The sequence below is a fragment of the Streptomyces sp. NPDC001270 genome (assembly GCF_042896695.1).
In the GTDB taxonomy this organism is placed as follows: Bacteria; Actinomycetota; Actinomycetes; order Streptomycetales; family Streptomycetaceae; genus Streptomyces.
Genome location: NZ_JBIAXM010000040.1, coordinates 19,516 through 67,484, shown reverse-complemented (window position 1 = coordinate 67,484; position 47,969 = coordinate 19,516). Strand labels below are relative to the sequence as shown.

The 47,969-nt window shown below is 71.6% G+C and carries 40 protein-coding genes and 1 pseudogene; 18 read left to right on the top strand and 23 right to left on the bottom strand.

Features of this window, described 5'->3' with window-relative positions; translation table 11 throughout:
* Positions 1–311 precede the first annotated feature (311 nt).
* From ACFY2B_RS39635 to ACFY2B_RS39620, 4 genes are all read left to right on the top strand, one after another.
* Positions 312–3,491, top strand: coding sequence for a hypothetical protein (locus ACFY2B_RS39635; RefSeq protein WP_390767913.1), 3,180 nt, complete (start codon positions 312–314; stop codon positions 3,489–3,491).
* The gene (locus ACFY2B_RS39630; protein ID WP_390767912.1) at positions 3,464–4,303 is read left to right on the top strand and encodes a hypothetical protein; all 840 of its coding nucleotides are present in this window, start codon (positions 3,464–3,466) and stop codon (positions 4,301–4,303) included. Before ACFY2B_RS39635 ends, ACFY2B_RS39630 begins: the two co-directional genes overlap by 28 nt.
* A gap of 205 nt (positions 4,304–4,508) precedes the next feature.
* Entirely contained in the window at positions 4,509–5,627 is a 1,119-nt protein-coding gene (locus ACFY2B_RS39625) for a HupE/UreJ family protein (protein WP_390767911.1), read from the top strand.
* 170 nt (positions 5,628–5,797) lie between these two features.
* Positions 5,798–7,030, top strand: a complete 1,233-nt coding sequence (locus ACFY2B_RS39620; protein ID WP_390767910.1) for a glutamate--cysteine ligase — start codon at positions 5,798–5,800, stop codon at positions 7,028–7,030.
* A 115-nt stretch (positions 7,031–7,145) separates the two neighbouring features.
* Here the strand turns inward: ACFY2B_RS39620 and ACFY2B_RS39615 are convergent, their stop codons facing one another.
* The 4 genes from ACFY2B_RS39615 to ACFY2B_RS39600 form a co-directional block, all read right to left on the bottom strand.
* Positions 7,146–8,063 carry a hypothetical protein gene (locus ACFY2B_RS39615; protein WP_390767909.1) on the bottom strand — a complete coding sequence of 306 codons (918 nt, stop codon included), beginning with the start codon at positions 8,061–8,063 and terminating at the stop codon, positions 7,146–7,148.
* Positions 8,060–8,857, bottom strand: coding sequence for a MerR family transcriptional regulator (locus ACFY2B_RS39610; RefSeq protein WP_390767908.1), 798 nt, complete (start codon positions 8,855–8,857; stop codon positions 8,060–8,062). The genes ACFY2B_RS39615 and ACFY2B_RS39610 overlap by 4 nt, the downstream gene beginning before the upstream one ends.
* Positions 8,858–9,210: 353 nt before the next feature.
* Complete coding sequence (locus ACFY2B_RS39605) at positions 9,211–9,429, bottom strand: twin-arginine translocation signal domain-containing protein (protein ID WP_390767907.1); 219 nt, start codon at positions 9,427–9,429, stop codon at positions 9,211–9,213.
* A 185-nt stretch (positions 9,430–9,614) separates the two neighbouring features.
* Positions 9,615–10,199, bottom strand: coding sequence for a nucleosidase (locus ACFY2B_RS39600; RefSeq protein ID WP_390767906.1), 585 nt, complete (start codon positions 10,197–10,199; stop codon positions 9,615–9,617).
* A 46-nt stretch (positions 10,200–10,245) separates the two neighbouring features.
* Here ACFY2B_RS39600 and ACFY2B_RS39595 point away from each other — a divergent pair, with 46 nt between their 5' ends.
* Positions 10,246–10,635 (top strand): cupin domain-containing protein, encoded by a 390-nt coding sequence (locus ACFY2B_RS39595; RefSeq protein ID WP_390767905.1) that lies wholly within the window; start codon positions 10,246–10,248, stop codon positions 10,633–10,635.
* Between the two features lie 118 nt (positions 10,636–10,753).
* Here the strand turns inward: ACFY2B_RS39595 and ACFY2B_RS39590 are convergent, their stop codons facing one another.
* Together ACFY2B_RS39590 and ACFY2B_RS39585 are read right to left on the bottom strand one after the other, a co-directional pair.
* Positions 10,754–11,962 carry a cytochrome P450 gene (locus ACFY2B_RS39590; RefSeq protein ID WP_390767904.1) on the bottom strand — a complete coding sequence of 403 codons (1,209 nt, stop codon included), beginning with the start codon at positions 11,960–11,962 and terminating at the stop codon, positions 10,754–10,756.
* A gap of 658 nt (positions 11,963–12,620) precedes the next feature.
* On the bottom strand, positions 12,621–13,061 hold the full coding sequence (locus tag ACFY2B_RS39585) for a DUF3574 domain-containing protein (RefSeq protein WP_390767903.1): 441 nt from the start codon (positions 13,059–13,061) through the stop codon (positions 12,621–12,623).
* A 671-nt stretch (positions 13,062–13,732) separates the two neighbouring features.
* On the opposite strand from ACFY2B_RS39585, the gene ACFY2B_RS39580 reads away from it, so the two are divergent.
* Positions 13,733–14,170: a MarR family winged helix-turn-helix transcriptional regulator gene (locus tag ACFY2B_RS39580; protein ID WP_390767902.1), complete on the top strand. Its 438-nt coding sequence runs from the start codon at positions 13,733–13,735 to the stop codon at positions 14,168–14,170.
* Positions 14,171–14,488: 318 nt separating this feature from the next.
* On the opposite strand, the gene ACFY2B_RS39575 is transcribed toward ACFY2B_RS39580, so the two are convergent.
* The 3 genes from ACFY2B_RS39575 to ACFY2B_RS39565 form a co-directional block, all read right to left on the bottom strand.
* Entirely contained in the window at positions 14,489–15,667 is a 1,179-nt protein-coding gene (locus tag ACFY2B_RS39575) for a cysteine desulfurase family protein (RefSeq protein ID WP_390767901.1), read from the bottom strand.
* Between the two features lie 5 nt (positions 15,668–15,672).
* On the bottom strand, positions 15,673–16,350 hold the full coding sequence (locus ACFY2B_RS39570; protein WP_390767900.1) for an ArsR/SmtB family transcription factor: 678 nt from the start codon (positions 16,348–16,350) through the stop codon (positions 15,673–15,675).
* 259 nt (positions 16,351–16,609) lie between these two features.
* The gene (locus ACFY2B_RS39565; protein WP_390767899.1) at positions 16,610–17,092 is read right to left on the bottom strand and encodes a MarR family winged helix-turn-helix transcriptional regulator; all 483 of its coding nucleotides are present in this window, start codon (positions 17,090–17,092) and stop codon (positions 16,610–16,612) included.
* A 258-nt stretch (positions 17,093–17,350) separates the two neighbouring features.
* Here ACFY2B_RS39565 and ACFY2B_RS39560 point away from each other — a divergent pair, with 258 nt between their 5' ends.
* Positions 17,351–17,770 carry an ATP-binding protein gene (locus tag ACFY2B_RS39560; protein WP_390767898.1) on the top strand — a complete coding sequence of 140 codons (420 nt, stop codon included), beginning with the start codon at positions 17,351–17,353 and terminating at the stop codon, positions 17,768–17,770.
* 32 nt (positions 17,771–17,802) lie between these two features.
* On the opposite strand, the gene ACFY2B_RS39555 is transcribed toward ACFY2B_RS39560, so the two are convergent.
* The 4 genes from ACFY2B_RS39555 to ACFY2B_RS39540 all read right to left on the bottom strand — a co-directional run bounded on the left by ACFY2B_RS39555 (position 17,803) and on the right by ACFY2B_RS39540 (position 22,821).
* Positions 17,803–19,080 (bottom strand): ATP-binding protein, encoded by a 1,278-nt coding sequence (locus ACFY2B_RS39555; RefSeq protein ID WP_390767897.1) that lies wholly within the window; start codon positions 19,078–19,080, stop codon positions 17,803–17,805.
* 271 nt (positions 19,081–19,351) lie between these two features.
* Positions 19,352–20,752, bottom strand: a complete 1,401-nt coding sequence (locus tag ACFY2B_RS39550) for an NtaA/DmoA family FMN-dependent monooxygenase (protein WP_390767896.1) — start codon at positions 20,750–20,752, stop codon at positions 19,352–19,354.
* On the bottom strand, positions 20,749–21,849 hold the full coding sequence (locus ACFY2B_RS39545; protein WP_390767895.1) for an LLM class flavin-dependent oxidoreductase: 1,101 nt from the start codon (positions 21,847–21,849) through the stop codon (positions 20,749–20,751). Before ACFY2B_RS39545 ends, ACFY2B_RS39550 begins: the two co-directional genes overlap by 4 nt.
* A gap of 324 nt (positions 21,850–22,173) precedes the next feature.
* Positions 22,174–22,821 (bottom strand): HAD family hydrolase, encoded by a 648-nt coding sequence (locus tag ACFY2B_RS39540; RefSeq protein ID WP_390767894.1) that lies wholly within the window; start codon positions 22,819–22,821, stop codon positions 22,174–22,176.
* Positions 22,822–22,898: 77 nt separating this feature from the next.
* Here ACFY2B_RS39540 and ACFY2B_RS39535 point away from each other — a divergent pair, with 77 nt between their 5' ends.
* Positions 22,899–23,363 carry a hypothetical protein gene (locus tag ACFY2B_RS39535; RefSeq protein WP_390767893.1) on the top strand — a complete coding sequence of 155 codons (465 nt, stop codon included), beginning with the start codon at positions 22,899–22,901 and terminating at the stop codon, positions 23,361–23,363.
* 100 nt (positions 23,364–23,463) lie between these two features.
* On the opposite strand, the gene ACFY2B_RS39530 is transcribed toward ACFY2B_RS39535, so the two are convergent.
* Positions 23,464–24,510: an NAD(P)-dependent oxidoreductase gene (locus ACFY2B_RS39530; protein ID WP_390767915.1), complete on the bottom strand. Its 1,047-nt coding sequence runs from the start codon at positions 24,508–24,510 to the stop codon at positions 23,464–23,466.
* A 62-nt stretch (positions 24,511–24,572) separates the two neighbouring features.
* Here ACFY2B_RS39530 and ACFY2B_RS39525 point away from each other — a divergent pair.
* Both ACFY2B_RS39525 and ACFY2B_RS39520 read left to right on the top strand, forming a co-directional pair.
* Positions 24,573–24,929: pseudogene (locus ACFY2B_RS39525) on the top strand (MFS transporter); the annotation flags it as partial.
* 180 nt (positions 24,930–25,109) lie between these two features.
* Positions 25,110–25,883, top strand: coding sequence for a class I SAM-dependent methyltransferase (locus ACFY2B_RS39520; protein WP_390767892.1), 774 nt, complete (start codon positions 25,110–25,112; stop codon positions 25,881–25,883).
* 172 nt (positions 25,884–26,055) lie between these two features.
* Here the strand turns inward: ACFY2B_RS39520 and frc are convergent, their stop codons facing one another.
* A complete protein-coding gene (frc, locus tag ACFY2B_RS39515) occupies positions 26,056–27,312 on the bottom strand; it encodes a formyl-CoA transferase (protein WP_390767891.1) in 1,257 nt (418 codons plus the stop codon).
* A gap of 55 nt (positions 27,313–27,367) precedes the next feature.
* Positions 27,368–29,113 (bottom strand): oxalyl-CoA decarboxylase, encoded by a 1,746-nt coding sequence (gene oxc / locus ACFY2B_RS39510; RefSeq protein ID WP_390767890.1) that lies wholly within the window; start codon positions 29,111–29,113, stop codon positions 27,368–27,370.
* Positions 29,114–29,459: 346 nt separating this feature from the next.
* Between oxc and ACFY2B_RS39505 the strand changes: the two genes are divergently transcribed.
* Positions 29,460–31,046, top strand: a complete 1,587-nt coding sequence (locus ACFY2B_RS39505; RefSeq protein ID WP_390767889.1) for a FadD7 family fatty acid--CoA ligase — start codon at positions 29,460–29,462, stop codon at positions 31,044–31,046.
* Positions 31,047–31,114: 68 nt separating this feature from the next.
* Here ACFY2B_RS39505 and ACFY2B_RS39500 read toward each other — a convergent pair whose 3' ends face one another.
* Positions 31,115–32,047 (bottom strand): LysR family transcriptional regulator, encoded by a 933-nt coding sequence (locus tag ACFY2B_RS39500; protein ID WP_390767888.1) that lies wholly within the window; start codon positions 32,045–32,047, stop codon positions 31,115–31,117.
* Positions 32,048–32,393: 346 nt separating this feature from the next.
* Positions 32,394–32,858 (bottom strand): MarR family winged helix-turn-helix transcriptional regulator, encoded by a 465-nt coding sequence (locus tag ACFY2B_RS39495; RefSeq protein ID WP_390767887.1) that lies wholly within the window; start codon positions 32,856–32,858, stop codon positions 32,394–32,396.
* A gap of 347 nt (positions 32,859–33,205) precedes the next feature.
* Between ACFY2B_RS39495 and ACFY2B_RS39490 the strand changes: the two genes are divergently transcribed.
* From ACFY2B_RS39490 to ACFY2B_RS39465, 6 genes are all read left to right on the top strand, one after another.
* Positions 33,206–33,397: a ferredoxin gene (locus ACFY2B_RS39490; RefSeq protein WP_390767914.1), complete on the top strand. Its 192-nt coding sequence runs from the start codon at positions 33,206–33,208 to the stop codon at positions 33,395–33,397.
* Positions 33,398–33,483: 86 nt separating this feature from the next.
* A complete protein-coding gene (locus tag ACFY2B_RS39485) occupies positions 33,484–34,698 on the top strand; it encodes a cytochrome P450 (protein WP_390767886.1) in 1,215 nt (404 codons plus the stop codon).
* A gap of 334 nt (positions 34,699–35,032) precedes the next feature.
* Positions 35,033–36,244 (top strand): NAD(P)/FAD-dependent oxidoreductase, encoded by a 1,212-nt coding sequence (locus ACFY2B_RS39480; protein ID WP_390767885.1) that lies wholly within the window; start codon positions 35,033–35,035, stop codon positions 36,242–36,244.
* Positions 36,245–36,708: 464 nt separating this feature from the next.
* Complete coding sequence (locus tag ACFY2B_RS39475; RefSeq protein ID WP_390767884.1) at positions 36,709–37,554, top strand: hypothetical protein; 846 nt, start codon at positions 36,709–36,711, stop codon at positions 37,552–37,554.
* A 672-nt stretch (positions 37,555–38,226) separates the two neighbouring features.
* A complete protein-coding gene (locus ACFY2B_RS39470; RefSeq protein ID WP_390767883.1) occupies positions 38,227–39,591 on the top strand; it encodes an RICIN domain-containing protein in 1,365 nt (454 codons plus the stop codon).
* A 44-nt stretch (positions 39,592–39,635) separates the two neighbouring features.
* Positions 39,636–41,870, top strand: a complete 2,235-nt coding sequence (locus tag ACFY2B_RS39465; RefSeq protein WP_390767882.1) for an RICIN domain-containing protein — start codon at positions 39,636–39,638, stop codon at positions 41,868–41,870.
* Between the two features lie 242 nt (positions 41,871–42,112).
* On the opposite strand, the gene ACFY2B_RS39460 is transcribed toward ACFY2B_RS39465, so the two are convergent.
* From ACFY2B_RS39460 to ACFY2B_RS39440, 5 genes are read right to left on the bottom strand one after another with little or no spacing between them, the layout of a single operon-like run.
* The gene (locus tag ACFY2B_RS39460; protein WP_390767881.1) at positions 42,113–43,207 is read right to left on the bottom strand and encodes a glycoside hydrolase family 99 protein; all 1,095 of its coding nucleotides are present in this window, start codon (positions 43,205–43,207) and stop codon (positions 42,113–42,115) included.
* Positions 43,204–44,061 carry an NAD-dependent epimerase/dehydratase family protein gene (locus ACFY2B_RS39455; protein ID WP_390767880.1) on the bottom strand — a complete coding sequence of 286 codons (858 nt, stop codon included), beginning with the start codon at positions 44,059–44,061 and terminating at the stop codon, positions 43,204–43,206. Before ACFY2B_RS39455 ends, ACFY2B_RS39460 begins: the two co-directional genes overlap by 4 nt.
* Complete coding sequence (locus tag ACFY2B_RS39450; RefSeq protein WP_390767879.1) at positions 44,061–44,939, bottom strand: carbohydrate ABC transporter permease; 879 nt, start codon at positions 44,937–44,939, stop codon at positions 44,061–44,063. Before ACFY2B_RS39450 ends, ACFY2B_RS39455 begins: the two co-directional genes overlap by 1 nt.
* Positions 44,936–45,883: a carbohydrate ABC transporter permease gene (locus ACFY2B_RS39445; protein ID WP_390767878.1), complete on the bottom strand. Its 948-nt coding sequence runs from the start codon at positions 45,881–45,883 to the stop codon at positions 44,936–44,938. Before ACFY2B_RS39445 ends, ACFY2B_RS39450 begins: the two co-directional genes overlap by 4 nt.
* A 26-nt stretch (positions 45,884–45,909) precedes the next feature.
* Entirely contained in the window at positions 45,910–47,301 is a 1,392-nt protein-coding gene (locus ACFY2B_RS39440) for an ABC transporter substrate-binding protein (RefSeq protein WP_390767877.1), read from the bottom strand.
* A 149-nt stretch (positions 47,302–47,450) separates the two neighbouring features.
* Here ACFY2B_RS39440 and ACFY2B_RS39435 point away from each other — a divergent pair.
* Positions 47,451–47,969 (top strand): IclR family transcriptional regulator (locus tag ACFY2B_RS39435; protein ID WP_390767876.1); only part of this gene is annotated, 519 nt, incomplete at its 3' end.

The window sequence follows — 47,969 nt, the reverse complement described above, 5'->3', positions numbered from 1 at the left end:
ATCTGGCACAACGACAAAACCGGACAGCCAATCAAGCGGTCACTGACCGCCTACGATCACTGACGCAACAACACCCCTTGGACTCATTCATCTAGGGGGATCCGCGGCCGAGGGTCCCGCCGTGCCGGACCGTCAGGTCCTTATACCGTCCCGGCGCGGTGCGATGCCCCCTGCCGGAAGATCATTCGACTGATTGTTCACAGATGACTCATCGGAGTTCACCTGAGCTGCCCAGGATCCGCCATGGGCATGCCCGATTTGGTTCGCGGTTTGCCCTTCGATTAACGATCGATGAGGAAGGACGGCTGCCGATGCGGCCAACACAACGGCGAAGACGGCGGAACAGGAGGGCCGGCGGGCAGCGGCTCGCGGGCGCCGCCCTGACCGCGCTCGTCCTGCTGGGCGGAAACCTGACGGTGGCGTACGCCGACGCCGACAGGGACGAGCGCACCTCGGAGAGGAAGAACTCGTCGAGCCAGAGCACGACGGCCCTGCCCACCCTCACCCCCGGCGACGGGACGTATGTGGAGGGCACCCAGAAGGTCACGGCCACACCGGCCCTGGCCGGCGACTCCGTGACGACGCTCGCGGTCGACGGACGGGCGATCGACGCCGAGAAGACGCTCGGGGTGTCCCGGCTGAGCTTCGACGTCGGCTCGAACTCGACGGAGGCCCGCTACCACAACTACGTACTCGTCAACGGCGAGTACCGGGCGGACATCGGTGACCTCGTCAACGAACGCGGCACCATCGAGATCCCCGACGAGCACCTGGTCAAGGGCGAGAACAAGATCCAGTTCTTCGCCGGCACCGTCGAGTCCTCGTGCGGCACCAACCACGACGACTTCGTGCTGTCGGACATCCAGCTGACCCTGCTCGGCGAGGTCGCGGACGGCGAGGAGAACGAGTACACGTACTCCTTCGGCGACGGCAACTGCGGCTCCAACAGCACGCTGCTGAAGGAGGCGACCCTCAGCTTCTTCGTCCTCGGCGACCCGCAGGGCACCACCGGCCTGCGGAGCGACCTGGACACCACGAAGCTCGCGGGCGGCGAACACACCATCACCGCGACCACCACGTCACGCAAGACGGTGACCAACAAGATCACCGTCAACAACGCCCCGGCGGGCGCCCCCCGGCTCCTGCCCAAGGACGGCACGCTGGTCAAGGGCGGGCAGTCGGTGTTCGCCAACTTCCCGGCGGGCGCCGACGGCGCGGTCTCCACGCTGACCGTGGACGGCGGCAAGCCGGTCACCGCACCCCAACTGGGCAACGGCGCGGCCACGTTCTCCTTCGACGTCGGCGCCAACTCGCTCGACGACAAGTACGACAACCACCTGCTGGTCAACGGCAAGCGGATCGACCTGGGCGGCACCTGGGTCAGTCAGCGGGTGGACATCGCGATACCGGCGCGGTACCTGGTGCCCGGCGACAACACCATCAAGGTGGTCACCGGCCCGTACAAGGAGAGCTGCGGCAACAACCGCGACGACTTCGACATCTCCGGCCTGCGCCTGACCCTGGACGGCGCCACCGTCACCGGCAAGGACATCGCGCCCTCCTACGCGATGGGCGACGGCAGCTGCGGCAGCGCCACCGACCGCCTGCCCGAGGCCGACCTCCACTACACGATCGACGCCCCGGCCGTCGCCGTCACCGACACGCTCGGCACCGGCAACGCCACCCTCGGCTTCACCGTGGGCAGCAACTCCATCGAGGCCCGCTACCAGAACTACGTCCTGGTCAACGGTCAGAAGCTCGTGCTGGAAGCCGACTACGTCAGCCGGCACGTCGACCTGACCTTCCCCAACGAGTGGCTGGTGCCCGGCTGGAACACCATCGACGTCGTCACCGGCACCTACGCCACCTCCTGCGGCGCCAACCGGGACGACTTCGCGCTCTCCGGCATCACGCTGACGCCCCTCGGCGGCACCGCCGAGGGCCGGATGGTCAAGGGCTCCTACAGCTTCGGCGACGGCAACTGTGGTGACAACGTCAATCCGCTGACCGAGGTCGACCTGGAGTTCTACGTGGACGGCCCGGCCCAGGGCGCCCGCGCCGACCTCGACACCGCGAAGATCAAGGACGGGCAGCACACGCTGGCCGCCACCTCGGAGTCCGGCAAGACCGCCACCCGCGTCCTGGTCACCGACAACTCGGCGCCCGAGGTCGTGGGCAGCACCCCCGCGGCCGGCCGGCGGATCACCGCGTCGGTCGTGCTCGGCGTGCAGATGAAGGACGCCTCCGGCGTGGTGAACGGCCCGGACATCAAGCTCGACGGCAAGGCGGTCGAGGCCGGGGCCGAGATCGGGCGCGGCCTGTCCGCCGGAGCACACACCCTGGCGGTGACCGCCACCGACGCCCTGGGCAACACCGCTACCCGCGAGGTGAAGTTCACCTCCGCCGGCATCCCGGACACCCCCGCACAGCTGACCCCCGCGTCCGGCACGACCGACGCCGGCCGGGACGTCGAGCTGTCCGCGACGGTGGCCGAGCCGGACGGCGGCGAGGTGACCGCCACGTTCTCCGAGGCCGAGATCCTCACCCCGGGCCAGGTCTACCAGGGCACGGCCACCGCCGTCCCGACCACCCTGAAGGTCAAGGGCGAGAAGAAGATCAAGGCCGCCGGGCTCGCGCCCGCCGACGGCCGTACCCTCGCCGCGCCCTCCTCCGACGACGTCAGCTTCCAGCGGTTCGACGTCCAGGTGAAGGGCCACGTCGACCAGCCGGTGCTGCGCTGGGAAGGCGTCATCGACCCCGAGCGCCTCGCCTCGCTGCGGGTGTGGAACAACAACTCCGACCGGTGGGACGTCGTCAACAGCGCCCGGGGCGCCCCGGAAGGCAACACGGTGCTGACCGCCGTACTGGACCGCGCCTACGTCGACCGCCAGCAGGTCCACGTCATGGTGACGGGCGAGGACCCGTTCGCCGACGACATCGACGCCGGTGACCCGGACGCGTTCGCCGAACCCGGCTCGTACGACTTCTCGATCGTCCACTACACCGACACGCAGTACCTCTCCGAGGGCGCGGTCGAGCAGGAGACACCCGAGGAGCGCGCGGTCTGGGAGAAGGCGTACGGGGACGTCTCCCGCTGGATCGTCGACAACAAGGACGAGCGGAAGATCGCCTACGTCGCCCACACCGGCGACATCATCGAGAACAACATCCGCAAGCCCGCCGACGAGGCCACCCGGAAGCAGGTCGTCGGAGAGCTGGAGGTGTCCTCGAAGCAGCAGAAGATCCTGGACGACGCGGGCGTCCCGAACGGTGTGATCGCGGGCAACCACGACAACCAGTCGGGCACCGAGAACGGTCCGGACGCCATCTACACCGGTACTACGGCCCCGACCGTTACCAGGCGCTGTCCCAGGGCTGGGAGCACGCGAGTTACGGCGGCACCTGGCGGCCGGGCGACAACCAGAACCACTACGACCTGTTCTCGGCCGGCGGCCAGGACTTCGTGGTGGTCGGTCTGTCGTACGGCGTGACGCGCGAAGAGGCCGAATGGGCCGACTCGATCTTCAAGCGCTTCCCCGAACGCAACGGCATCCTGCTCTCGCACGACTACCTGGCGCCCAGCTCCAACCCCGACGGCCGCGGTGCCCCGTTCTCCGCACCCGACGGTTCGATGCTGTACAAGACGGTGGTCCAGGACAACCCGAACGTGTTCCTGATCCTCGCCGGCCACGAGCACGGCGTGGGCACCAACGTGAAGCCGAAGGTCGGCGAGATCAGCCACGACGTGGTGGAACTCCTCGCGGACTACCAGTTCTACACGGTCTCCGCGGACCGGCTCGGGCTCACCGAGATCGGCGGATACAAGCCCGACGACCAGTTGCAGTTCGGTGCGAGCTTCTTCCGGATGCTGCAGTTCGACGTGGCCCGGTCCGAGCTGACCGTCGACACCTACTCGCCGCTGCTCGACGAGTTCGGTGCCACCGAGTACGACACCAACCACCGGTACGACGGCACCGAGGACAACATGGTGCTGCCGATCGACCTCAACAGCCGCAGGACGACCTTCGCGACCGATTCGGTCGCGCTGTACAACCCGGTCGGCACCGTGGGCCGGACGAAGATCAGGTCCGGTGAGGTCGCCTCGGTGACGTGGCACGACCTCAAGCCCGGCTCCACCCACGCGTGGTTCGTCACGGCCCGCTCCGCCGGCGGCGGTGTCACCGCGTCCGAACCGAGCGTCTTCGTGACGAAGGACGCCCAGGGCCACCCGGGCAAGTGGAACGCGGACACGCCCTATTACGAGTGGTTCGGCCCGGCCGAGGAACCCGCACCGGCCGGCTGATCACCGCCGGCCTCCGGCGGTCGCCGCCCGCCGTCCCGGACCCGAGCGGTCCGGGGCGGCGGGCCCGCGCCGTCCGTCCCGCCCGGATCACGACCACGGTCACTGTCGCGATCACCCAGCCACGAGAACCGAGCCCGCCATGCTTCCGACACCTCCTGCCCCCACCCACGCTCCCGGGACCCACCCGGGCCGGCCCTGCCGTGCCGTGCTCACGGTTCTCGCCGCGCTGGCCGCACTGCTCGGCGCCGGCCTGGCGCAGGCGGCCCCTGCCGCTGCGCACGACGCCACCTCCACCGCCTACGCCGAGGTCACCGGCACCGCGGCCCGCCCCGTGGCCACCCTCGATCTTGAGTACGACCTGTTGATGAAGTCGGCCTGGCTGTACGCCGAGGCGTACGACGCCAAGGGCCGCACCGAGCAGCTGCGCCAGCTCGCACGGAACGCGGACGCGGTGTCCGAGTACGTCACCGGGCGCTTCGCCGTCACCCGCGACGACACGGCCTGCACCGCCCGAACCGAGGGCGACGCGGACATCCGCACCCGCGGCGAACGGCCGTACGCCGTGCTCATCCTCGCCTACGCCTGCCCGGCCGGCGCCACCGGCCCGGTCACCCTCTCCAGCGCGCTGTTCCCCGACGCCGAGAGCTTCGTGCACAGCACGCGGACCATCGTCCACTACGACCTCGACGGAGCACGCGGCTCGCAGGTCCTGACCGTCTCCGACCCCTCCGTCACCGCCGCCGTGTCAGGTGGTCAGGAGTCCCACCAGATCTGGGAGTTCTTCCTGCTCGGCACCGAACACCTGCTGTTCGGCCCGGATCACGTCCTCTTCCTGCTCTCGCTGCTCATCGGCGCCCGCGGCCTGCGCGACATCGCGCTGACCGCGACCGCTTTCACCGCCGCGCACAGCATCACGTTCCTGCTGGCCGCGTGCGGAGTCGTCGACGTGCCCGCGGCGGTGGTGGAACCGGTGATCGCCGCGTCCATCGCCGTCGTCGCCGTCGCGGGCTTCGTGCGGCGTGACCGTACGGACAACGCACGCTGGCGACTGCCCACCGTCTTCGTATGCGGACTCGTCCACGGTCTGGGCTTCGCGGGGTCGCTCGGCATCGACGAGAGCTGGTCCTGGGAACTGCTGCTGTCACTGCTCAGCTTCAACGTCGGTATCGAGGCGGTGCAGTTGGGCATCATCGCGGTGGTGTTCCCGCTGCTGGTGCTGCTGCGCCGGTCACCGGTCCACCGCTGGGTCCTGCCGGCGCTGACGGCACCCATCGTGATCGTCAGCCTCTACTGGCTCTGGGACCGGGTGGCGGTCAGTGCCTGAGGGCCCGGCACGCCCGGCCGTCCCCACCGGTCGGCGACCGGCCTTCGCCGGCCCCGCCGGAGCCACCTCGAACAAACAGTCGTGAGGCGTCCTCGTCGCGGGTAGCACTGAGTCACCAATGCATACCACCTGGTGCTGACCGCACCATGTGCCGACGATGGGGAGGCTGGGTGGACAGCTCGGGACCAGGGGATTTACGCGAGTCGGTCACACTCGGCGTCGAGGAGGAGTTCCTGCTCCTCGACCGGAAGGCGTACCGGCCCGTGGGCCGCGGCAGCCAGGTACTGGCGGCCGGGCGGAGGCAGCTGAGGGCCGAACAGCTGGTGCCGGAGATATCTCAGGCGATGGTGGAGACGGTCAGCGGTGTGTGCACCACCGCGTCCCAGCTCCGCACGGAACTGGCGCGGTTGCGTGAAAGCGCCGCACGGGCGGCGGGGGAGCGGGACTGTCTGCTGCTCGCCTCGGGCACGTCGCCGATCGGGCGCACGGGCCCGGCGGCCGAGGACGATCCGCCGGACGTTCCGCCCCTGCGCGAACAGCCACGCTACCGGCGCATCCGGCAGCGGTTCGGACCGCTGGTGCGGGACCAGGGCGTGTGCTCCTGTCATGTGCATGTAGGAATTCCGGATCTGGGCACGGCCGTCGCCGTCGTGAACCATCTGCGTCCCTGGCTGCCGCTGTTGCTCGCGATGACCGCCAACTCGCCCTTCTGGAACGGCTCCGACACCGGATACGCGAGCTGGCGCACCGTGCTGTGGCGCAGATGGCCCACCGCGGGACCGCCTCCCCTGCTGCGCTCCGCCGAACACTACGAGGAGGTGGTGCAGACCCTCGTGGCCAGCGGCGCGGCGCTGGACCCGGCGATGGTCTACTGGTACGCCCGCCCGTCGCGCCACGTGCCGACCGTCGAGATCCGGGTCGCGGACGTACTGCCGACCGTGACGGACACGGTGGCCTACGCGCTTCTGGTCCGGGCCGTGGTCCGCCGTGCCCGTGCCGCCGTCCAGGACGGAGTCCTCCCGCCGCGGGTGGAGCAGGAAGCACTGGTCGCCGCCTGCTGGCAGGCGGCGCGTACCGGGGTCACCGGAGACCTGCTCGATCTGATCGGCGGCACCGGGGCCGCGGTGGCTCCGGTCGTGCAGCAGATCGAGACGGCTCGTCGCCTGGTCCGGCCCTATCTCCCGGACACCGGCGACCGGGTACTCGTCGACGCCTGGCTCGACCGGCTCGCCACCGAGGGCGGCGCCGCCGACCGCCAGCGCGCCCTGCACCGCCGGTCCGGCCGCCTGGAACGGCTCGTCGAGCACATCGCCGTCGCGGATCCCCTCCCGCACCCCGACACGGCACGGACGGCGGCCACCCGGACCGCGCTCCTCGCATCCGACCAGGAGGAAACGACGTGACCCCCCTGCCACGCCCCGCCGGACCGGAGCGTGTCGCCGAGCGGCCCACCCGATACTGACCGCGCTTGCCGCAAGCCCGGGCCCCGACCGCGTCACCCGGCCGGGGCCCGCACCCTCACCGGCGGAGACCGCTGTCGCCCGTCCTCCGGGCGTTCGGTCCGCCGCCGTCCGCCACCGGGACCCGGACCGCGTCGGCCGACGGGCCGCCCGCTCTCAGGGCGGCCACGGCGGGCCCGGAGTCGTCGGCGTAGAAGCGGAAGGCGCGGGCCGCGGCGGGTTTGCCCAGGGCGCGCACGTACCGCACCGGCTCGGTGAGTTCGACGGTGATCGTCGTCTGCCCGCCCACGGCCAGCTCGGCGACACCGTTCCCGTCCACGGCGCCCGCCCTGCTCTGCGGGAACTTCCGGTCCAGCCGGACGGAGGCGATACGGTCGGCCGGGATCCGGACGTCCAGCAGGGCGCCGTAGCGCAGCCGCAGCGAACCGTCCGCCCCGATCACATGCGGACGCACCACGCAGGACGCGTGCAGGGCGACGACGAAGTAGCAGCCCCAGATGTCCAGCACGAGCGTGACGGCGTGCACCACCGGCCACGGGATCAGGAGGGCGAGGGCCACGGTCTCGACGACGCAGACGAAGAAGAAGCCGTACATCATCGCCGTCTGGCCCGCGGCGTACGGGACGGGCAGGTCGCCCTCGCGCACACCGTGCGGGCCGCGCCGGAACACCCAGCGCAGGAAACTGGTGGAGAGGAAGACCTCGTGCGCGGCCAGCTTGCCCACCGTCGCCGGGACGGTGCCGCCGACCGCGGCGCGGAAGGCGGAGCGCCGGTCGAGACCGTCCCGGCGGTGCCGGCGGTGGTCGAGCCGGATCAGCGCGACCGTCGCCGTCAGCACGGCGAGCGCCGCCGACTCCACCGCCAGGCGGACGGCCGGCGGTATCCGCACGCCGCCGGCCACGCACAGGACGAGCACCGCTTCCCCGGGCACGAGAGCGGCGACGGACCAGCGCACCACCCTTCTCGGCCCCCTCATCCGGCACGCTCCCGCAGCAGTTCGATCCCGTGGCGCAGGGCGGCGGCCTGGGCGGGAGCGAAGTCGGCGAAGAAGGCGTGGGCGAAACCGCCGGTCTCGGCCACGTCGCCGTTCTCGGGGAGGTTCATGGCCCGTACCGCCTCGTCGGGAATGGCGTCCGCGATGGCCCGGGCGGTCCGCGCCACCCGCGGGTCGTCCTCGGCGGCCCCGGCCAGCTCGTCCAGCAGGCCGTAGACGGCGTAGGCCCGCCGCATGGCGTCCGGGTCGGCGCTGAGGCTGTGCACCAGGGCGTCGAACCAGCCCCGGTCGATGCCCGGCGAGGCGGTCTCCAGCAGGGCGAGCAGTTCCCGCTCCCGGACGGCCGACAGCGGCTCCGGCCCGGGGACCTGCGCCGAAGCCCGGGCCATGACGTCGAAGAGGGCGGTGAGTTCGGGGGAGACGGGGGCGTCGGCGGGCAGCCGCCCGGTCCGCTCGGCCTGCGCCAGCAACTGGCCGAGGCGGGCCCGGCGCTGCCGGATGGCCTCCTCCTGACGGGCCAGGTCGGCGTCCAGCTCGGACACGATCTCGATGAGGTCCCGGCCCGCGTCGTCCGCCAGGACGTTCTTGACCTCGTCCAGGCTCAGGCCCAGCTCGGTCAGCCGGCGGACGCGAGCCAGTTCGACGGCGTCGCGCAGAGAGTACTCGCGGTACCCGTTGGGCTGCCGTGACGGCTCCGGCAGCAGTCCGATGCGGTGGTAGTGCCGCACCGCGCGGGTGGTGACGCCGACGAGGTCGGCGAGCTCTCCGATTCGCATGACACCAGTAGAAACCTTGTCGCTGCGACAAGGTCAAGCGGCGCATGGCCCGGCCGGCCAGGACGGACAGAACGGCGTTCCGGTCGACCGCGCGGGGCGGACCGGCACGCCGTTGCGACCGGTGGCCGTCCCGTTCCGGAGGGCCCCGGCCCGGGACCGCCCCCGTCCGGGAGCCGTCCTGGTCCGGTAGCCGTTCTGGTCCGGGGCGCACCCGGAGGCTGTCCGGGTGCGCGGAGCCGGAGCGGGTCAGGACGTCTGGAACAGGCCCAGCGCGTCGTAGGAGATCCAGGACCCCGCCGTCTTGGTCAGGGTCAGGGTGTTCTCACCGGCGGTGAACAGGGCGGCGTCGAGGCTCAGTTCGTAGAAGGACGGCTTGAGCGGGTTGCCCGGCCGGGTGGCGTGCCCAGCCGGAAGGGGAGCCCCGGCAACCGCGGGGCGGGTCCGGCGGCCTCCGCGGGACCTGCGAGACCGGCGCCCGCGAGCAGGGCGCCGGTGGTGACCGCGGACAACTGGAGGGCGGCGCGGCGGCTCGGACCGCCGGATCTGACACGGTCGGACGACGGTGCTGTCATACGTACTCCCTGATCGGTCCGACGAACAGGGGGACGGTCGTTTCGGAAGATCAAGAAGAAGTGGCCGACGGGCGGCCGGAGCCCCAACAGTGCATGTACGGCGCACCGGTTGGGTTGCGGCGGGACCGTGCGTCGCCCAGTGCCCCGGCGGGCCGGATGTACTGGGGCCAGGCGGTCGGGCGCGCTCAGCGGTGGGCGGGGATGTTGCGGGCCGCCCAGTCCGCGAGGGCGCGGGCGCACTCCGCCACGGTTTCCCGCCAGGTCCTGGCGGCCCCCTCACCGGCGTCGTCGCTGACGTGCTTGACGATGCGCAGCGGCACGCCGGCCCGGTGCGCGGCCGCCGCCAGCGCGTACCCTTCCATGTCGACCAGGGATGCCTGCGCCGCCAGTCGCGTCCGGGCGTGCTCGTCGTCGATGAACGAGTCCCCCGTGGCCAGGGTGGGGCCGTTCGGGTCGCCCACCGTCAGGGGTGTTCCATAGCTCTCGCCGGTGAGGGTGTGCAGGACGCGGCTGTCCAGGTCGTGTTGGATGACCGTCCCGATGACATGGGTTCCGGTCCAGCCGGAGCGCAGGGCGCCCGCGGTGCCGAGATTGACGACCTCGGACGGCAGCGGGCCGCGGGCGAGTGCCGTGGCGAGCGCCGTCGCGGCATTGACCTTGCCCATCCCGGTCAGCAGGACGGGCAGTGACGTGTCGAGGTGCTGGGCCTCTTCCTTGACCGCGAGGACGAGCAGGGGCCGGTCAGCGGTTATCTCGCCGGTGAGTTGCATGCGGTCACCGTACCGGCCGGCCGTCGTGGTCCTTATCGTTGGCGTCATGACCGAACGCTTCACGACACTACGGCTCGACCAGGCTCCCGAGGTCACCGCACCGGACGGTTCGAGGGTACGACCGCTGTGCGTGCTCCCCGGGACGGCGAGCTTCGCCCAGTTCGAACTCGCCCCCGGGCAGACCGCGAAGGCGGTGTCGCACGCCACCGTGCAGGAGATCTGGTACGTCACCTCGGGCGCCGGAGAGATGTGGCGCAGCCAGGACGGCCGAGAGGAGGTGACGGCGCTGGAACCGGGGGTGTGCCTGACCATCCCGCTCGGTACGACGTTCCAGTTCCGCGCGGGGGAGCAGGAACTGCGGGTGGTGGCGGTGACGGTGCCCGCGTGGCCCACGGACAGCCCGGACGAGGCCAGGTTCGAACCAGGTCGGTGGTGAGTCCGCGCCGGCCGCCGCGCTCCGCGGGCGGGACGGGACACGTCCCGCCCGCGGAGGGGCGGCCGTGAGGCACCCGTGCGCGTCCCGGCCCCGGTTCACCGCGGCCGGGACGGCTCTCCTACCAGGTCACCGGCAGCTCCAGCGGGAACCGCCTGATCGTGGCCTTGTCCCACTGCACCTCCTCCGGCGACACCGCGAGCCGCAGCCGGGGGAAACGTTCGACGAGCCGCCCGATGGCCACTTCCAGCTCCGCCATCGCCAGCGGCATCGCGATGCACCGGTGACCGCCCCAACCGAACGTCATGTGCGGCGCGTTCGGCCGCTCGACGTCGATCTCGTGCGGCTTCGGGTAGCGCTCCGGCTCACGGTTGGCCGTCAGGTACGACACGTGGACGTAGTCGCCCGCGCGGATCTGCGCGCCGTCCAGCTCCACGTCTTCGAGTGCCACCCGGGGGATTCCGACGCCCTTGCGGAACGGGATGTAACGGAGCAGTTCGTGCAGGGTGTCGGTCAGCTTCTCGGGCCGGCTCCTGACGTGTTCCATGAGTTCCGGGCGGGTCAGGAGCAGATAGGTGATGTCGCTGATCTGGCAGGTGGCCGTGTCCTGGCCGCTGAGCGCCAGCACCAGCGTCATGACCGCCAGTTCCCTGTCGTCGAGCTGCTCCTCGCCCTCCTCCCGTGCCGCGGCCATCAGACTGATGATGTCCGTGCCGGGTGTCGCCCGGCGCTGCCTGACGAGTTCGGCGAAGTAGGCCGTCAGCTCGGCTTTGGCGTTGGCGGCGGCCTCCTTGTTGCCCTCGCCCACGACGAGCAGTTGGTGCACGGACTTCTGGATCCGGGGCCATTCCGCCCGTTCGATGCCGAGGAGGTCCAGCACGGTGTGCTGGGGGAGCGGGTCGGAAAGGTGCTTGGCCAGGTCGGCCGGCGGCCCCTGGTTCTCCATGTCGTCCAGGAGGAGATCCGCGAGCCGGACGATCCGGGGCCGCATCTTCTCCACCTGCTGCGGAGTGAACGCCTGGGAGGCGAGGTGGCGGACCCGGCTGCTCTGCGGCGGGTCCATCACGTTGATCGACTCGGGCGAGATGATGGGCTCCGGCGTCATCCGGGGGTAGTCGCGGCCGACGATGCCCGCCCGGCTGAAACGCTGGTCGGTGGTGACCTGCTTGACACCGTCGAACCCAGTGATCAGCCAGGCGTCGCCATCGCCGTAGGGGAGCCGGATGCGCACGGGTGCGGCGCGATCCATCAGCTCCCCGAGCACGGGGTCGAAGTCCAGGGCTTCGCTGTAGTCGAACGGGCAGGTGGCTGTCTCATCGTTCCCGGTCATCGGGGAAGCTCCTCGTAAGTGGTACGACGTTGGTGATGTCCACGGGCTGGGGGAGGCACGCGGCGGGCCCGGCCGGCGCCGCCTGCGGCCCAGGGGCGGACGGGGAAGAGACGGGGCCGCCCGTCCCGCGCCGGTGCGCTTCGACGAGTTCGCCTCGCCGCGGTGCGGTCATGAGCCGGCCCGGTCGTCGACGGCGGCTACGGGCACATCAGAGGTGGTCGGTGGTGTGTTCCCCGACGGCCGAGGCAGTGCCGGGCGGGGTGGTGAGCGGGGACGAAGGGGCGCGGGAGCCGGCGGAACGCGTGGCGGCTGTCGGTATCGGCGCCGGCCGGCACCCGGGTCGGACCGGGCGCCGGGCCGACCGCACCCGGCGCCGGGTACCGGGACGCGGGAAGTCGGGAACGGGGCTCTTGTGGTCGCTCGTCAGCCATGTCGCATGCCTCCTGGTGCGATGGAAGCACGGGCGGACCGCGCGGACCGGTTTTCGCCGCCGGTGCGGTCCGCCCGATGGGCTAATCGGCAGATTCGGCCGAGGACGTGGGCGTCCGGTTCGTCCGACCGGTGCGGGCCCGCGCCACCGCTCCCGGACGGCTTCTCCCCGGGCTGCCCGGCCGCGCGTGGCGCCGAGCCGGAAGCGGGCGGTCAGCCCGGGACGCCGTCACTCGAAAGAGGCATGCACCTCCTCGTCCACACGGCCGACGGATTCCTGCTGGAAGGCGGTCGTGTACAGCCGTCGGATGTGGTCGAGCTTCGTGCCTGCGGACGCCGCGGTGTCGGCGGGGTAGAGGACGATCACCTGGTAGGAGCGCTCCTTCTCGATCACGCCGTGCCGGTCCCGGTACTGCCCGCGGGCCTGGTCCACGGTCAGTCCGTCCGGGAAGCGCGGCGTGACCTGGGTGTCGAGGAATCGCTGGAACTCCGCTTCGGTCACCGCCGCGCCGCCGTCGGGCCGTTCGGTCCCGAACAGCAACGTGGTCTCGACATAGGCGTCCCGGGGCGCCGCGGGGGCGTCGGCGGCCACGACCGCGGGGGCGACGGCGGCGCCGGCCGCGGCGAGGCCGCAGCCCAGGAGCAGTCCGGTTCGTGTGCGGATCTTCATGCACGGCACAACGGTGCTCGCCCGGGACGGTTGCGCCGGATCCGGGTCCTTCCCCGGATCCGGGGACCGGGCGACCGGGCCGGACGGACAGGCCCGACGGAGGCGGTGCCAGGGCCTGACGGCCGCGCCGCGGGTGGGCCACCGCAGGCCAGGGCTTCGACGTCTCGACGGCACACGGTGTTGCCTCGTGGGAGCGGTGGAGCGGTGGAGCGGGCCGGGCCTGACGTGCCGTCCGTCGGTGGTCGTCAGCAGGACGCTCTCTGCCGGCGGTCGGCGGTGGATCCGGCCGCGCTGCCGGTCTCGCGGTGCGCGTCGGGGGGCGTTGCCTGTGGCGACGTCATCGTTCTTCCTTTCCTCTCCGGATCACGGCGGTCCGCCGGCCGTTCGACGGTCGGGGCGGCGGCGCCGGTCGCGGGTGACCCCGCTGTGCCGGGTCGGCCGTCCCGTCAAGCCGTTGGCCGGCGGGGCAGGTGGTCTCGCGTCCGACGGGCCCCCGGCGGCAGCGGGGCCGCACCTGCCGACCGCTCGCCGGTGGACGCCGCTTCGCGGGTGTTTCCGGTCCACATCCGAGAAGTGATACACGGGAAACACAAGGAACTTGTGCAGGTAGTCTGTCTAATAGTGCAGGCTGCCTGGCAATCTCCCGAGGGGGGGACATAGAGTGCCCACTCATGACAGCCCCGCTCCCCCACGATGTGGCGCGCCTGCTTCCGCACGCGATGGTGCGGCTGCGGGCGCGGCTGCGGACCGAGTCCGCGCCCACCGACAGGCGCTGGACCTGGTCGCAGATCACCACCCTCGGCCGTGTCGCCGACGAAGGGCCCACGACGGCCAGCGCGCTCGCCGCGGCCGAGCACGTCCGGCCGCAGTCGATGGCCGAGACGGTCGCCGCACTGGTCCGCGAAGGTTTGGTCGTCCGCGGACCGGACCCCGACGACGGGCGCAAGACGCTCATCTCGATCACGGACGCGGGCCGCGAACTCCTCGCCGCCATCCCCGCCGTGCGCGAGGCATGGCTCGAAGGGGCGATCGAGCGGCACCTCTCGCCCGCGGAACGTCGGACACTCGCCGAGGCGGCCCGCATCATGGAGCACCTGGCTGACAGCTGAATTCGAGCCGGCGTGGATCCGGGAGCGCCCGGCCGACAGTGGGCCCGAGCCGGCGCGCATCATCGAGCCTCGTCGACAGCCGACCCGATGCGGCCCGCGGGGTGCTGACGTCCGGCCCGGCGGTGTGCCCGGTTGATCAGGGGGTCGGGGTGCCGGGAGCGTCGGCGAGGCGGCCGTAGCCCTCAGGGGGCGCGGGTGCGGCGGCCCGCGTCGGCGAGTCCCTGCTGCGCTCGCTCCGCGGGATACCGGGAGGCCAACAAATAGTCAGGCTCTCCGTACAGGCCGCTCTGTCTGATTTCCGTGGGGTGTGCGGCCCGGTCAGCGGAGAGCTGCGGCCGCATGGACCAGCGCGGCTGCCGCGGTCTCGGTGTCGCGCTCGTGGCTCCAGCGGCCCAGGGACAGCCGCAGTGCTCCCCGTGCCCGCTCCGCGGGCAGGCCCATGGCCGTCAGCACGGGCGACGGCTCGTGGCTGCCGCTGTGGCAGGCCGAACCGGTCGAGGCCGCGAGCTGCGGGCAGGCGGTGAGAAGCTCATGTCCCACAGCGCCGTCGATGCTGACGTTGAGCGTGTTCGGCAGGCGTGCCGCCGCCGGTCCGTTGAGCCGGACGCGGCCGGGCAGTCCCTCGGTCAGTCGTCGCTGGAGGCCGTCGCGCAGCGCGGCGACGCGCACGGCTCCGCCGTCGGCCAGCTCGTCGACGGCGAGTCGTGCCGCGGTGCCCAGGGCGACGGCCAGGGCGACGTTCTCGGTACCGGCGCGCAGGCCGCGTTCCTGGCCGCCGCCGTAGACCACCGGTTCGAGCCGCACCCCTTCGCGTACGTACAGGGCGGCCGTGGCCTTGGGCGCGTACATCTTGTGCCCGACCACGGTGAGCAGATCGACGCCCAGCCGCCGTACGTCGAGGGGCAGTTTCCCGGCGGCCTGGGCGGCGTCGCAGTGGAACAGCGCGCCGCGTTCACCGGCGAGGGCGGCCAGCTCGGTGATCGGCTGGAGGGCGCCGGTCTCGTTGTTGGCCGCCATCACCGACACCAGTACCGTCTCGCCGGTGAGCGCGGCGGCCAGCGCGGCCGGATCGACCAGGCCGGTGCCGTCGACCGGCAGCACCGTCACCCGCGCGCCGTGCAGCCGCTCCAGGGCCCGGGCCGTCTCCAGCACGGCCGGGTGCTCCGTCGTCTGCGTGATGACATGCGGCCGGGGGCGGCCGGCGGCCAGCACCGCGCCGCGCAGGGCGAGCAGGTTCGCCTCGGAGCCCGAGGACGTGAAGACGATCTCCGGGGGCCGGGCGCCGATCAGCGCGGCCACCCGCTCGCGTGCCTCGGCGAGCACCCGGCCGGGCTCGGCACCGTAGGGGTGGCTGCTGGAGGGGTTGCCGAAGAAGACGGTGAGATACGGCGCCATCGCCTCGGCCACCCGCGGATCGACGGGGGTGGTGGCGTTGTAGTCCAGGTAGACCGGCCCGTCGGTCAGTCCGGGATGGGGTGGCGGGAGTGTTCCGGTCACGGCGGTCACGACAGCTCGGCCGCATCGACGGGCAACTCGGTCAGGCGCCACTCCAGCATGCCGTCGTAGAGCCGGATCGCGTGCAGCCCGCGCCAGGTCAACAGCCGGACCGCGTCGTGGGCGAGGGCGCAGTACTCGCTGCGGCAGTACACGACGATCTCCGTGTCCTCGGGCAGTTCGTCGATGCGGTCGGCCAACTCGTCGACCGGAATGGAGACGGCGCCCGGGATGTGCCCGGCCAGGTACTCCTCGACCGGCCGCACGTCCAGCACCACCACATCCCCCGCCGCGGCGCGGGCGCGCAACTCCTCGCGGGTGACCTCCCGCGCCCCGTCCTCGCCGAGGTAGGCGTCGAGAGCCGCCGGCACGGCGGCCTGGCGGTGCTCGGCGACCTTGCGCAGCAGCGCGAAGAGCTGGGCCACGTCGTCGCCCGCGAGCCGGTAGTGGATCCGCGCACCCTCCCGGCGGGTCGCGACGAACCCGGCCTGCTTGAGCGTCTGCAGATGCGCCGACGTGGCCGTCAGGTTCAGTCCGACCGCCTTGGCGAGGGAGTCCACGGTCCGCTCGCCCTGCGCCAGCAGATCGAGCAGTTCCAGGCGTTTTCCGCTGGCCAGCGCCTTGCCGCAGGCGGCGAACACGTCGTACAGCCGCGTCTTCGAACCGGGTGTGATGGTCTGCGTCATCGCATCCTCCATAAAGCCATTTTTCCCTCGCCCTGTTCACCCCTCATCCTGCTGCTCCGTCACCCAGATCGCCTGGGCCGGGCGAGTACGGCGGCCTGCCCGGCGGTGGAGAGTGCCGTGGACCACCTGTGGTGCGACCCGGGTCGGCGGCTGGCCCAGGCACTGGTGGACGCCGAAGCCGAAGGCCATGTGGTGGGAGCTAGGGCGGCTCGGTCAGCAGGTCGGCCATCCGGCCGCACCGAAGAACACGGTGTGCGGGTCAGGAAGCCGCCCCGCCGGCGGTCAGGGAGGGATGGTGGGCCGCGCGGACCATGCGCCGGACGATGGGCAGTGCCGTCCGTACGGCCTCCCCCAGCGCGCGCAACTCGTGCTCGGGCAGCTCGGTCAGCAGACCGGCCATCCGGACGCTCTGCACGCGCCGGCGCTCGGCCAGCAGCGCCCGTCCGGCGTCCGTGATGGCGACGAGCCGGACCCGTCCGTCCTCGGGGTGGCCCAGCCGCAGCGCGAGGCCCTGCGATTCCAGCCGTTGCACCATGGCGGTCATCGACGGCTGTGCGATGCCTTCCGCCGCTGCCAGCGCGGTCAGCCGGCTCGGCCCCTCCCGCTCCAGCCGGCGCAGCGTCGAGGCGGAGGTGAGGCTCATGCCCTGCCGCTCCACCAGGATGGGGCCGACCACCCCGGAGACCAGCTCGTTCAGCGCCGTCGCAACATCCTGAAGGGATACTTCGGACGTTTTATCCATGTCTCCACGCATATCACCTATCTATATATATTGTCTACGTATATGAGCAGGATTGGTGGTGATAGTGGCCCCGACCGCGCCGGAGTCGCGGCGGGATCAATGGGAGCGGTGAGCTGTATAGCATGATCTATGTAGACTATCTATATAGGTCATGCTATAGATAGTTTTTGCACCAAATGCGAGCTTCTGGCCAGGGTCATGGCGCCATCCGGCGCCCGGAAGAAGGTGATGACTGTGACCTGTCGCTACGCCTCGGGCATGTCACAGCAGCAGATCGCCGCCCGGCATCCGTCGACGCTCGGCGCGGCCTGGCCCCTGCCGCACTGCCCGGAGGCCGCCTCTGACGCACGCAGGATCACCAAGCAGCTCCTCGCCGAGTGGGGGGTCGCCGACGGCGCCGCCGACTCCGTGCTGCTGACCGTCTCCGAACTCGTCACCAACGCCGTTGAGCACGGCCTGGCCCCGGTGACCTTCGGACTGAGCCGTGACAGCAGCACCCGGCAGGTGCACATCGAAGTTGCCGACGGAGGCCCGGCGGTCGCCGGCCGTGACTGGGGCGCCGACGGCGCGGACGGCGAACACGGCCGTGGACTGACGATCGTCGACCACCTCACCGCCGCGCACGGCGACCGCCGGGAGCCGGGACACGCCACCTACTGGGCCGACGTCGCCGCCTGAGCTGCGGGCGACGCCGCCGGCCCGGGCCGGTGTCACAGGCGGCTGTACTGCTCGATGTCCTCGGTGAACTCCTGCACCGCCCGCGCGGTGAGCGTCGGCCGGGTGTCGGCGATGGCGGTCAGGTAGTCCTCGGTGCAGGCGGGGCGGCCCTGAGGGTCGATGACCTCGCGCTCGAACGCGGCCTGCGCGCCCTTGCGGGCGGCGAATTCGATGTCCGCGGGCGTGAACAGCTCACTGGCCTCGACCAGCCGGGGCACATCCACCGCGCCACCGGAGGCGCCCAGGTAGCGGTTCCAGATGGCAGCCCGCGCGGTACGGTCCGGCGTGCCGATCGGGATGACGTAGTCGAACCGGCCCGGCCGTAGGAAAGCCGGGTCGAGCGAGCGTACGGAGTTGGTCGTGCAGATCAGCAGCCGTTCGTCGTGCTCGCGGAAGACGGGGATGAGTTTGAGCAGTTCGTTGGTCACGCCGTGCCCCGGATCCACCGCCTTCCCGGACCGCACGCCGGCGATCTCCTCGACCTCGTCGATGAAGAGAAGCACCGAGTCCAGTTCCGCCAGGTCCGCGAAGACCTCCCGCAGCGCCGCGGCGAGCCCCTCGCTCGTGTCGGCCGCGAGCCGGGACGGGAACAGTTCCACGAACGGCCAGCCGAGCCGCGAGGCCACCGCCTTGGCGAAACTGGTCTTACCGGTGCCCGGCGGTCCGAACAGGATGACCGCCTTGGGCGGGACGACACCGTAGCGGTCGGCCAGCGTCGGCTCGGTCAGCGGGAGCACGACGCGGCGTTCGACGACCTGCTTCTCGCGTTCCATCCCGGCCATGGCGTTCCACAGACCTGCGGGCAGCATACGGCCGCCCAGCGCCGCGATGACGTCGGAATTGGCGGTGCCGGGCGGTTCGAGCTTCTCGTAGAAGATCAGGTCGTCGCGGGACCGGTAGCCGGAGTTCTCCAGCGCCTTCGACCCGGCCGCGTGCGCGGGCAGCAGGGCGCCGACGTGACGGATGCCCAGCGCCCTCAGGCGCCGTTCCAGCTCGGTGAGGAGCGCACTGCCGATGCCCCGTTCGCGCCAGCGGGCGGCGAGCGCCACCAGGAGGATCCACGCCCGCTTGTCGTGCGCCTGTGCCACGGCCAGGCCCACCAGTTCGTCGCCGACCTCCGCGACCACCGCCGTCTGGCTGGTCTTGGCCGCGGCCATCACCTCGGAGACCGGGAACACCCGGTCCTCGCCGGCCCGGCGGCTCTGGTCCCAGATCTGGACGGCCTGGTCGAGATCGTCGTCGTGATAGTCACGCAGATGCCATGCGGGCATGCCCTCACCTCACCCGGTCCCGTGCCCCCCATTGTCACCCGCGAGCGCGCCCGTGCCGAACCCAGCGGTTCCCGGGCGCCGGGAAGCACCGGGGCAGGGACGCGCGGAAGCGGCGCGGTGGCGGTCGACAGACCGTCGCCCGCGGCCCCGGGCCCGCGAGGACGGGCGGCGGCCATGACCTGTCCGTGGCGTGCGGACGGGCCGGAGCCGGGTCCTCTCCCGGCGGTCCTCCGACCGACCGGGTGCCCCGGTCCGTCCCGGCTCCGGCCCGTCAGCCCGCCTGCCGCCGGCCGGCTGCGGACCGATGGGTGAGGGGTGCGCGCAGTCCGAGGTGGGAGCGCAGCGTCGTACCCGTGTACTCGGTGCGGTAGACGCCGCGTTCCTGGAGTTCCGGCACGAGCCGGTCGACGATGTCGTCGAGACCGTCCGGGATCAGGTACGGCGTGACGTTGAAGCCGTCGAGCGCACCGTGCCGCACGAAGTGGACGAACTTGTCGGCGAGGCCGGACGGGGTGCCGACGTGCCCGCGCTGCGGGCCGAGTTCGATGACCGTCTCCCGCAGCGACCAACCGTGTGCCTCGGCCTTCGCACGCCACTCGGCCACGACCGTCCGCGGGTCGGCGACGCGTCGCGCGCCGAAGGAACCGTCGTTCTCGGCGACGACCGGATCCTCCTTCGGCAGCGGTCCGTCGGCGTCGCGGTCGGACAGGTCGAGGCCCCACAGCAGTCCGGCGATCCCCAGCGCGGTGGCGGGTGTGACCTGCTGCAACCGGATCCAGCGCTTCTTCTCTTGGGCCTCTTCCTCGGTGGTGCCCAGCACGATCTCGGTGCCGGGCAGTATGCGCAGGTCGTCGTCGGGCCGCCCGGCGGCCCGCAGCCGGCGCCGGATGTCCTCGGCGAAGCCGAGCGCGTCGTCGAAGTCCGTGCCGTGGGCGGAGAAGATGACATCGGCGTTGCGGGCGGCGAAGTCACGTCCCTCGGCGGAATCACCGGCCTGGAAGACGACGGGATGCCCCTGGGCGCTGCGCGGCAGGGTCGGTACGAGGTCGACGTCGAACTGCGCTCCACGGTGCCGCACCCGGCGCACGGCGGCGGGCGACGACCACGCGGGGGCGCCCGTGGAACCGGCGACGGCCCCGTCGTCCCAGCCGTCCCAGAGGGCGCGGGCCACGGTGAGGAACTCCTCGGCACGCCGGTAACGGTCGGCGTGGTCGAGGTAGCCGCCACGGCGGAAGTTCGCACCGGTCCAGGCGTTGTCCGTGGTCACCACGTTCCAGCCGGCCCGGCCCTCGGACAGCAGGTCGAGGCCGGAGAGGCGACGGGCGAGATCGGCGGGTTCGTTGAAGGTCGAGTTGGAGGTGCTGACCAGGCCGATCCTGCGGGTGACCGCGGCCAGCGCGGCGAGCTGGGTGATGGCGTCCGGCCGTCCGGCCACGTCGAGGTCGTGGATACGGCCGTCCACCTCCCGCAGACGCAGTCCCTCACCGAGGAAGAACGCGTCGAACAGGCCCCGCTCGGCCGTCCGGGCGACCCGGAGGAAGGAAGCCGGGTCGATCTGGGAGCCGCTCTCGGGGGCGGACCAGATGGTCCAGTGGTTGACGCCCTGGAAGAACACACCGAGGTGGAGCTGGGCGTGCGGCCGGGGGACGTCGAAGGGGTCGGTGCGGGTCATCGGGTCTCCTCCCGGACGGCCGCGGCGGCGAAACGGTTGGCGGGGCGCCGCAGACCCAGCGCCGAGCGCAGGGTCGTTCCGGGCAGCGGGCGGGCGAGCAGCCGCCGTTCGACGAGTGCGGGCAGGACCTCGCGGGAGAGCACGGGAAGGTCCTCGTCCAGTACCAGCGGATGCAGCCGTACGCCGTCGACGAATTCGCGCAACTCCTCCAGCAGCGCCACCAGCCGAGCGGCGGAGCCCGTCAGCCGCAGCCGTCCGCGGTCGGGCCACGGCGCGTGCCGTTCCAGGTCCGCCAGGCGCTGCGCGCCGGTGGCGTCCGGGGTGTCCAGGGCGACCTCGACCTCGGCGAAGGCGAGCGGAGCGCCGGCGGCAGCGGCGGAGGTGGCGACCGTCGTGAGGTCACGGCCCGCGACCAGGGCGACGTCGAGCCGGTCGGCGGGAACCGTGTCCGGCCGGCCCAGGACGACGAGCTGTCCCTGGGGCGGGCGCGGCACGATCGCCGGGCCTTTGACCGCGTACGTCTCTCCGGTGAAGTCGATGTAGTGGAGGCGGTCGCGGTCGAGGTAGCGGCTGGTGGCCACGGACCGGATGACCGCGTCGTCCTCCCACGAGTCCCACAGGGCGCGGGCCACCTCCACACCGTCGCGGGACTCCCGCGCCCGCGCGACGGCGTCGGCGACCAAGGGACGCCCCCAGACGCGGGCCGCCTCCGGACGGTCCTCTTCCGCCACCACCCACCCGGCCCGGCCCGCCGAGATGTGGTCCAGGGACGCCAGCTGACCGGCGACGTGGAAGGGTTCGGCGTACGTGACCGGTACGACCGGGGCGATACCGATGGTGCTCGTGGACGCGGCGACGAACGCCGCGCGCTCCACCGCGCCGATGCGTCCCACCGGGTTCGGCGCGGCATCCGGCGGCAGCACGCCGTCGTCCAGGGTGACGAGGGTGAACCCGGCGTTCTCGGCCACGGCGGCGACGTGGGCCACCCGGCGCGGGGTGAGGAGCTGGTCGGGGGAGTGCGCGGCGCGGCGCCAGGCCGCGGGATGGGCGCCTTCGCCGTCGAGTTCGACGGCGAGGCGCAGGGCGGAACCGGACATGGGTGATCCTTCCGGGAACACGGGGTCGGACGGCCACGAGGCCACGACGGGACGGCCGGCGAGGCGGGCCGGCCGGGTCAGACGTGTACGGAAGGACAGACCGCGGAGGACGTACGGCAGTAGTCGACGTGCCGCCGGGTGATCAGACGCATGCCCGTGCGGACACCGTGCGGTGCCACGCCAGGTCGCCGCATCGAAGTCCTCCACCCGTCCGGAAGCCGCAAGCTCGGCGTACGCCGAGCAGCAGCCTCAACGTACGTCGTCGGCCGGTGCGCCTGTCAAGGGCGCCGGATGCGACCGCCCGGACGGTGGGGTGGCGCCCGGTCATGGGCTCCCGAGGGCGTGCCGGATCGCCGAGGCGACGTCGTGGGCGACGTGGGTGGGTGCGAAGGGCTGCCGGGGCCAGGGCCTGCCGGCGGACACCCAGACGCTGCGCAGGCCGAGCGCGTCGGCCCCCGCGATGTCGGCGTGCGCTGAATCACCGATGACCCACGCCCCGGACAGGGGGATGCCCGCCACTGCCGCCGCCGCGTGAAAGATCTCGGACGCCGGCTTCTTGTGGCCGACGCTCTCGGAGACGACCCATCCGTGGACCAACGCGTCGAGTCCGGTGTTGCGGATCTTCGTTTCCTGCTGTGCGGTGCGGCCGTTGGTGACGATGACGCAGGTCCAGCCGTCGGCCCCGGCCTCGTCCAGCGCTCGGCGGGTGGCATCGGCCAGGACGACGCGAGCGGCGGAGCCGGTGTCGAGGAGGGCACGGACGGCGGCGACGGGCACGATGTCGCCATACCGGCCGACGAGGGCTGCGGCGACCTCGGGACGTGGGGTATAACCGCTGGCGTCGACGCTCATCACCCAGGGGAGGTCCGAGACGGGCAGCCCGTGCTCGGTGAAGAAGTCGGCGACGGCGCCGCGGAAGGCGGCGTCGCGGTCCACCAGGGTGTTGTCCAGGTCCAGCAACAGCAAGGGCATGACCGGCAGTAGACCACGGACACGGCGCCATTTTCCCGCCTGACGGGACGGCGGACGTCCGGGAACAGGGAGCAGCGGTGGGTGGGGACGTCGACCGCGGTGGGTGCCTGGCGTGTGACCTCATGGCGGGCAGGGCGCCGCTGCCCGGTGGAAGCGTGCTGCGCACCCGGTTCTGGGCCGTCGAGCACTGTGTGGGGCCGCTGGGCCTGGGCACCGTCGTGGTCAAGCCGGTCCGTCATGTCGTGCACGTCGCCGAGTTGACCGCGCGGGAGTCCGCCGAACTGGGGCCGCTGCTGCAGCGGGTGAGCGCCGCCGTCACCGAGGTGACGGCGCCCGAGCAGGTGTACGTGTGCCTGTGGTCGCATGCCGGCGGGGTCCCCGGCCACATCCACTTCGTCGTGCAACCCGTCGGGCGCGAACACCTGGCCCGGTTCGAAGCCTTCGGTCCCGCGTTGCAGACGGCCATGGGCGCGGCGGGGTGCTTCCCCGAGGCCGCGGAGGTCGAGCGGATCTGCGACCGGCTGCGGCACGTCCTCGGCTGACGCCGCGCGCCGATCGCCGGGTGCCGGGTGCGCGCCCCTCCGGTCCGGCGGGTACGGGTCCGGTCCCTCCGGTGCGGGCCGGAAGGCGGCCGGCGCTTGGTCAGACGGTCACCACCGGCACCCCGTCCGGGCGGCCGTCGAGGAGGGCCGCGATGTGGTCGGCGCAGCGGATCGCGGCGGTCGCCATGGCGCCGCGCGTCATGCCGGCGACATGCGGGGTGAGCAGGGCGTTCGGCGAGCCGCACAGCGGTGAGGCGAAGGCGTCGTGCTCGTGGACGAAGGTGTCGACGGCCGCCGCGGCGAGCGGATGCGCCGGATCGCGCAGCGCGTCGGCCAGCGCCTGCTCGTCGACGATCCCGCCCCGGGCGGTGTTCAGCAGGATCGACCCCGGCCGCATCCTCGCCAGCTCCGTACGGCCGATCAGGCCGCGGGTGTGCGGCGTCAGCGGCACGTGCAGGGAGACCACGTCGCTCGTGGCCAGCAGGGTGTCGAGGGACGCGGCCCGGGGCACGGAGGTCTCGTGCGGTCGCCGCGACAGCGCCTGCACCGGCATGCCCAGTGCCCTCGCCCGGTCGGCCAGTGCCATGCCGGTCCGGCCCAGTCCGACGATGCCCAGGGTCAGTTCGGGCAGTTCCACCGCGGGGGCCGGTGTGCTCCAGCGGCCTCGGTGCGCGGCCTCGTGGTGGGCCGGAAGGCCGCGGACCAGGGCGAGCAGCTGCGCCAGGGCGAACTCCGCGACCGCCTGCGCGTTGGAGCCAGGGGTGTGGGTGACGGCCACTTCGTGCCGGGCGGCGGCCGCCAGCTCGACATGGTCGGTGCCCGCTCCGGCCCGGCCCACCACCCGCAGCCGGTTGACGAGCGCGGGGTCGGTCGCCGCGGCGAGGAAAGCGGTACGCAGCGGCACCCCCGCACGCGACTTGACCGCGTGGTGTCCGAGCCCGTCCCGGACGGTCTGCGTGATCAGGGCGGGCTCGTCGAACGCGTCGAAGTCGGTGAAGTCCACCCGGCCGTCCCAGGCCGCCCGCGCCGCAGCCCGGTCGGCCACCCTCCGCAGGTTCAGCGTGACGGCCAGCCCGTGGCCGAGCAGACGTTCCAGCTCCCGGTCGAGCAGCCGACCGGGCGCGGCGTCCAGCAACAGGACTCGCATGCGTGCCACTTGATCCCTCCCGGACGGACCCTACTGCCTCCCGCGAGCCGGACCGGGGCGACGTCGCGTCGGTCGCCGGAGTGGTGTTCGTGCCGGGCCCCGCTCTGTACCTGTGCGTGGCCCTGACCTCGATGGCCCTGTACGTCCCGTTCTCGCTCCAGGTCACGCTCGGCCAGGACTACCTGCCCTCCCGGGTGGGCACCGCCAGCGGGATCACCCTCGGCCTGGCCGTCAGCGTCGGCGGTCTGGTGAGCCCCGCGATCGGCAGCCTCGCCGACGCGACGTCCGTACGGACCTCCCTGGCACCGCTCATCCTGATGCCCGTGCTGTGCTGGCTGCTGTTCCGCGCCCTGCCCGAGCCCGCCGTGCCCCGGCCCGCGGCCGCCACGGGCCACGCACCGTCCGGCGCCGGCGGCTGACCGACGGAGCCGTACCGGGAGGGGCCACGGGAACATGTCCTCACGCAAGCGCCGCGGGAACCTGTCCCTCGGCGTTCATCCCTCGGCGTTCGTTCTTCGGCGTTCATCCCTCGGTACAAGGCGTTCGTCCGCCGGTAGGATCTCTCGCCGGGATGCTGATCGGCTGAGGGGATCGGGCACATGACCGCTTCTGCGACCGGGGGAACCCCGGCGACCGCGACGTACGACCGCATCGGCATCGGCTACGACCAGGTGCGCCGTCCCGACCCGCGGCTGGCCGCCCTGATCCACGAGGCGCTGAGCGGAGCCCGTACGGTCGTCAACGTCGGGGCGGGCGCCGGTTCCTACGAGCCGGCCGACGCGGACGTCACCGCGGTGGACCCTTCACAGGTCATGCTCGACCAGCATCCGGGTCCCCGGAAGGTCCTGGCCCGAGCGGAGGAACTGCCCTTCGAGGACGGCGCGTTCGACGCCGCGATGGCGGTGCTGACGGTGCACCACTGGCCCGATCCGCGCCGCGGCCTCAGCGAACTGCGGCGGGTCTCCCGGCGGCAGGCCGTCTTCACCTGGGACCCCGGGCACCGGCCCGAGCTGTGGCTCGTCGAGGAGTACCTGCCCGAGGTCCGGCAGCTCGACCACGCCCGTTTCACGCCCTTGTCCGAGGTGGCGGAAGCACTCGACGCGCACACCGTCCTGCCCTTCGCCATTCCGCACGACTTCACGGACGGCTTCCAGGGCGCCCACTGGCGGCGCCCGGAGCGCTATCTCGACCCCCTCATCCGGCAGGCCAGTTCCACGTTGGCCGAACTGCCCCCGTCCGTGGTCGAACCGGCGATCGCGAGACTGCGCGCCGACCTGGCTTCGGGAGCCTGGCACCGCCGCCACGCGGACCTGCTCGGCCGGGACGCCGTCGATTACGGCTACCGGCTGCTCGTCGCCGGGCCCGCGGCGTAGCGGAGCCGCGTCAGCAGGCGCGGGGCACACGGGTGGTGGCCGAGCCGGGCGAGGCAGGGGCGCACCCTCGAACTTCGTGACGTGCTCCGCGACGCCCCTGAACTTCCGGTGCGGGGCCGAGGTGTCGGGCCCCGGCCCATGGTCCCGCCGCGGCCGGGCGGCTCGGGCGGGTTCACGCGACCACCTGGTCGGTGTGCATCGCGGCGATGGTGTCCGCGTCGTAGCCGAGGGCCGCCAGGACCTCGTCCGTGTGCTCGCCGAGCAGCGGGGCGCCCGTGATGCCGGGGGTGAAGCCGGAGAACTTGACCGGGCTGCCGACCGTCAGGTAGGTCCCGCGCTCCTTCTGCTCCACTTCCACCACGGTGCCGCTCTTGCGCAGCGCGGGGTCCTCGGCGATCTCCTTCATGCTGAGCACGGGAGCACAGGGCACCTCCGCCTTGCGCAGGATGTTGACTGCCTCGTACTTGGTCTTGTCGGCCAGCCACTTCTCGATCTGCGCGAAGATGTCGAAGATCCGCAGCTGACGGGCCTCCGGGGTGCTGTAGTCCGGGTCGTCGGCCCACTCGGGGTGGCCGACGATCTCGGCGGTCCGCGTCCAGTTCTGCTCCTGGATGGTGAAGTAGATGTACGCGTTGGGGTCGGTCTGCCACCCCTTGCACTTCAGGACCCAGCCGGGCTGACCGCCGCCGCCCGCGTTGCCGCCCCGCGGGACGGTGTCGCCGAACTCGCCGTTCGGGTACTGCGGGTACTCGTCCAGGAAACCGACGTGGGCGAGGCGCTGCTGGTCACGGAGCTTGACCCGCAGCAGGTTGAGGACGGCGTCCTGCATGGACACCGACACCTTCTGGCCCTCTCCGGTCCGGGCGCGGGAGATGAGCGCGGTGAGGACACCGATGAGCAGGTGCATGCCGGTGTTGCTGTCGCCGAGGGCGGCCGCGCTGACGGTCGGCGGGCCGTCCCAGAAACCGGTGGTGGAGGCGGCTCCGCCGGCGCACTGGGCCACGTTCTCGTAGACCTTGAGGTCGTTCCACGGCGAGTCCTCGTTGAACCCCTTGACCGAGCCGAAGATCAGGCGGGGGTTGAGTTCGTGGATGTGCTCCCAGGACAGGCCCATGCGGTCCATGGCGCCCGGCGCGAAGTTCTCCACCAGTACGTCGGCCTCGCGGATCAGCTTCTCCATGACCTCCTTCCCCTCCGGCGTGCGGGTGTTGATGGCCAGGGAGCGCTTGTTGCTGTTCAGCATGGTGAAGTACAGCGCGTCGACGTCGGGTATGTCGCGCAGCTGGTGGCGCGTCACATCGCCGCCCGTGATGCGCTCGACCTTCAGGACGTCGGCGCCGAACCAGGCGAGCATCTGGGTGCAGGCCGGGCCCGCTTGCACGCCGGTGAAGTCGATCACTTTGATTCCGGTCAGTGGCAGTTCGGTCATGACGGATTCCCTTTCTGGTGCGGTCCGGCCGGCGGGGCGTGCGCGGGTCCTGGCGTCAGGCCGCCGGCCGGGCCGTGCTGTCGATTCCCTTGGGGTTCAGGTTGGTCAGGTGGCCGCTCTCGGTGCCGTCCGTGGGGTCGATCACGCAGTCGATGAGGGCCGGCCGGCCGGAGGCGAGAGCTTCGCGCAGCGCGCGGGAGACCTCCGCGGGGGTCGTCGCCCGGTAGCCCCGGCCGCCGAAGGCGTCGATCATCAGGTGGTACCGGGCCCGCAGCGCGGTGGGCGCGGGGTCCGACGTGGTGGAGACGTCGTCGCCGCGGTAGACACCGCTGTTGTTGAGGATGACGGTGACGATGGGCAGGCCGTAGCGGCAGGCGGTCTCCAGCTCCATGCCGCTGAAGCCGAAGGCGCTGTCACCCTCGACGGCCACGACCGGATCGCCGGTCTCGACGGCCGCGGCGATGGCGTATCCCATGCCGATGCCCATGATCCCCCAGGTGCCGCAGTCCAGCCGGTGGCGCGGCACCTGCATGTCGAGCACGTTGCGGGCGATGTCGAGCGCGTTGGCACCCTCGTTGACGACGTAGGCACGGGGATGGTCCCGCAGCACCTCGCGGATCGCCTGCAACGCGCCCAGGAACTTCATCGGGTGCGCGGTCCCGGCCGCCTCGATGCGGCCGGACATCGTGGTCACGTTCTGCGCCGAACGTGCCGCGAGCTGTGTCCGCCACGCCTGAGGGACCGTGATCTGACCCGGCTTGGTCCGCTCGACCAGCAGTTCCATCACCGAAGCCGCGTCTCCGACGAGAGGGGCGGCGATGGGCTGGTTGCCGTCCAGTTCGGTGGGATCGATGTCGATCTGGATGAACTGGGCGTCCGGGCTCCACTGCGGCGGTTCGCCGTGGCCGAGGAGCCAGTTCAGGCGCGCGCCGACGAGCAGGACGACGTCGGCCTCGCGCAGGGCGAGCGACCGGGCGGTGGCCACCGACTGCGGGTGGTCGTCGGGAAGCAGGCCCTTGGCCATCGACATCGGCAGGAACGGCAGGCCGTTGCGCTCGACGAATTCCCGGATCGCGTCGTCCGCCTGCGCGTACGCGGCGCCCTTGCCGAGCACCACCAGCGGCCGTTCGGCGCCCGCGAGCAGATCGATCGCGCGATCCACGGCGCTGACCGGCGGGAGCTGGCGCGGCGCCGGGTCGACGATCCGGGGGAGCGACTCGGCGGCCTTCCGCGCGTCGATGACCTCACCGAGCACCGCGGCCGGAAGGTCGAGATACACCCCTCCTGGACGTCCGGAGACCGCCGTGCGGATCGCTCGGGCCAGCCCGCGTCCGATGTCCTCGGCGCGGTCGATCCGGTACGCCGCCTTGACCAACGGCCGGGCCGTGGCCAACTGGTCGATCTCCTCGTAGTCGCCGCGTCGCAGGTCGATGATGCCGCGCTCGCTGGATCCGGAGATCTGTACCACCGGGAAGCAGTTGGTGGTGGCGTTGGCGAGCGCGACGAGCCCGTTGAGGAATCCCGGGCCGGAGACGGTCAGGCACACCCCCGGCTTGCCGGTCAGGAATCCGGCCGCCGCCGCGGCGTGCCCGGCGTCGCTCTCGTGACGGAAGCCGATGAACCGGATCCCCGACGCCTGGGCGATACGGGCGAGGTCCGTGACCGGGATGCCGACCACTCCGTACATGGTCTTGACGTCGTTGCGCAGGAGCGCGTCCACGACCAGGTGGTTGCCGTCGGTGAGCTGTCCCGGGGCACGGCCGGAGGTCTGTTGGGTGTGCGGTGCGGGGGCGGTGGTCATGACGAGACTCCTCATGCGATGCGGGGTCGGTACTCCTTGTGCCGGTTTCGTCCGCTTTGCCCCACTGTTCGGCAGGTCATGCAGCCGCGTCCAAGACCTGTAGGTGACCGGTTGATAAGCGAGAGCTGTCAAGAAGTCCCGGAGCACCCGCGCACCCCGGCCACGCTGCGTCGATAAGCGCCGTGTGTCAGTCGTTCGCCGCTGCGTATTGGACCCGTGGCCCCTGCCTGGCGCAGGCTCGGCATGAGGCCGTGTCCTCAGCGGAGGCCGGGTCCCGCAGGTGCGGACGTGGCCGCACGGTCCACCGCGACGTCCCCCCGTGACCGGGAGCCAGGAGGTGATGGCCATGGCCTCGTCAGCCACGGCATCCGCAGCTGCCACGGCCCTCTACCGGCCCCCCGCGATCACCGGGCTGACCGATCTGATCGCCGGATCCGTCCGGGAGCGGCCCGGCGCACCGGCGCTGATCGTCACCGCGGACCACGTCCAGCTGTCCTACGCCGTGCTCGACGGCCTGGCCGCCGACATGGCCGCGCGGCTTGCCGACACGGGTCTGCGGCCCGGGGACCCGGTGGGCCTGGTCTGCGCCAACACCGTCGAATTCGTCGTCGCGCTGCTGGGCGCCGCGCGGGCCGGGCTGGTGACCAGCCCGCTGGATCCGGCGCTCCCCGGGCCCGAGAAGGCCGCGCGGCTGGCCGCGCTGGGCGCGCGGGCGCTCCTCACCGGACCCGCCGCCCCCGACGGACCGCGGGAGACACGGGTGCCCGCCTGGCCGGTGCGCGTCCGGGTCCTGCCGTCCGGGACCGCGACGGTGACCCTGGACGCCGCCGAGCGGCCGGCGCCGCGCGGCGAGGGAGCGGCCGCGGAACTCACCGGCCACGACACCCTCGTCCTGTTCACCGCCGGAACCACCGACCGGGCGAAGATGGTCCCGCTCACCCACGCCAACGTCGTCGCCGGCGTGACCGGCGTCTGCACGACCTACGAGCTGGACCCGGCCGACGGGACGGTGGCGGTGATGCCGCTGTTCCACGGTCACGGGCTGTTCGCTGCGCTCCTGGCCTCACTCGCCGGCGGCGGACGGGTCCTGCTGCCCGCACGCGGCCGGTTCTCGGCCCACACGTTCTGGGACGACATGCGGGCCGCGCGCGCCACCTGGTACACGGCGGTACCGACCATCCACCAGATCCTGCTGGCGCGGGCGGACCAGGAGTACCCGGGCCGGCAGGCGCAGCCGCTGAGGTTCGCGCGCAGTTGCAGCGCCCCGCTCCCCGCGGCCACCGCCCGGGCGCTGGAGGACCTGCTCGGCGCGCCGGTGCTGAGCGCGTACGGAATGACCGAGTCCACGCACCAGACGACCAGTGAGCCACTGCCGCGGCACGGTCACCGCAAGGGCGGATCGGTCGGTACGGCGACCGAGGTGGACCTGCGGATCGTCGACACGGACGGACGCCCGTGTCCGCCCGGCGAGCCGGGCGAGGTGTGGGTGAGCGGCCCGCCCGTCGCGCGCGGCTACCTCGCCAACCCCGCCGAGACCGCGCACAACTTCGCCGACGGCTGGTTCCGCACCGGCGACCTGGGCCTGCTCGATCCGGACGGCTGTCTGTACCTCACCGGGCGGATCAAGAACCTCATCAACCGCGGCGGTGAGAAGATCTCGCCGGAGCGGGTCGAGGACGTCCTCGCCGGATGCCCGGGTGTCGCCGAAGCGGCCGTGTTCCCTGTCGCCGACGCCACCTACGGCCAGCGGGTCGGTGCCGCCGTCGTGCTGCGCGAGGGCGAGAACACCGAGCCGGACCGGATCCTGGACCAGTGCCGCGCCCGGCTGGCTCCCTTCGAGATGCCCGAACGGCTGCGGATCGTCGCCGAACTCCCGCACACCCCCAAGGGCGGGCTGGACCGCCGGGCCCTGGTGAACCGGTACGCGCACTGACACGTGTCCCGGTACGCGTGCCGGTGCCCCGCGCGCCCGCCCGCGTCACCCGAGGCGTTTCTCGTCGGTCACCCGAGGCGGTCCTCGCCGGTCAGCGGCCGGTCGAAGAAGTCGTCCAGTGACAGGCGGGTCGCCACGTTCACGAACGCCCGGGCGATCGGGGACCCGGGGGCCGCCGCGTTGATCCCCACCAGGACCTCCGCTCTGGTCTCCGGTTCGACCAGCCGCACGGCCCGCGTCCGGCCGGTCACCGGCATCGCGCGCAGCCAGGTGTGCGGCACGATGCTCGCCCAGTCCCCACCGCCCACATGCGCGTACAGGGAGGCGACCGAGTCCGTCTCCACCTGGGCGGTGACCTCCACCCCGCTGCTCGCCAGCGCGCCGTCGATGACCTGGCGGATCTTCATGTCCTCCGTGAGCAGCGCGAGCGGCAACTGCGCCGCCTCCGCCCAGGTCATCGTGCGGATGTCGGGTTTCAGCCGGTCCTCGGGAGCCAGCAGCACATAGCGTTCCTCGTACAGCGGCACGGTCAGCAGACCTTCCCGTTCCCCGGGCGGGAACGGCCCGATCGCCGCGTCCAGCTCGAACTCCCGCAGCAGCCGGGCCAGGTCGGTGATCGGCAGCCGGGAGCAGATGTGCACCTTGGCCAGGGGATGCGCGGCGCAGAAGGCGGCCACGGGCAGCGCCACGGTGGTCGACGAGGTGGGTTCGGTGCCCAGCCGCAGCGTCCCCGTGACCCCCGACTGGACGGCGGCCACCTCGGCCTTGAACGCGTCGTGCTCGGCGAGGATCCGCTTGGCCCAGACCACCAGCCGCTCCCCTTCCGGGGTCAGGCCCTGGTAGTTGTGGCCACGGTTGATCAGGGTGACGTTCAGTTCCCGCTCCAGCTTGGCGATGGCCGCCGACAGCGCGGGCTGGGACACGTAGCAAGCCTCGGCGGCCCGCGCGAAATGCTTCTCCCGCGCCACTGCCACGAAGTACTCCAGCTGCCGGAACAACATGTGCGAGACCTCCCTGCGTGGGGCGGTGGCCGTCGGTGAAGCGGATGCCATCAATCCGGCCATCCCTCCCCATCATCCTGCGGGTACGGGCAGGCCGACGCGGCGGACATCCCGCGGCGGACTCCGGCCCGCGCCGCGAACGCCCCTGGTGGCTTCCTCCGCTCGCTCTCCGTGATCGGTCGATGGTGGATCGTCCGGATCTGTCCGGGACCGGGCGGGGCGGTGAACCGGCTGTGGCGCGCGGTCCCGGATGCCGCGGTTCCGGCCCGGCGGTGCGTGGGCCCTGGGCCACCACCTGCTCTGACCGGCGTCGGACTCGATCGCCGGGGGTGTCGGATCCGATCGCCTAGGAGGTGTGGACGTAGTCGGCGATGGTGCGGATCACGGCCGCCGCGCTGCGCAGTTCCTCCCCGGAGAAGTCCTTCAGCGCCTCGGCGAGCCACTGCTCGCCCGCCGCCTGGATGCGGACGACCGCTTCTCGGCCCTCCGCGGTGGCCTCCGCGAGCCGGGCGCGCTGGTCGCCCGGCTCACGGACGGTGGCGACCAGGCCCTGTTCCTCCAGCCGGCGGACCTCCCTGGTGATGTGCGGGGCCTTCACCATGAGCGCGTCGGCGAGTTCGCCCAGACGCAGCGGCGACGGCGAGGCCGCCAGCACCCGCAGTACGGCCAGGGATGCCCGGTCGACCGGAACGCCTGCCTGCCGGCGCAGCCGGGCATGAGCACGATTTCCGGTCATCGTGTACGCCAGCGTGGCCAGTGCGGCGTACAGGTCGTCGAGAGGCGTCGTGTCGGTGGTTTTCGAGGGCTCCACGTTCAGATGATGCCGCACGGCACCCGATCCGGGGCCCAGCATCCGGCATCGGAACTCCAAGGGACCCGGACCGGCGCCCCGCTGTCGGCATCGCCACCCACGGCCCGCCCGGGCGGGGAAGGGGCGGCGGCGCGCCGGTGCCGACCGGAGTCCCGTCGTCTGTCGGCCGTGCGCGGCGTTCCTTCCCGGTTGCCGCTTGCGAATGTCCGGAAACATTCGCTCTCGCGTCTCGCCGACGGATGTCCGGAAACGCCCGGTGCCGGGCCGGGGCGTGTGGTTGTAACGTCCCCGGCGGCGAGTTACTTTCGTTAAGTAATGCATTGTGCATCGATTTGGAGGAGATCGCCGTGAAGGTCGCCGTGGACGGTGCGAAGTGCTGCGCAGCAGGCCAGTGCGTGCTGGTCGCCCCGCAGGTCTTCGACCAGCGGGACGAGGACGGAGTCGTGGTGCTCCTGCAGGCCGAGCCGGCCGACGAGATGCACGAGGCCGTCGAGGAGGCGGCGCAGGTCTGCCCCGCGGCGGCGATCACGCTGTCCTGACACCCGCCAGGAGGCGCTGAACACCGCTCGCCGTCGAGTCGTTCGCCGCGAGCAACGGCTCGTCGCCACACCGAGGAGGGAACCACATGACCGAGACGCCCACCGCCCCCAACGCCTATACCGAACGCCGCGCGTCAGGCTGCCCCTTCGACCCGCCCCCCAACCGGTCACGGCTGCTCAAGGAGGAGCCGGTCTCCCGTACCAGCCTGTGGAACGGTGCGACGGCCTGGCTGGTGACCCGGCACACGGACCAGGTGGCGCTCCTGCGCGACCAGCGGATCAGTGCCGACAACCGCAACTCCGGCTACCCGAGCATCAGTCCCGCCGCGGAGGCCACCCGCCTGCACAACCAGACGTTCCTGACCATGGACGAGCCCGAACACAGCGAACAGCGCCGCAGGTTCACCGGCGACTTCTCGGTCAAGCGCGTCGCGGCCCTGCGGCCGCGCATCGAGGCGATCGTCGCCGAACTGCTGGACGCGATGGAGAAGGCCGGGCCGCCGGCCGACCTGGTCTCGGCGTTCGCGCTGCCGCTCCCGTCACTGGTCATCTGCGAACTCCTCGGCGTCCCCTACGAGGACCACGAATTCTTCCAGCGGGCCAGCGCCGTCATGATCGACACCCGGAGCAGTCCGCAAGCGGCCCTGGCCGCCTCCCAGGAGATGGTCGACTACCTCGGCGACCTGGTGGAGGCGAAGGAGAAGAATCCCGGCACCGACCTGCTCAGCCGGATCGCCGTGCAGTACCTGCGCACCGGCACCAGCGACCGCGACGAGTGCGCCAAGCAGGCCCGGCTGCTGCTGGTCGCGGGCCACGAGACGACGGCCAACATGATCGCGCTGGGCACCTGCGCCCTGTTGCAGCACCCCGACCAGCTCGCCTCCGTCCGGGACGCGGGCCCCGACCGGGTGGCCGGAGCGGTGGAGGAACTGCTGCGCTATCTGACCATCGTGCACTCGGGACGACGGCGCGTCGCCCTGGCCGACATCGAGCTGGACGGGCACACCATCCACGCGGGCGAGGGAGTGATCCTCGCCAACGACGTCGCCAACCGGGACCCGGAGATCTTCGAGGATCCGGACCGGCTCGACATCGACCGCCAGGCCAGGCGGCACCTCGCCTTCGGTTCCGGCCCGCACCAGTGCCTCGGCCAGAACCTCGCGCGGCTGGAACTGCAGATCGCCTACCCCGCCCTGCTCCGCCGCTTCCCGGGACTGCGACTGGACCGGTCGCTGTCGGAGATCCCCTTCCGCGACGACATGGCCGTCTACGGCGTCTACGAGCTGCCCGTCGCCTGGTGAGCAACGCCGGTGGCCCGCGCCGACGGGATCGGCCGGTGAGCGCGGGCGGCTGACACCCGTCCGCGCGGGCCGGTCCCGCCCGCGGCCGGCGCGGGGCACCGAATCCCGTCGGCCGATCGTTCCCGTACGACCGGTGAACCGAAGAACCGGCGTCCCGGTTCGACCGGCGAGCCGGTGACCGCGGCCGTACCGTCCCCAGTCGAAGGAGCACACATGTCGATCGACGCCGAGCGCACGGAGCGACGCGGAGCTGACCGGACCGAGCCCGGGCGCAGCCGGACGCGCCGGCCGGAGCGGATCGCCGGCCGTTCGGCGTCCGACAAGGAGGTGTGAGATGACCGGACCCGCACAGGTGGTCGTCGTCGGTGCCTCGGCCGCCGGACTGGCCACCGTGGAAGGGCTGCGCAGGCGGGGCTTCACCGGCCGGCTGACGCTCATCGGCGAGGAGGCCGACGTTCCCTACGACCGTCCGCCGCTGTCCAAGCAGGTGCTCTCCGGAGCCTGGGAACCCGAACGCCTCCGGCTGCGCGCGCCCGAGGCGCTGGCGGCGCTCGACCTCGACCTGCGGCTCGGACAGCGGGCGGTGGCACTGGACACCAGGCGGCGCCAGGTCGTGCTGGCCGGCGGCGAGCGGGTCGGCTACGACCAGGCGGTCGTGGCCACCGGAGTCCGCGCGCGCCGCCTGCCGGGTGCCGGAGCGTGCGAGGGCGTGCATGTGCTGCGCACGCTGCGGGACGCCCTGGACCTGCGTGCCGCCCTGGGCGTCGGCCGGCGACTGGTCATCGTGGGCGGCGGCTTCATCGGTGCCGAGGTGGCCGCGGTGGCCAGGCAGGCCGGCTGCGAGGTCACCCTGGTCACCGACACCGCGGTACCGATGGGCACGGCCCTGGGCACGGAAGTCGGCGGCATGCTCGCCGAGGTGCACGCCGAGCGCGGGGTGCGGATCGCGACCGGTTCCGTGGTCGAAGGGGTGCTGACACGGGACGGCCGGGCCACCGGGGTACGGCTCGCCGACGGCCGGACGCTCGACGCCGATGCCCTGCTGGTCGGCATCGGGGCGCGTCCCAACGTGGAGTGGCTCGCGGACAGCGGGCTGCCGACCGGTGACGGTGTGGAGTGCGACGCCACGCTGTACGCCGGCGGCGGCGTATGGGCCGCCGGTGACGTCGCCTCCTGGCTGGACGGGGCGACCGGGCGGCGGCTGCGCGTCGAGCACCGTACCAACGCGGGTGAACAGGGACTCGCCGTGGCCCGCAACATCCTCGCGGGCCGTGGCGGGGCCACCGCGTTCACCACCGTGCCCTACGTCTGGTCGGACCAGTACGACCTGAAGATCCAGGTCCATGGACAGACCAGGGGCGCCGACGACTTCCGCGTGGTGGACGGTGGCCTGGCCGAACGCCGGTTCACCGCGCTGTACGGCGCGAAAGGACAGGTCTGCGCGGCCGTGGGGGTCAACATGACCAAGCCGCTGCGCGCCCTCCGTGCCCTGGTGGCCGCCCGCACCCCGTGGTCCGACGTACCCGACGCCCTCTCCTCCCACTGAGATCCGAGCCTGCCGTCACCGGGCAGCACGAAGTGCCGTGCCCGGTGACGGCGCCCTGCCGGGTCAAGGGAAACCAGGTGCGGGACACCGGAACCGCTCGCCGAAGGCAACCGCTCGCCGGAGGAGCCCACTTGCCGAGGACACCCGTCGGCGAGCGGGTGCCTTCGGCCCGGACCCGCGCCGTGCGGGCGGAATTGCCGCCTCGGCCGCGCCCCGCTCACATCCGCTTCCGAGTCCGTACGCAGTGCCCCTGAAAGACTCGCGGAGCACGTGCGTATCCCCGGTGCGTTCCGACGCCGCGCGCCGTCCTGCCCCATGACGCCCGCCGAGCGGACGCGTGGGCGCACGTACGGCCTCGACAGCGCCACCACCGCACCTTCGGGGACACGAAAGCCTCTTCGGCCACGAGGTGCCCACTGCGTCCGGCGGCGTCGGCACGCACCTCCGCGACAAGGAGGCACCACGTGAACCCACTGAACAGAGCCGGCCGGGCGACCAGGGCCGCCGTGCTGTCGGCCACCGCGGCCCTGGGCCTGGTCCTGACCCTGACCGTCGCCGCGCCGGCCCAGGCCGACCCGGCGCCGGGACAGCCCCTCCCGCCGCTCGTCGGGGTGTGCTCGGACACGGTCACGCCGGTCCTCGACGCCGTCGGCGCCGGGCACTTCGCCTGCTTCGGATCGACCGGCTCACCGGTCATCAAGACCCGTGGCATCGGCTGCCTGATCCCGCGCCCGAACGGCTCGTCGGCCGCTCTGAACGCGCTGCGCTCCGACATCGACAACGGCACGCACTGCCTGGACTTCGCCGGCGTCACCCGAGGGCCCCTCGGCAGCTCCCGGAACGACCTGAGCTGGATCGTGTTCGCGGTGGACGGAGTGACCGCGGCGGTCCGTGGCGACAGCCCGCTCGACGGCCGGTCCTTCACGGTGACCGAACTCCGGCAGATCTACACCTGTCAGACCACCCAGCTGAACGGCGTCACGCTGAACCCGAAGCTGCCGCCGCTCGGCTCCGACACACGTAGCTGGTGGCTGTCCACACTGGGCCTGAGCGAGAGCGGCGTGGGCGCCTGTGTCTCCAGCTCCCCCCAGGAGAACGACGGGACCGGCCTCACCGGCCCGGGCGACATCATGCCGTTCGCCATCTCCAGCTACCTCGCCCAGGTGAACTGGGTGGAGCCGGACACCCACGGCGACGCCGTGGTGCTGCCGATGGACAGCGTGGAACCGATCAGCTCGGCGGGCACGTTCAACACCGGGTTCCCGCACACCCGGCAGGCATACGTGGTCGCCGAGACCGCGCGCCTTTGACACAGCGACATCAGCGAAGCGTTCGTCGGGCCGACGTCGTACCTGTGCGGCGACCCCTCCGTCATCGCGCTCTACGGCTTCGGGGAGGTGAGCGACTGCGGCACGGTCGTGGCGACCGGCTGACACTCTTCTCCCGAGAGCCGCCGGGTGTCGACGGGGGCCCGGCGGCTTCGGGGCGGGGCTGCCCCGGTGCGAGGGCTGGTGGGGCGCCGTTCCCTTCCGGCCGGTAGCCTGCCCCGAACCCGCGAGAGGATCACCCTGACTCGGCGAGCAGGCGGCATGGCACGGCCCGTTCCACCGCTCGGCCGGCGCCGTCCGGTGCCACCTGATGGAGGCGGGCAGGCGGCCTGCGGGTCACCGCCTGCCATGCGGACACCTCCTCGGCCGACCGGCCCGAGAGGAGCGGACGGTGCCCTGAACGATGCCCGGTGACCGACGCCCTCCGCAAGACACATCTCACGCCAGGTTTCCGCACGCGCCTCCCCTCCGGTGTTCAACTCATTGCGGATCGGGGCGATTGTGGGCCCGGTCGCGCTTCACCTCTTGACGATGCTGGTCCGGACCTTTAGCTTCACGCCTTAAACAAAGTCCTCGGAATGCGCTCAACGCCCTTGAGTCGCAGGGGTGTTGGGACCGCCTTCCGCCATCTCCGCGTGAAAGGCCAAACCCCCAATGGCCAGACCACTGCCCGCGATCGTGTCCCTCGCCGCTCTCGCTCTCTCCGCCGGCCTCCTCACGGCCGCCCCCGCCCAGGCCGCCACCGGCACCATCACCGGCCTGGGGGGCAAGTGCCTCGACGTCGCCGGCGCCAGTTCGGCCGACGGCACGGCCGTCCAGCTCTACGACTGCAACGGCACCGCCGCCCAGCAGTGGACGGTCGGCTCCGACGGCACGATCCGCGCCCTCGGCAAGTGCCTGGACGTCACCGGCAATTCGACCGCCAACGGAGCCAAGGCCCAGCTCTGGTCCTGCGGCGGCGGCGCGAACCAGAAGTGGACCGTCACCGCCGCGCACGACATCGTCAACCCGCAGGCCGACAAGTGCCTGGACGTCACCGACAACTCGTCGGCCAACGGTGCCCGCGCCCAGCTCTGGTCCTGCACCGGCGCCGCCAATCAGAAGTGGACCGCACCCGCCGCCGACGGCGGCGGCAACCCCCCGACGGCCGCCCCCATGGCCGTGGCGCCGTACCTCTACAACGGCTGGGGCAGCCCGCCCAGCCCGACCACGATCACCAACGCCACCGGCGTGAAGTGGTTCACGCTCGCCTTCGTCCTCAGCAACGGTTACTGCAACCCCCAGTGGGACGGCGGCCGGCCGCTGACCGGCGGCGTCGACCAGCAGACCGTCAACACCGTGCGCGCGAACGGCGGCGACATCATTCCCTCCTTCGGCGGCTACAGCGGCAACAAGCTGGAGAGTTCCTGCTCCAGCGCGGGCGAACTCGCCGCCGCCTACCAGAAGGTGATCAACGCCTACGGTCTGAAGGCCATCGACATCGACATCGAGGCCGACGCCTACAGCAACCCGACCGTCCAGCAGCGCACGGTCGACGCGCTGAAGACCGTGAAGACCAACAACCCGGGCCTGAAGGTGTACATCACCATCGGCACCGGACAGAGCGGCCCCGACACCAGTCTGATCAACCGGGCCGCCTCCTCCGGCCTGACCACCGACGGCTGGGCCATCATGCCCTTCGACTTCGGCGGTGCCGGCCAGAACATGGGCAACCTCACCGTGCAGGCCGCCGAAGGTCTCAAGAACGCGCTGAAGAACGCCTACGGCTACAGCGACGACCAGGCGTACCGAAACATGGGCATCTCCTCGATGAACGGCATCACCGACAACAACGAGACGGTGACGGTGGCCGACTTCCGTACCATCCTCGCCTACGCGCAGCAGCACCACCTGGCCCGCCTGACCTTCTGGTCCGCCAACCGGGACCGCCCGTGCACCGGCGGCCCCGCCGACAGCTGCTCCGGCGTCAGCCAGTCCGCCTGGGACTACACACGCGTCTTCGCCGCCTACACCGGCTGACAGAAGCCCCCACCATCGGCCGACCTGTTCGGCAAGGAGGATTCGTGTTCCGACTTCCGCGCTCCGCCACCAGACCCCTGGCCGCAAGCCTGGTCACAGTGGCGGCCGCGTCCTTCCTCTCGGTCGCTCCGTCGAGCGCGGCGACCACCGGGTCCGCGGCGACCACCGGGTCCACCGCGGCCTCCGCGGCCGCCGCCCTGCCCACCGACTGGGCCACCGTCGTGAACGCGGCCGGCGGCAAGTGTCTCGACGCCAGGGCCGCCGGCACCGCCAACGGCACCGCGGTGCAGCAGTACACCTGCAACGGCTCCACCGCCCAGCAGTGGAGTTTCACCGCGACCAGCGACGGCTACGTCCGCATCAACAACCGCAACGACGCCGCCCAGAGCGTGGACGTGACCAACGTGTCCACGGCCGACAACGCCCCGATCCAGCTGTGGACCTACGGCGGCGGCGCCAACCAGCAGTGGCTGCCGGTCGACGAGGGCGGCGGCGCCTACCACTTCGTCAACCGGGGCAGCGGCAAGTGCCTGGACGATCCGGGTGCCTCGACCGCCGACAGCGTGCAGTTCGTGCAGTACACCTGCAACGGCAGCGCCGCCCAGCGCTTCCAGGTGGCCCCCGTGACAGCTCCGCCCTCGGACGGTGTGGACCTCGGCCCGAACGTGGTCGTCTTCGACCCGTCCATGTCGTCCGCCACCATCCAGAGCCGACTGAACTCGATCTTCCAGCAACAGCAGACCAACCAGTTCGGCTCCCAGCGCTACGCCGTCATGTTCAAGCCGGGCACCTACAGCGCCGACGTCAACGTCGGCTTCTACACCCAGGTGCTCGGACTCGGCCTGACGCCCGACGCGGTGACCGTCAACGGCGCGGTGCACGCCGAGGCCGACTGGTTCCAGGGCAACGCGACCCAGAACTTCTGGCGTGGCACCGAGAACCTGTCCGTCAACCCGACCGGCGGCAGCGACCGCTGGGCGGTCTCGCAGGCGGCGTCGTACCGCAGGATGCACCTGCGCGGCAACCTCGCGCTGGACGACGGCGGCTGGTCCAGCGGCGGCTACCTCGCCGACAGCAAGATCGACGGCCAGGTCAACTCGGGCAGCCAGCAGCAGTGGCTGACCCGCAACTCGCAGCTGGGCAGCTGGACCGGGTCCAACTGGAACATGGTCTTCGTCGGCAGCCAGGGCGTTCCCGCCACCAGCTTCCCCAGCCCGCCGTACACGACGGTCGCACAGAGCCCGGTCACCCGGGAGAAGCCCTTCCTGTACGTGGACGCGTCCGGCAACTACCAGGTGTTCGTCCCGGCGCTGCGCACCAACTCCACGGCGACCAGCTGGGCGAGCGGAAGTCCGGCGGGCAGTTCGCTGTCCCTGGACTCCTTCTACGTCGTGAAGCAGGGCTCCACCGCCGCGCAGATCAACGCCGCCCTGGCCGCGGGCAAGAACCTCCTGGTCACCCCGGGTGTCTACCATCTCGACCAGACACTGAACGTGACCCGCCCCGATACGGTCGTGCTCGGCCTCGGTCTCGCCACGTTCGTGCCCGACAACGGCGTCACCGCGATGAAGGTCGCGGACGTCGACGGCGTGAAGATCGCCGGTGTCCTCTTCGACGCGGGCACCACCAACTCCTCCACGCTGGTCGAGATCGGCCCGGCCGGCTCCTCGGCCTCGCACGCGGCGAACCCGACCTCCCTGCACGACGTGTACTTCCGCGTCGGCGGCGCGGGCGTCGGCAAGGCGACCACCAGCCTCGTCGTCAACAGCGACAACGTCATCGGCGACCACATGTGGATCTGGCGCGCCGACCACGGCAGCGGCGTCGGCTGGACCACCAACACCGGGGACACCGGACTCGTCGTCAACGGCGACGACGTCACGATGTACGGGCTGTTCGTCGAACACTTCCAGAAGTACCAGACCGTCTGGAACGGCAACGGCGGCCGGACCTACTTCTTCCAGAACGAGATGCCCTACGACCCGCCCAACCAGGCGGCCTGGATGAACGGCTCCACCCAGGGCTACGCCGCCTACAAGGTGGCCGACTTTGTCACCAGCCACCAGGCGTACGGCCTCGGCAGCTACTGCTACTTCAACGTCAACCCGAGCGTGACCGCGGCGCACGCCATCGAGGCACCGAACAACGCGAACGTGCGCTTCACCAGCATGGTGACGGTCTCCCTCGGCGGTACGGGCACCATCAGCCACGTCATCAACAACACCGGAGGCCCGTCCAACTCCGGCAGCAACGTCGCGAACCTCAGAAGCTATCCGTAACCGGCCGATGGCCGGGCCGGCAGGACCGGTCCGGCCGCCGGCGCTCCGATCGGCGTGGGGGGGGGGGGGGGCGGGGGGGGGGGGCCCCCCCCCCCCCCCCCCCCCCCCCCCCCCCCCCCCCGCCCCCCGCCGCCCCCCCCCCGGGGGGGGGGGGGGGCGAGAGCACGGGGGGGCCGGGCGCCGCCCCGGGGGGGGGGGGGGGCCCGCGGGGGGCCCCCCCCCCCCCCCACGCCGGAACGCCGTCAGCCGCGCCGCCGTGCGTGGGCGGCCTCGAAACGGGCGACCCAGTACGCCGTGCGGTCCAGGTAGGCCGTCTGCGCGTGGACGCCCTTGCGGCCGTAGGCACCCTCGTACGAGAGGTAGTCGAGGGAACCGGGGGTGTCGGCCGTGGCCGGCTCGATCTGGGTGCCCTCGTGCCACTCGTTGAACGAGGTGATGCTCACCCAGTCCGGCACGGCGTCCTCGTGCCCGCTGGCCAGGGCGTACTCCCACTCCAGGTCGTAGGTCCGCCCCTGTGCGCGGTCCAGGGTGGGCGTCGTGTTCCCGGGGACGGCCCGGTCGTCGAGGTAGCCCGGGCCGAGCGAAGGCGCCCACACCATGCCCCGCTCCGCGCAGAACGCGGCGACCTGCGTCCAGTCCGGCTTGTTGGCCGTGGCGATCGCGTCGTACGTGTACACACCGCCGAAGTCGCCGATCCGGGTGAGGTCCCAGGTCTGGGCCATCACGATCGCCTGGTCCTCGACCTCGTGGAGCGGTGACCAGTCCACGGTCAGCAGACTGTTGAAGACGTAATAAGCGCAGCGGTTCCCGTGGTCCGCGGCGCGGTGGAACGCCGGGTGGTCGCCGTACCGCTCGGTGATATAGCGGATGTCGGCGACGACCGACGTGGCGTCGCGCCCCTGGTACGGCTCGATGTGCCAGGCCACCTGGAGACCCGCGGCGGCCGCGGCGTCCAGGACCACCGGCGCCATCCGGTCCTCGTAACTGCCCTGCCCCCACCAGCTGCTGACCAGGACACCGGTGCCCGCCTGCCGCAGCCAGCGCATGTGCCGGTCGACGGCTCCCCGGCGGTCACCGGAGTCGTAGGCGCCGAGCAGCGGGTAGTAGTTGGAGCTGATCCCGTCGGGCGGGGTCAGCGCGCCCTGCTGCCAGTGGCGCCACTGCCCGTACACCTGGGGCGAGCCGTACCACGGGTAGTAGAAGATGTGCGCGCGCGGGGACACCTTGCGCGGGCCGGCGGCTGACGCGGTGCCGGTGCCGGCCGCGACGGCGGCCGTCGCCGCGGCACCGGCGGCGATGAAGCCGCGCCGGGACAGGCGTCTGGGATGTGCGGTCATCCGGGTCGATCTCCTTGGTCGGCGGGACGGGAGTGGCGCGGGGTGAAACCGAGCAGGTCCGCGCAGGTCTTCGTGTCGATCAGGGACGCGCGGCCGGGCAGCGGCGCGAACGCCGGTACGCCCGGGTGGTGTCGCTGGAGCAGCTCGGAAGTGGGCAGCGGGGAGGAGGTGTCGGGCGCCGCGACATTGAGGACGTGGCAGCCGGTGATGTCGGCCTCCACGGCACGGCGGATCACGGCCGCCGCGTCCCGGGTGTCCAGCCAGCCCCACAGGTCGTGCCGGTGGGCGCCGGGATCGGCGGCGACCTCGGCCAACTGCTGCGCGAGCCGCTGCCCGGTCCCGGTGAAGGGGAAACGCAGGCACACGATGTCCGTGCCCCACCGCAGACGGGTGCTGCGGGCCGTCTCCTCCAGGACCACCTTGGACAGGCCGTACGGGTCGCGAACGAGGAGCGGGTGGTCCTCGTCGAGGGGCACGTACTGCGGTGAGACGGGCACCGGCGACCAGGCGAGCCCGACCGCCGCGAGGCTGGACGCCGCCACGATCCGGTGTGCGCCCGCCCGTCCGGCCTCGTCCAGCACCCGGTGTGCGGTGAGGCAGTTGGTGGCGAACAGGGTGCTGGGGTCACCCGCGTTGGGGTGGGGGATCGCCCCGAGGTGGACGACGGCGTCCGCGCCGGCCACCGCCTTGCGGACCAGCTCGGCGTCCTGCAGGTCGCCGACGAGCACCTGGGCGGTGGCCGGGGCGTCGAACGGCACGCGGTCCGTGAGGGTCAACTCGTGTCCCGCGGCGGCCAGTTCGCGTGTAGCGAATCCCCCGATGTGCCCCGCGGCACCGGTGACGAGGACGCGCATCAGCCCTTCACCGCCCCCACCAGGCCGTTGACGAAGTACTTCTGGAGGCACAGGAAGAGGAGGATGACGGGGACCACGACGATGAGGGCGCCGGCCATCAGGTTGTTGTAGTGCGGCACGTTCTCCGAGGAGAGCGACTGGAGGCCGATCGGCAGGGTGTAGGCGGACGGGTCGTTGAGGGACACCCGGGTCAGCAGGAACTCGTTCCACGTGGGGATCGCCGTCAGCAGCGCGACGGTGATCAACGCGGGGCGGACGAGCGGCAGGTAGACGAATGCGAAGATCCGCAGCTCGCCGGCGCCGTCGACCCGAGCCGAGTCGCGCAGCTCTCCGGGCACCGCGGTGAACGCACCCGTCATCAACAGGATCGAAAGCGGCGCGCCCCCGTTCACGAACGGCAGGACGAGCCCCCAGTGCGTGCCGAGGATGCCCATCTTGTTCTCCAGGAGCACGATCGGCAGCATCACCGTGATGCCCGGGACGAACAGCAGCGAGACGAACAGCTTCTGCAGCGCGCCGCGCCCCGGGAAACGCAGTACCGCGAAGGCGTATCCGGCGGCGGAGTAGAACGCCACCGTCAGCACGACCGTGTACAGGGTCACGAGGAGGCTGTTGACGAAGAAGTCGAAGAAGTGCAGTTCGTTCCAGGTGTCGATCAGCGTCTGGAACGTCGGGTGGTGCGGGATCAGATGTCCACCGCTGACCACCTCGACCTGGTCCTTGAACGCCGCCGACACCATCCACAGGAACGGGTACAGGCTGACCAGCGCGTACAGGGCGAGCAGCAGGCCCACGACGACCCGGGCCAGGGCCCGGCCGGACGGCGGTCGCAGGGCGGGGTGGCCCGCACGGGGACGGGCCGTCGATATCGATGTCATGTCTTGCTCCGCAGCGCTCGCAGGTTGATCAGGGCGAGGACGAGGGCGACCGCGAACAGCAGCCAGCCCAGGGCGCTGGCCAGGCCCAGGGTGGGGGAGAGGTTCTTCAGGAAGGCCAGGCGGTACGCCTCAAGACCCAGCACGTTGGTGTGGTCGCCCGGCCCTCCGTTGGTCATCACGAGGAAGGTCTGGAACCCCTGGAGCGCCTCGCGCAGATTCAGCAGCACGACGATCGCCGTGATCGGCCGGACCAGCGGCCAGACCACGGACGCATTGGTCCGCCACCAGCCGGCGCCGTCCAGTTCGGCGGCCTCCAGCACACTGCGGTCGATGCCCTGCAGACCGGTCAGGTACAGCAGCATCGCCACGGGCACGTGTCCCCACACGAGGACCACGATCATGGTGGGCATGGCCGTGGAGGGGTTGCCCAGCCATCCCTGCGGCTGCTGAAGCGAGCCCAGACCCAGGCCGCTGAGCAGGCTGTTGATGGCGCCGTCCGGTTGCAGGATGTACTGCCAGGCGAAGAACACCGCGACGCCGCTGGTGACGTACGGCAGGAAGTACACCGAGCGCAGCACACTCTGGAACCGCTTGACCTGGTTGAGCAGGACCGCGAGCGGAAAGGACGCGATGACCGTGAGGGCGGGAGCCGCCAGCATCACCCAGAAGGTGTTGACGGCGGCCTGCCGCAGCCGTGGCGCGTACACGGGGTCCTGCCACAGCAGGTCCTTGTAGTTGCCCAGGCCGACCCATTCCCAGTTCGGGGCGAAGCCGTTCCATTTGGCGAAGGACAGGACGAAGCCGTAGCCGACGGTGTAGAGGCCCATCACCAGGAACAGGACGACGGCCGGCGCGACGAACAGATAGCCCGTGAGCGCCTCGTACCTGCGATCCCTGCGCCGCCGGGGTGCGTTCCCCGCAGCCGCGGCGCGGTCCTTCGCCACTCTCGCGGGGAGTGTGGGCTGGACCGTCACTGGCCGGCTGCCTTCCAGTACGATTGGTTCAGCTCGCTGATCTTGCGCGCGGTGTCCTCGACGGAGGCACGCTTGAGCGGGGTCAGGTCGGCGAGGATGTCGCCGACGTCGTTCTGCTCGTAACCGGGAGCCTGGATGTCCTGGTTGAGGTTGGCGTCGTAGGTGGTCTCAGGCGTGCCCTTGAAGGTCTGGAACATGGAGTCGAGCGTCGGGCCGAGCGCCTTCGCGGAGTCGGCGCCGAGGTCGGTGGCGGGCAGGTCGGTGGCGTCCGTCGCGAACTGGGCCGCGACCTGCTTCCCGGAGAGGAACTCCATCCACTTCTTGGCGTTCTCCGGCTGCTTGCTCGCCGAGTTGAGCGTCATACCGGTCAGGGCCATCGGCGCGAGCGACAGGTCGGTGACCGCGCCGTTCTTGGGGGCGGGCAGACCGAAGGCGTAGACGTCGTCCGGCTTCATGCCGTTCTGCTGGAGGAAGGCGAGCGTGAACGTGCCGCCGACGTCGAACGCGGCCTTGCCCTGGGCGAAGGTCTGGTCCGCCTGGTCGACGTCGAGGGACTGGGTGCCGGGTGTCCAGTACGGGGTCAGCTGGTCGTACAGGGAGAGCGCCTTGACGCCGTTCGGCGAACCGAAGTCGGAACTCTTGTCCTTGCCGAAGAGGTTGTCGTAACCCTCCTTGCCCAGCTGTGCGAAGGCGAGCGGCTGGAGGATCCAGTTCAGGCCGGGTCCTCTGGCCTTCAGACCGGTGGTCAGGCCGCCGTTCTTGGGGTCCTTCGCCGTCGTCGCCTTGAGGGCGGCGAGCAGGTCCTCCCACGTCTTCGGGGCTTCCTTGATGCCGGCCTCGGCCAGCTTCGCCTTGTTGGCGTAGACGATGCCGAACGTGCCGATGGTCAGCGGGACGCTGTACCGCGCGCCCTTCTCGATGCCGTTGTCCGTGGACTTCGAACTGCGCGACTTCTCGTAGCGCTCGGGGGTGACGAGGCCGGAGTCGTGCACGGAGGACTGGATCCGGTCGAGCCAGGCGCCCTTGTAGTCGTCCTTGAGGTCCGCGGCGATGCCGGACGCGCCGAGCACACGGTCCTCGCCGTCGGAGTGCACCTCCAGGACATCGGGCAGGTCGCCGGTCTTCGCGGCGCTCTGCACCTTGGTCATGTATGCCTCTTCGGGTGTGAACGCCTCGACGCTCACGGAGATCCCGGTCTCCTTCTTGAACTCCTTGGCGGCGTTGCGCAGCGCCTGGACGTGGGACTGCTTGAAGGTCCACATCTGAAGGCTCTTGGAGTCCGATCCTCCGGAGCCGCTGCCGCCGCAGGCTGTCAGCGAGGTGAGCGACAGGGTGGCGGCCACGGCGGTGGCGACGTACTTGACCGTGCGGGAAGCTGATATACGCATGAGCCCCTACCTAGGGTCGACCGTTCAGAAGGCCGAATGGCGTTGGAGTGACTGAACTTAGGCTCGCCTTGATATAGCGTCAAGACGCAGGGTGGGATTAGGTGTCGGGTGAAGGTCCGGTCGGCGTCTGGGTGGGAAGCGGAGGGGCAGTGGAATCGGTGACGGATACCGCGCAGGGACGCAAGGGTGACGAGGTCAAGTCGGCGGCCCGGGTGCTGGAGGTTCTGGAACTGCTCGGGCAGGACGGCGCCCGTCTCTCGCTCGCCGAGATGGCGAGCGCGATGGCCGTGCCCAAAAGCAGCCTGCACGCGGTCCTGCGCACCATGCAGGGGCGGTGCTGGGTGGACGTCGATCCCTCCGGCACGCGCTACAGCCTTGGCCTGAAAGCCCTGCTCACCGGCACCGCCTACCTGGCGGGCGACGACGTGGCGAGCCTGGCCGGGCCGGTCCTCGACACCCTCGCCGAGGAGACCGGCGAGGCCGTGCATCTCGGCAGGCTCGATGGCACGCACATCGTCTACCTGGCCAAACGCGAGTCGCGGCACGCGCTGCGGATGTACTCGGCGGTGGGGCGGGGGGGGGCGGGCCCCCCCCCCCCCCCGGGGGGGGCGGGGGGCGGCCCCCCCCCCCCCCCCCCGGTGGCGCCCCCGCGCGCCAGGGCCCGGGTG

Bases quoted from the DNA above. Each gene is read 5' to 3' on its own strand.
- ACFY2B_RS39635 (WP_390767913.1), top strand. From the start codon at position 312: ATGCGGCCAACACAACGGCGAAGACGGCGGAACAGGAGGGCCGGCGGG.
- ACFY2B_RS39615 (WP_390767909.1), bottom strand. From the start codon at position 8,063: ATGAGGGGGCCGAGAAGGGTGGTGCGCTGGTCCGTCGCCGCTCTCGTG.
- ACFY2B_RS39610 (WP_390767908.1), bottom strand. From the start codon at position 8,857: ATGCGAATCGGAGAGCTCGCCGACCTCGTCGGCGTCACCACCCGCGCG.
- ACFY2B_RS39605 (WP_390767907.1), bottom strand. From the start codon at position 9,429: ATGACAGCACCGTCGTCCGACCGTGTCAGATCCGGCGGTCCGAGCCGC.
- ACFY2B_RS39600 (WP_390767906.1), bottom strand. From the start codon at position 10,199: ATGCAACTCACCGGCGAGATAACCGCTGACCGGCCCCTGCTCGTCCTC.
- ACFY2B_RS39595 (WP_390767905.1), top strand. From the start codon at position 10,246: ATGACCGAACGCTTCACGACACTACGGCTCGACCAGGCTCCCGAGGTC.
- ACFY2B_RS39590 (WP_390767904.1), bottom strand. From the start codon at position 11,962: ATGACCGGGAACGATGAGACAGCCACCTGCCCGTTCGACTACAGCGAA.
- ACFY2B_RS39585 (WP_390767903.1), bottom strand. From the start codon at position 13,061: ATGAAGATCCGCACACGAACCGGACTGCTCCTGGGCTGCGGCCTCGCC.
- ACFY2B_RS39580 (WP_390767902.1), top strand. From the start codon at position 13,733: ATGACAGCCCCGCTCCCCCACGATGTGGCGCGCCTGCTTCCGCACGCG.
- ACFY2B_RS39570 (WP_390767900.1), bottom strand. From the start codon at position 16,350: ATGACGCAGACCATCACACCCGGTTCGAAGACGCGGCTGTACGACGTG.
- ACFY2B_RS39565 (WP_390767899.1), bottom strand. From the start codon at position 17,092: ATGGATAAAACGTCCGAAGTATCCCTTCAGGATGTTGCGACGGCGCTG.
- ACFY2B_RS39560 (WP_390767898.1), top strand. From the start codon at position 17,351: ATGTCACAGCAGCAGATCGCCGCCCGGCATCCGTCGACGCTCGGCGCG.
- ACFY2B_RS39555 (WP_390767897.1), bottom strand. From the start codon at position 19,080: ATGCCCGCATGGCATCTGCGTGACTATCACGACGACGATCTCGACCAG.
- ACFY2B_RS39550 (WP_390767896.1), bottom strand. From the start codon at position 20,752: ATGACCCGCACCGACCCCTTCGACGTCCCCCGGCCGCACGCCCAGCTC.
- ACFY2B_RS39545 (WP_390767895.1), bottom strand. From the start codon at position 21,849: ATGTCCGGTTCCGCCCTGCGCCTCGCCGTCGAACTCGACGGCGAAGGC.
- ACFY2B_RS39540 (WP_390767894.1), bottom strand. From the start codon at position 22,821: ATGCCCTTGCTGTTGCTGGACCTGGACAACACCCTGGTGGACCGCGAC.
- ACFY2B_RS39530 (WP_390767915.1), bottom strand. From the start codon at position 24,510: ATGCGAGTCCTGTTGCTGGACGCCGCGCCCGGTCGGCTGCTCGACCGG.
- ACFY2B_RS39520 (WP_390767892.1), top strand. From the start codon at position 25,110: ATGACCGCTTCTGCGACCGGGGGAACCCCGGCGACCGCGACGTACGAC.
- frc (WP_390767891.1), bottom strand. From the start codon at position 27,312: ATGACCGAACTGCCACTGACCGGAATCAAAGTGATCGACTTCACCGGC.
- oxc (WP_390767890.1), bottom strand. From the start codon at position 29,113: ATGACCACCGCCCCCGCACCGCACACCCAACAGACCTCCGGCCGTGCC.
- ACFY2B_RS39505 (WP_390767889.1), top strand. From the start codon at position 29,460: ATGGCCTCGTCAGCCACGGCATCCGCAGCTGCCACGGCCCTCTACCGG.
- ACFY2B_RS39500 (WP_390767888.1), bottom strand. From the start codon at position 32,047: ATGTTGTTCCGGCAGCTGGAGTACTTCGTGGCAGTGGCGCGGGAGAAG.
- ACFY2B_RS39485 (WP_390767886.1), top strand. From the start codon at position 33,484: ATGACCGAGACGCCCACCGCCCCCAACGCCTATACCGAACGCCGCGCG.
- ACFY2B_RS39480 (WP_390767885.1), top strand. From the start codon at position 35,033: ATGACCGGACCCGCACAGGTGGTCGTCGTCGGTGCCTCGGCCGCCGGA.
- ACFY2B_RS39470 (WP_390767883.1), top strand. From the start codon at position 38,227: ATGGCCAGACCACTGCCCGCGATCGTGTCCCTCGCCGCTCTCGCTCTC.
- ACFY2B_RS39460 (WP_390767881.1), bottom strand. From the start codon at position 43,207: ATGACCGCACATCCCAGACGCCTGTCCCGGCGCGGCTTCATCGCCGCC.
- ACFY2B_RS39455 (WP_390767880.1), bottom strand. From the start codon at position 44,061: ATGCGCGTCCTCGTCACCGGTGCCGCGGGGCACATCGGGGGATTCGCT.
- ACFY2B_RS39450 (WP_390767879.1), bottom strand. From the start codon at position 44,939: ATGACATCGATATCGACGGCCCGTCCCCGTGCGGGCCACCCCGCCCTG.
- ACFY2B_RS39440 (WP_390767877.1), bottom strand. From the start codon at position 47,301: ATGCGTATATCAGCTTCCCGCACGGTCAAGTACGTCGCCACCGCCGTG.